The following is a 56,695-nucleotide window of genomic DNA, read 5'->3' on the forward strand; positions in this document are numbered from 1 at the left end:
CAGCGGTGGACGGCAAAGGCGAGTTTGCATTTCATACCCAGCTGCGGGCGCATGAGAAGGAAGACGCGATCACGGACGAAGATGCGCGTGACCTGTTCAGGGCGGCTGTCGGCATCGACCTCGATGCGGAAGTGCTCTCCAAGGGTGGCTGGACGGCAGGCCATTCGCTGGTCGCCGATCACTTTCAGCGAGGGCGCGTGTTGCTCGGTGGTGATGCGGTTCATCTCTTCACGCCGACTGGCGGCCTCGGATACAACACGGCGGTGGAAGACGCTGTGAATCTGGGCTGGAAGCTGGCCGCAGTGCTGAAGGGGCGCGCTGGCGCCAGTCTGCTCGATACCTACGAGCTTGAGCGTCGTCCGCTGGCAGTCAGAAATACGGGCTACGCGCGTGGATTCGCGGACTCCCTCGGATTATTCACCCCTGTCGACGAAATCGAAGAGGACGGTCCGCGCGGCGAGGCCGCCCGAATCGAAGCGGGAATGTATCTGGGACACCACGGCCGTTTCGAATTCAACATCCCCGGCATCACGTTCGGCGGCCGCTATGATGGCTCCCCGGCCATCGTCTCCGATGGATCGCATCCGCCGGAGGACGCGGCGAATGTCTATACGCCCACGGCTTGTCCGGGTGGTCGGCCGCCCCATGCATGGCTCGATGACGGTTCGTCGATCTTCGACAGGTTTGGATTCGACTGGACGCTTCTGGTGCTGGGGGCAACGACTCAGAATACCACCGCCTTCAGCGAAGTCATGAACCGGTTCAATGTGGAGCTGCGCGTCGTGCGAATTTCCGATCCCGAGATACTTGCACTGTACGAAGCGCCTCTTGTCCTGATTCGTCCGGACCAGATCGTCGCATGGCGCGGAAGCTCGAGCGTAGGGGCCATTGATATCGCGAGCCGACTGCTGGGGCATCAGGGCGGCGGACAGAAAGGCGGTCTTGCTGTTTTGCCGACGTAACGGCCTCAACCGAGGATGCAATGATCTCCGGCTTTTCCTATGACATCAACCCCGGCCGGATTCTGTTCGGTGCGGGAACGTTCGACGCCGTGGCTGGCGAGATCGAGCGGGTAGGCGCACAACGTGCGCTGATTCTGTCGACGCCGTTCCAGCGAGCGGACGTCGAGCAACTGGCCGGGCGCCTGGGTCCTCTGGCGGCAGGCATATTCAGCGAGGCCGCCATGCACACCCCGGTGGCGGTGACGCTCAAGGCGCTGGCGGCGTTCGAGGCGACCAGGGCGGATTGCGTGGTGTCGCTCGGCGGTGGCTCGACCATCGGTTTAGGCAAGGCCATCGCGTGGCGCAACGACGCGCCGCAGATTGTTATCGCCACGACGTATGCCGGCTCGGAAGTCACGCCCATTCTCGGGCAGACGGAAAACGGCATCAAGACGACGGTCCGTGATCCAAAGATCCTTCCCGAAGTGGTGATCTATGACCCGACCTTGACCACCGGGCTTCCGGTGCTGATGAGCGTGACGAGTGGTCTCAACGCAATGGCGCATGCAGTAGAGGCCGTCTATGCGCGCGACCGTAACCCAGTGTCCTCGTTGATGGCGCTCGAAGGCGTGCGTGCGTTGCGCGATGCGCTGCGTGTCATCGTCGAGCAACCGCACAATCTGCCGGCTCGAACCAGCGCGCTATACGGCTCCTGGCTCTGCGGCTCGGTGCTCGGGACGGTCGGCATGGCGCTGCATCACAAGCTGTGCCACACGCTGGGCGGAAGTTTTGATCTGCCCCATGCGGAAACCCATGCGATCGTGTTGCCGCACTCGGCCGCTTACAACGCCCAGGCGGCAGCTCGAGAGTTGCAACCGCTGGCCGACCTGTTTGGGAGCTCGATCGGCGGTGGCCTGTATGATTTCGCCAGATCGCTCGGTGCGCCACTGGCCCTGAAGGATCTGGGTCTCAAGGAATCCGAGCTCGACGAGGCGGCAGACCTGGCGGTGAAAAATCCGTACTGGAATCCGCGCCCGATCGAATGGGAAGCTGTGCGCGCGCTGCTCCAGCGCGCTTGGGCGGGTGCCCGGCCGGAATGACGAAAGGAACAGAGAAGATGTCCAGATTCTTTACCGAGGCCGATTCGGTCAACGTGGTCAATGCCAGGATGGGGTCGGATATCAATCCGCGCCTGAAGGAAATCATGACCTCGTTGGTCAGGCATCTGCACGCATTCGTCAAGGATGTGCATCTCACCCAGCAGGAATGGGAAGTGGCCATTGATTTCCTCACGCGGACCGGCCAGATCTGCAGCAATGAACGACAGGAATTCATTCTGTTGAGCGACACGCTGGGCGTTTCAATGCTAGTGGATGCCATCAACAACCGGCGTTCGATCGGCGCGACCGAAAACACGGTACTCGGTCCGTTCCACGTTGCAGGCGCCCCGCAGCGGGGCATGGGCGAGCACATTTCGTTCGACGGCAAGGGCGAGCGCTGTCTCTTCGAGGGACGCGTGACGGATCTGCATGGCAATCCGGTTGCCGATGCACGTATCGATGTCTGGTCGGACAACGCCGACGGCTACTACGATGTGCAGCAGCCTGGCATTCAGCCGAAATGGAACAACCGCGGGATCTTTACGACTGGCGTGGAGGGAAAGTACAGCTTCGTGGGCATCAAGCCCGTGTCCTATCCGATTCCACACGATGGTCCCGTCGGCGGGATGCTTGATGCGCTGGGCCGGCATCCCTATCGGCCAGCACATATGCACTTCATTGTGACGGCTGACGGTTTCCAGAAGGTGGTGACTCATACCTTCGTTGGCGACGATCATTACATGACCTCCGATGCCGTGTTCGGTGTGAAAGAGACGCTGGTGGCGCCGTTCGAGCGTGTCGACGACGGTGTGACAGTCTGGCGATCGTCGTTCGATTTCATCCTCACGCCGGCCGGCGAGTGAATTCAAATTTTGACTGACAGAAACCACGAGACGCAGTTCGTGAATACTCAGACCTCGAGAGCCGATCAACATCCTGCCGCTTCCAGCGAGCTCGTTACCGTACGCGAGGCCACCATTTATCTCATGAGACGCCTCGGCCTCACGAAGATTTTTGGAAATCCGGGCTCTACCGAGTTGCCGATGCTTCGGGATTTTCCTTCGGACTTCAGTTATGTCGTGGGATTACAGGAGGCAGTGGTTGTGGGCATGGCGGATGGTTACGCGCAGGCCACCGGCAGCGCGACGCTCGTCAACCTGCATTCCGCCGCAGGGTCGGGAACGCATAGATCCAGGCCTTCTCGAAGATGTGCTCCATCTCGAGTGAGAACAGCTCGGGCTCCATGAACATTTCGCGGGCGATCCGGTAGACGCCTTCCGCCGGGCGGAAGTCCAGGCAGCCGCTAACGAATTCGCGCCATTCGGAGGCGCTGCGCTTGTCGCTCATGATGGGTCTCTCTCCTTGTGTCCAATCGTTTGATCGTGACAGGCTCGATTGAATACCCAAGTGGCGATGCGAAGTATCCAGCCAATATGCATTCGCTATCCGAATAATTGGGGGGGGCGCCGCACACCTTGACGATCAGGCGCAGACGCCCGACCGACAGCCGTTTCCTTGGCATGGGCTGGCGCACCGTTTTCGGGAAAGGGGCGAAAACTGGCCTGTTTCGCGGATTGCCGCGGCACGGGGTCTGCTAACCTACCGTTTCGTAGGTTGCGTTTTCGAGGGTTATTACCGAGGCGCGACCGCTTTTTCACGCGCGACCTTCAGCGCACGTCAGAACGAAAAACGCATGGTGACGCGCCGACCGAATACCGTGATTGCGATCAGCGTCGTGCTGGCCGGTGCGATCCTCGCGATCGCCGTGGCGCTGCTCGCGCAGATGCGCGCGGACGCGTTGCGGCGCGCGCAGGATTCCGCCGCCAACATCTCCCTGCTGGTCGAGCGCGACGTGTCGCGCAATCTCGAGATATACGACCTGTCGCTGCGCGCGGTGATCGACGGATTGAAGCAGCCGGGCGTGCTCGATCTGCCGCCGCAGATCCGCCAGAGGGTGCTGTTCGACGGCTCGATCAGCGCAAAGGACATGGGCTCGGTGTTCGTGCTCGACGAAAACGGCAACGTGCGTTTCGATTCACGCGCGTGGCCGCCGCACACGGGTAACCATGCCGACCGCGACTACTTCAAGGTGCAGCGCGCCTCGCCCGGCGCCGGCCTCTATATCAGCGGCCCGTTTAGCCCGGGCGGCACCGACGAGGATCTGAGCATCGCGCTGAGCCGGCGCATCTCGAGGCCGGACGGCAGCTTCGGCGGCGTGGTGGTCGGTACGCTGCGCCTCACGTATTTCCATCGGCTGTTTGACGGCATGAAGCTCGGGCCGAGCGGCTCGATGGCGCTGATGCGCAGCGACGGCACGATGTTGATGCGTCGTCCTTACGATCCGAAAACGATCGGCATCAACCTGACCGGCACCGCCAACTACTCTCGCTTCATCACGCAGCCGAGCGGCGACTTTTTCGGCACTGCGGCGATCGACGGCGTCGAGCGCTGGTACGCGTTCCGCCATATCGACGGCTATCCGCTGATCCTCGACGTCGCGCTGTCGACGCACGACATCTACGTCGAATGGCGGCGGCGCGCATGGATCATCGGCACGCTGATCGGCGCGCTCGATGCGACGATCATCGCGCTGGCGTTCCTGTTTTCGTATCAGTTGCGCCGGCGCCGCGCGGCCGAGGAAGAATTGCGCGAACTGGCGCGCACCGACGGGCTGACCGGCCTGAACAACCGTCGCGCGTTCGAGGAGCTGGTGAACGACGAATGGCGACGCGCGCAGCGCAACGGCCGGCCGCTGTCGCTGCTTCTGATCGACGTCGACAACTTCAAGGGCTTCAACGACCTGTACGGCCATTCGGCCGGCGACGAAGCGCTGATCGGCGTCGCGCGCTGCATCGCGCAGAACGTGCGGCGTCCGGGGGACACGGCCGCGCGCTTCGGCGGCGAGGAGTTCGCGGTGCTGCTGCCGGACACCGATGCGACGGGCGCGCAGCGCATCGCCGAGCAGATCCGCGCGGCGGTACAGGCGCTGCAATGCCGCCATGTGGCGAGCGCCCATCACGTGCTGACGGTGAGCGCCGGCGTGGCGACCGCGCAGGGCGCGGCGATCGCGACGAGCCGCGCGCTGGTCGATGCCGCCGACCAGGCGCTGTATCGCGCGAAGGATGCCGGCCGAAATCGGGTGATCGCTGATGGCGCGACGACGGACACCGCCTCGCGCGACGGCGGCACGGTGACGCCCGACACGGATGCTCGCGGCGCGAATTGACGCGCGTTCAGGTCGCGCTTTTCGGCCTGCTTCACCGACTGCTTCTCGGCCCGCTTGCCAGCCCGCTTGCCAGCCCGCTTCTCGGCCCGCTTCTCGGCCTGCTTCTTAGCCCGCTTGCCAGCCCTTATTGCTCTCCGTAAACTCGCGCGTGACTTTGCCGGACCCACGCCGCAGCGCGTGATCGGCACCCAACCTCGCCGCATACACCACGCCGACCCTGAGGAGAATTCCCGCGATGGCCGCATCCTATTTCCCACGCTGGCGCCGCCAGCCTGCCGCCGCCCAGGGCGGCATCGTCGGCATCGACGAACGGCTCGCGTGGCCGCAGATGTTCGCGATGGGCATCCAGCACGTCGTCGCGATGTTCGGCTCGACCGTGCTCGCGCCGCTGCTGATGGGCTTCGATCCGAACCTGTGCATCTTCATGTCGGGGATCGGCACATTGCTGTTCTTCGTGCTGGTCGGCGGCCGCGTGCCGAGCTATCTTGGCTCGAGCTTCGCGTTCATCGGCCTCGTCATTGCGGTGACCGGCTACGGCGGACACGGCGCGAATCCCAACATTCCGGTTGCGTTGGGCGGCATCATCGCGTGCGGCATCGCGTATGGGGTGATCGGCCTGATCGTGTCGGCGGTTGGCACCGGGTGGATCGAAACGCTGATGCCGCCGGTCGTGACCGGCGCGATCGTCTGCGTGATCGGCCTGAACCTCGCGCCGATCGCCGTGCATGGCGTGAGCGGCAGCAATTTCGAATCCTGGATGGCGCTCGTGACGGTGCTGTGCGTCGGCGCGGTCGCGGTGTTCACGCGTGGCATGCTGCAGCGGCTGCTGATCCTGGTCGGCTTGCTGCTCGCCTACGTCATCTACGCAATCGTCACGAACGGCCTCGGCATGGGCAAGCCGATCGATTTCTCGATCGTCGCGAATGCCGCATGGTTCGGCATGCCGCACTTCATGTCGCCGGTGTTCGACCCGCACGCGATGACGCTGCTCGCGCCGGTCGCGGTGATTCTGGTGGCCGAAAATCTCGGCCACATCAAGGCCGTGAGCGCGATGACGGGCCAGAACCTCGACCGTTACATCGGCCGTGCGTTCATCGGCGACGCGCTCGCGACGATCGTGTCGGGCTTCGCGGGCGGCACCGGCGTGACCACGTACGCGGAGAACATCGGCGTAATGGCGGTCACGAAAATCTATTCGACGCTGGTGTTCGTGATCGCCGCGGTGATCGCGCTCGTGCTCGGCTTCTCGCCGAAGTTCGGCGCGGTGATCCAGACGATTCCGGGACCCGTGCTGGGCGGCGTGTCGATCGTCGTGTTCGGGCTGATCGCGGTGACGGGCGCGCGCATCTGGGTCGTCAACAAGGTCGACTTCTCAGACAACCGCAATCTGATCGTCGCGGCCGTCACGCTCGTGCTCGGCGCCGGCGATTTCTCGCTGAAGCTCGGCGACTTCGGGCTGGGCGGCATCGGTACTGCGACGTTCGGCGCGATCATCCTATACGCGCTGTTGAGAAGAAAGCCGACGCAAGGGCCGGTGGCCTGAGTGTCGATCGGCACCGGCGTTTCATGCGCCGGTGCCGATGTTGATGCCGTTATTGACGCAGCAGCCAGCCTCCTACCTTTTGCGCGCGGTCAGCGCCGTCTCCGACAGATCCACCTCCCGCATCAGCTTGTTCAACGTCTCGTCGTTGATCCGCTGGGTGTCGCGCAAATCGAGCAGCGTCTTGCGCTCGGCACGCATCGCCGCGAGCTTCATGCGGAATTCGAGCGCATCGGCGCGGCGCGCGAGTTCGCGCGGCGCGCGCTCGTCGTCGAGCGTCGCGAGGCGGCGGCGGTACAGATCCATCACGCGCGCGGTCACGTCGGTCGCATACGCCTGAGCGGATTCATCGAGATCCGCGCACTCGGTGTCGTGCAGACGGTCGACCGCGCGAATCGCCGACTGCGCGGCGAGCGTGCGCGCGAGCGCTTCCTCGGCCGCGTGGGGGTCCTTGCCGCGGCGCCAGCCGCGCAGCAGCAGCGGCAACGCGGCCACCGCCACCAGCAGCGACAGCAGGATCACGCCCGACGCGATGAAGATCGCGAGATCGCGTCCTGGCAGCGGCGTGCCGTTCGGCAGCAGTTCCGGTAGCGACAGCACGCCCGCGAGCGTCACCGCGCCGCGCACACCCGCCACCGTCGTCACCGACACCATGCGCAGCCCCGGCACCGCGTTCGCGACGCCGTGCTTTGCCGCGCCCCGGCTCGCGAACCAGCGCAGCAGCCAGACCCACACGAAGCGTATCGCATACAGCGCGATCGCCACCGCGACGATATAGCCGATCAGCCGCGCGGCCTGCGCGTCGTTGGTTTCGTGCGCGTCGAGCAGTGCCCGCCCGAGGATGTGCGGAAACTGCAGCCCGAGCATGATGAACACCATGCCGTTGAACACGAACTCGATCATCGTCCACGTGCTCGTGGTCCGCACGCGCGAGGCGACCTGCCACTTCTCCGTGATGCTCGCGAAGTTCATCGTCATGCCGGCAGAGACCGCGGCGAGAATGCCCGATAGCTCGAAGCGCTCGGCGCTCAGATAGGCGGCGAACGGAATCAGCAGCGTCATTACGACGCCGGGCGCGGGATCGCCTTCCTCGGTGAGATTGAGGAAATGCGCGGACACGAAGCTGAACACCGCGCTCACCGCCGCGCCGACCGCGAGGCCGCCAAGCGCGATGATCACGAAGCTCACCGACGCTTCACGCAGGGAAAACGCGCCGGTCAGCGCCGCGGCGACCGCGAACTTCAGCGCGACGAGACCCGACGCGTCGTTCATCAGCGCCTCGCCTTCGAGAATATGCATTAGCTGCCCCGGAATCTTGCCCTTGCCGGCGATGCCGGACAGCGCGACCGCGTCGGTCGGCGACAGCACCGCGGCAAGCGCGAACGCAACGGGCAGCGACATCTGCGGCACCAGCGCATGCACGAAGTGGCCGACCACCAGCACAGTCATGAACACGAGGCCGAGCGCGAGCATCAGAATCGCGCGGCGCGCCATGAAGAACTCGCGCTTTGGAATGCGCCAGCCATCCGCGAACAGTAGCGGCGGAATGAACAGCAACATGAAGATTTCCGGATTGAACACGACGTGCAATTCGAGGCGCGGCCACGCGAGCATCGCGCCGATCGCGATCTGCACGAGCGGCAGCGGCAGCCTGAACGGCAGCGCACGGGTCAGCATGCCGGAAGCGGCGACGGCGAGCAGCAGGATCAGGACGGTGAAGACGATTTCCATCGGGTGTTCCGGGCGGATGAAGGGTTGTCCTGGAAGGGCGCGATGCGCAGCGTCGAGTGTAGCCCGGCGGCGCGCGCACTTGCCGCGAGCTTGACAGCGAGACTCACTGCGAAGCGGTGCACTGCACAGGTGCACGCGACGCCCCTAGGCGGCGCACGAGCGCTGTCGCCGGTGCAATCGTTCGGGCGAGTTACAGCCTAATGTGCGCCAGCGTGCGCATGGACCTTGCTTAACCGGTAACGATGACGCACATTTTTAGAATCGGCGGGGGTCTCCGCGCTTTTCGCGTTCGGACCCGCCGGCTCTCGCGTAAGAGGATTGCATGACGATTGCGCAACAGGACAGGGCGGCGAGCGTGCCGCACGGTTTCGAGGTCGAGGTGACTTCGGGCCTTCAACGCTATTCGGTGCAACACGGCGAATTGACACTAACGAGCGTGTTCCAGCCGATTTTCAGTTTGTCGCACCTGCGCGCGGTCGGCTACGAGGGACTGCTGCGCGCGCACGACCCGCTCGATCGCGCGGTCTCACCGCTCGACGTGTTCGGCGAAGCCGCGCGCGTCGGCGACGCGCTGCAGATCGACCGGCTTGCGCAGACGTTGCATCTGGAGAACTTCAAGGTGCTCGGCGCCGAGCGCGAATGGCTGTTCCTCAACGTGCACCCCGGCGTGCTGACCGACCCGTATCTCGCGGCGTCTTTGCTGGCCAATCTGCGGCGGCTCGAGTTGTCGCCGCGACGCGTCGTGCTCGAAGTGCTCGAACAGAGCGCCGAAGATCTCGAGCGACTCGCCGACGCGGTGCGCGAGTTCCGCGAGCGCGGCTTCCTGATCGCGCTCGACGATTTCGGCGCCGGTCATTCGAATATCGAGCGGATCTGGCAACTGAATCCCGACATCGTGAAGCTCGACCGCCTGATGCTGTCGCACGCCGCGCATCGCGCCGACATGGCGACGATCCTGCCGGGACTCGTGGCGCTGCTGCATGAGGCGGGCAAGCTCGTGCTGATCGAAGGCGTCGAAACCGAGCACGAAGCGCAGATGGCGCTCGCCTGCAATGCCGACTTCGTGCAGGGCTTTTTCTTCGGCCGGCCGAATCCGGGTGTCGCCGATGCGGTCCACGCGGCCGCTTGCATCGGCGAAGTCATCGAACGTCATCGCGAGCAGGCCGAGGCGCGCGAGCGGCGCAGCGCGATCCGGCTCGCACCGTATTTGCGTGCGTTCGAGCGCGCCGCGGAGCGCCTCGCCGCCGGTGAGCCGCTCGACGAGGTGTGCTGGAATTTCCTCGCGCTCGATCACGCGGCGCGCTGTTTTCTGCTCGATGCGCAAGGCCGCCAGGCAGGCCGCAACGTCGTGCTACGCGCCGATCGCGCGGCGCACGAAACGCGCTTTCTGCCGCTTGCCGACGCGCAGGGCGCGAACTGGTTGCGTCGGCCGTACTTCAGCGTCGCGATCCATGCGCCGGAGCGCGTGCATGTGACGCGGCCGTATCTGTCGATCAACGAGGCGTTGCCGTGCGTGACGCTGTCGGTGGCGACGCGCGTCGGCAGCGAGACCTGCGTGCTGTGCGGCGATATCGATTGGGTCGAGGACGAGCGCGACGCGCGCATCTGACATGATGTCGTTTTCAACGACACCAGGTTGCGCTCATGTCCGTTCTGCTCGAGGTGATTGCTACGACCGTCGCCGATGCGCGCGCCGCCGCCCACGCCGGTGCCGACCGTCTCGAACTCGTGACCGCGATGGGCGAGGGCGGTCTGACGCCGAGTGTGGGACTGATCGAGGCGGTGGTGTCTGCGGCCGGCGTACCCGTCAACGTGATCGTGCGGCCGCATAGCCGCTCGTTCGTCTACGACGCCGACGACTATGCGGTGATGCTGCGCGACATCCGTGCGGTGAAGGCGGCCGGTGCGAACGGCATCGTGGTCGGCATGCTCGATGCCGAGCGCGCGATCGACCGCGAAGGTCTCGCGCGCGTATGCGAGGCCGCCGATGGACTCGCAATCACGTTCCACCGTGCGTTCGACGAAGCGCGCGATCTGCGCGAAGCGCTCGATGTATTGCTCGGTGTCGAGGCGGTGACGAACGTGCTGACGTCGGGCGGAAAGCCGTCGGTGCTGCAGGCGCGAGCCGTGGTCCGCGAACTGGTGCGGCAAGCGTCGGGATCGCATTGCACGGTGCTCGCGGGCGCCGGTTTGACGGTCGATGCGGTCGCGGACTTCGTCAACCGAACGCACGTCGAGGCCGTGCATTTCGGCTCGGGCGTGCGCGTGAACGGCAACGGCCTCGCGCCGGTCGATCCGGCGAAGGTCGCGCAGGTAAGGGCGCTGCTCGATGCGGCGTAACCCCGAGCAGCGCAACGAACGACTTACTTCGCGACCACCACCGGAATGCCGCGCAACTGCCCGGCGCCCTTCATCTCGTCGAGCGACTTCTTCACCGCCGCACCGGTCGCCGCATCGATGCCGAGGCGCGCAGCGAGGTCGCGCTCGGCACGCTTGACCCCCGCCAGATTCGCCAGCTTCACGTGCCCATATCCGCGCACGCGTGCATGCAGTTCGGCGAGTTTCGCGACGTCGTCGAGATGGCTCGCGTCGAGTTTCGCGAGCGCACGTTGCAGCGTAGTTTCGTAATCGCTCGCGAGCTCGCGCTCCATCTTGCGCTCGAGCGTGCGGCTGAACGGATCGAGCGCCGAGCCGCGCAGACCACGCCATTTCGCGAGCACGCCGAGCACGGACCACATCCACTGACCATAAGTTTTCTTCGTGGGCACGGCGCCGGGTCGTGCGCGCGTGAGCGTCGGCGGCGCGAGGTTGAAGCTGACCGTGAAGTCCTTGCCGGCGACGCCCTCGAACTGCGCTTCGAGCGCTTCACGGAATGCGACATCCGTATGCAGACGCGCGACTTCGTATTCGTCCTTCACCGCGAGCAGCCGATAGAACGTCGTCGCGACCGCGCGCGTTACGCGCTCGCTCGTCGCGTCGACGGTGGTTTCCGCGCGCCGCGCCGCATCGACGAGCGCACGATAGCGCTTCACATACGCCGCGCCGCCATACGCGAGCAAGCGTCCATCGCGATGCGCGATCAACTCGTCCAGCGTGTCGACGCGTACGCTCGGCTTCGCCGCGTGACGCGCCTGCCACAGCGATTCGAGCGCGGCGGGATCGGCCGCGGCCAGGCGGCCGATCGAGAACGCGAGCTGGTTCATCTGCACCGCGACGTTGTTCAGTTCGATCGCGCGCATCATCGCGGCGAACGACACCGGCACGAGACCGAGCTGCCACGCGAAACCGAGCATCAGAATGTTCGCGCCGATCGTATCGCCGAGAAAACGCGTCGCGAGCGCTTGCGCGTCGCACGTCGACATGCGCTCCGCGCCCGCCGCGTGACGCATCTTGTCGATCAGCGCGTCCGCATGCAGCGTCGCGTCCGGGTTCTGTACGAAGCTCGCGTTCGGAATCGCATGGGTGTTGACGACGATGCGGGTGCGGCCGTGCCGGACCGTTTGCAGCGCATCGGCGCTGGCGCCGACCACCATGTCGCAGGCGAGCAGCACATCGGCCTGCTGCGTGTCGATGCGGACCTGGTTCAGCCATTCGTCACGAGCGGCAAAGCGCACGAACGACAGCACCGCGCCGCCCTTCTGCGCGAAGCCCATGAAGTCGAGCACCGACGCGCTCTTGCCTTCGAGATGCGCGGCCATGCTGATCAATGCGCCGACCGTCACGACGCCGGTGCCGCCCACGCCGGTGACGAGGATGTCGTACGGCGCGGCATCGAGTTGCGTCGCGGGAATCGGTAACGCGTCGACGTGCGTGGCCAGCGCCTGCGGATCGAACGCGGCGCCCGCGGCCTTTTTCAGCGTACCGCCTTCGATGGTGACGAAGCTCGGGCAAAAGCCGTTCACGCACGAGTAGTCCTTGTTGCACGATGACTGATCGATGCGGCGCTTGCGACCGAGTGCGGTTTCCACCGGTTCCACCGACAGGCAATTGGACTGCACGCCGCAATCGCCGCAGCCTTCGCAGACTTCCTCGTTGATGAAAAGCCGCTTGTTCGGATCGGGGAATTCGCCTTTCTTGCGGCGCCGGCGTTTCTCGGCCGCGCAGGTCTGGTCGTAGATCAGCACGGTCACGCCGTCGGTGTCGCGCAACTCGCGCTGCACGGCGTCCATCTCGCTGCGATGGTGGAACGTCGTGCCCGGCGGAAACTGGCTGTGATGGCCGTCGTATTTCTCGGGCTCGTCGCTGACCACGACGAAGCGCGACACGCCTTCGGCTTCGACCTGACGCGCGATCTGCGGCACCGAGATGCTGCCGTCGACGGGCTGGCCGCCCGTCATCGCGACCGCGTCGTTATAGAGGATCTTGTAGGTGATCGTCGCTTTCGCGGCGACCGCCTGGCGGATCGCGAGAATGCCCGAGTGAAAGTAGGTGCCGTCGCCGAGATTCTGAAATACATGGCGGGTTTTCGTGAACATCGAATGCGCCGCCCAGTCGACGCCTTCGCCGCCCATCTGGATCAGGCCGGTCGTATCGCGTTCCATCCACGACGCCATGAAATGACAGCCGATGCCCGCCTGCGCGATCGAGCCGTCCGGCACTTTCGTCGACGTGTTGTGCGGACAGCCGGAGCAGAAGTACGGCGTGCGCTTCACGCTGTCCGCCGCGTTCGACAGGATCTGCGGCGCGACCAGATCGACGACGCGTTCGCGGCGATCGAGCGCCGGCTTGTGCTTCGCGAGCCAGTTCGCGAACACGGGCAGGATGCGCGACGGCCGCAATTCGCCGAGCGACGACAGCAGCAACGTGCCATCTTCGGCGTGCTTGCCGATCACGACCGGCCGTGTGCCCTCCGTGCGGTTGTACAGAGAGTCCTTGATCTGTTGCTCGATGACGGGGCCCTTCTCTTCGATCACGAGCACTTCGGATAGACCCGACACGAACGCATCGATGCGGGTCATTTCCAACGGAAACGACAGCCCGACCTTGTAGATCCGCACGCCTGCCGCGTCGAGATCGGCGAGCGTCAGATCGAGCCGGCGCAGCGCTTCCATCAGATCGAGATGCGCCTTGCCGCAGGTGACGATGCCGACGTTCGCGTGCGGGCTCGGCGCAATCCATTTATCGATGCTGTTCACGCGCGCGAAGTGACGCACCGCGTCGAGCTTCGCATGCAGACGGGCTTCGATCGTCAGGCTCGGCAAATCGGGCCAGCGGTTATGCAGACCGCCGGCTGGCGCCTCGAACGCTTGGGGCGCTGTCCATTCGGTTTGCAGCGCGTCGAGATCGACCGTCGAGCCCGATTCGACGGTTTCCGAAATGGCCTTGTAGCCGACCCACGCGCCCGAGAAGCGCGATAACGCCCAGCCGTACAAGCCGAATTCGAGCATGTCCGCGATGTTCGACGGATTCACGATCGGCATGTGCCACGCGATCATCGCGAAGTCGCTCTGATGCGGCATCGACGACGACACGCAGCCGTGATCGTCGCCGGCGACCACCAGCACGCCGCCGTGCGGCGATGCGCCATAGGCGTTGCCGTGCTTCAGCGCATCGCCCGCGCGGTCGACGCCCGGGCCTTTGCCGTACCACATGGCGAACACGCCATCGACGGTGCGCTCGGGATCGGCTTCGACGCGCTGCGTGCCGAGCACGGCCGTGCCGCCGAGTTCTTCGTTGATCGCGGGCAGAAAGCGGATGTCACTCGCGGCGAGCAGTTTGTTGGCCTTCCACAACTGCTGATCGACCATGCCGAGCGGCGAGCCGCGGTAGCCGCTGACGAAGCCGGCCGTGTTCAGGCCGCGGGTTTTGTCGAGCGAGCGCTGCATCAGCGCGAGGCGCACGAGCGCCTGGGTGCCGGTCAGAAAGATCCGGCCGCGCGTCGCGGTGAGATTGTCGGACAGCTTGTAGTCGGCGAGAGCGGGCGTGCCGTCGATGGGCTGGCGGGCGGTCATGGGCGGGTCTCCAATGTTCTGGCTCCGCGCGCGGCAGATCGGGCACCGAGACCGCGCAGCGAAAGAGACTCTATTTTTTAGCGCTCGCGCGAGTGAATTATTTCTTCTTTAATCGGGCGTGCGCGAATGGGCGCCAAGAGTCGCGCGTTTGGGCCCGCTTTTGAGCCGGATTTGCCACGCGGCGGCGCGCTGCGGGTATGCCCTGGGGTGCCGCCGGGAAGGATGGGACGGCGAATGGGACGAGGGCTATCGCTATAGCGCCGTGTTTGCCGCGATGTCCGGTTCGAGCGGTGCGGCATCTAGCGGCACGATCTCGTGGAAGTGCGCATAGTCGATGTGGCTCACGCCGTCGCGCTCGCTCATGATGTCGACGAACCGGTGCTGCCAGACGATCTGGTCGCACGTCCACATGTGGCGCGCCTGCATGGTTTGCGACGTCGATTCGTCGATGCCTTCGAGCGTCAGCAGCAGCGACACGTCGCGGCCCTTCAACGATTCGGCGTCGTCGCCGAACAGCGGACTTGCTTCGTCGATGACGTGCATCAGCGTCCAGCCGAGCTTGAACACCGGGTGCTGGTCGCGCACCAGCGCGAGGTCGTAGAGCTTGCGCAGTGTATAGCCTTCGATCGACGTCTCCTGACGCATGATGCGCAGCCGCGCGCGCGCCTCGGCGATCACGTTCTGACGCGCGTTGGCCGAGCGCACCATCAGCGTCATCCGGCCGTCGATCGGCCGGATCACCGCGTAGCGCGCGAACATGATCTTCGCGTGCGGGCGCGAAAAGCGCGCGAAAATCAGCCCGGTCGCCAACGCGATGCTCGACATGCCGACGAAGATTTCGAGCGTCGCGATCCAGTGCGCGTAGACGGTTTGCGGATGCATGTCGCCGTAGCCGACGGTCGCAAGGGTTTCGACGCTGAAGAAGAACGCGCCGGCGAAGCCCTTCGGAAACTGATTCGCGATCGGCGCGTCGCCGAGCATGTAGAGCGTGGCGAAGACGGTGTTGAGGAGCAGGAACAGCAGCGCGAGCGACACGAAAAATACCGGCCAGCGCACGCCGAGCGCACGGTGGTACAGGTCCTGCCACAACGGCGTCGGCATGCCGTGTGCGATCACCACGCGATCGTCGAGACGCAATTCGCGGCTGCCACGAGCGCGGCGCTGCCGCGCTCGCGCGCGGGTGTCGGCATCGTCGAGCGTGGAAAAACGGTTTGACGGTTCGCTTGCCATCACGCGCTCGTGGGGATGAAAACGAGCACAGCGTAGCATGGCGCGTTGCGCGCGCCGTGGGACTTTCCGCGCGGTGCGAAGAGCGGGCGGCGCGGGGTATCGGGTCTGTTCGAACGGCGCGCTTCACTCACGAACGATGGTCACGGAAACACGTGCGGCTTTGGAATCCCCGCGCCATGCTCGATATCGTCGACCGCCTGCCGGTGCGCGCTATCTACCGCTTCCGCCTGATCGGCATAGCCGCTGTCGCCGCCGACCGTGGTCCACGGCTTGACCGCTTTCTCGCGATGACGGATTTCGTACTCCGCGTCCCAGCGCGCGCCGCTGAGTTCGAGCGGACGAACGTGAATCGAATACACGCCGTATTGGAATAGCTGTTCAGCCATGATCGCCTCCAGCCGGTCGAGCCGGCAGCGGCGCGCCGATTGGGAGCACGCGCGCGCCGCCCTTGGTTCGGCCTACAGTTCGATTTCCCCGAGGATACGATGAGCGAGCGCCTTGGCTTCTTCGAGCGCTTCTAGCGGCGTCGACGAGGTCGAGTCGACTTCGTAGACCGTGGTTTCCTGTTCGTCGCGGGCTTCGCCTTCGTCGCGCGCGAGAGTGACGACCCCTTGCCAGGCGTCCTGTCCGACTTCTCTGATCGACGCAGTAGCCGTGTAGAGCCCTTTGGTGTAGGTGACGTCCTCCATGGCCTCGCTCCTTTTCGCAAAGGTTTCGATGATTTTCATCCTAGCACGGCGCGGCGAGATCGGTTCCCGGCCGGGACGGTTTCGCGCGACGCGATGTGCCAGACATCCGTCACGCTACGCACGCCTCAAGGCAGCAGAATTACAGCGACGCGTTTTACAGCAGCGCGACCACTTCGTCGAGCGTCGGCGCGTGCGCGCCGGCGTGGCCGCACGCCGCCGCGCCGGCCGCCAGCGCGAACGCGAGATGCTCCGGCCACGCGCGCCGCGGCGCACTCATCAGGCTGAACAGCAGGCCGCCGATCGATGCATCGCCCGCGCCGACGGTATCGACCACTTCGACGCGCGGCGGCTTCGCCTCGATCAGCGCGGCGCCGTCGAGCAGCATCGCCGCTTCGGGGCCGCGCGTGACGAGTACGGTGGCGGCCGGATTCAGCGCGCGCAATTGCGCGAGTGCGGCGGCTTCGTCGCGGGTCTTGAAGATCATGCGCAGGTCTTCGTCCGAGACCTTGATCAGGTCCGCGAGCGCAGCCATCTTGCGCAGCGTCGGCTCGTAGCCGTGCTCCATCAGGTTGCGATAGTTCGGATCGAAGCTGATCTTCACGCCGTGCGAGCGCAACTCGGCGGCGAGCGCCGCGAGCGTATCGCCGAGCGGCTGACGCACGAGGCTGATGCAGCCGAAGTGCGCCCACTTCACCGCGTTCATCCAGCCGGCGGGCAGCTTCGCCGGGTCGAACGCGAGATCGGCGCCGTTCTCGCCCATGAAGAAGTATGCGGGCGGATGCGTCTGATGCACGATCGCGAGCAGCGGCGGCCGCTCGACACGCTGCAGGAAGCGCATGTCGAGACCGGCCGCAACGCTCGCGTCCCACAGCTCGTCGGAGAAGTTATCGACGCCGAGCGAGCCCGCGCTCGCGGTCGGCAGGCCGAGCCGCGCGACGCAGCGCGCGACGTTCCAGCCCGCGCCGCCCGGACGCGACAGCCAGTGCGATGCGCCGGTGCGCACGAGGTCGGTGAGGATGTCGCCGGCGGACACGAAAACGGGGAGGTCGGTGGTCGCGCTCATTGTGCTTTCTCCGCGGAAGCCGCTGCGGCGGGCGCGGCCGATTCAGCCGCGTTCTCGCCGAGCGCATGGGCGAGCACTTCGTAGCACGCGCCCATCGTGTGATAGTCGGTCTTGCCGGCCGGGCTCTTTTCGTCGCTGTACTTGCGGTTGTCACAGGTGAGGATGCGATACCAGGCGCCGAACCGATGGTCGACGAAATGCGTCCAGCTATAGCGCCAGATCTCGTCGTACCAGTCCCAGAAGCGCTCGTTGCCGGTGCGCTTGCCGAGCAGCGCCGCCGCGGCGAACGTCTCGGCCTGCACCCAGAAGTACTTGTCGTGATCGCACACGGTGCCGTCGGGGCCGAAGCCATAGTAGAGGCCGCCGTGGTCCTCGTCCCACGCGTGCGTCATCGCGGCGTCGAACAGTTCGATCGCGCGCGGCAGCAGCCACGGCAGCGGCCGGAAGCGTTCGAGAATCAGCAGCAGCTTCGCCCATTCGGTCTGATGGCCGGGCTGGAAGCCCCACGGACGGAAGATATTCGAACTGTCCTCTTCGTTGTAGTGCCAGTCGACCGACCAGTCCGCGTGAAAGTGCTCCCACACGAGCCCTTGCGACAGCTTCGCCTGGCGCAGCGTGATGTTCGATGCGACGCGCTCGGCGCGGTCGAGGTACACCAGATGACCGGTCGCCTCGTGCGCGGCGAGCAGCGCCTCGGTGGTATGCATATTCGCGTTCTGCCCGCGATAGGTGCTGACGTGCCATTCGGGCGATGCGTCGTCGGCATAGAGGCCGGCGGCGGCGTCCCAGAAGCGGCGCTCCAGCAGCTCGAAGGTCGCGCCGATCATCGGCTTGGCTTCCTCGATGCCGGCCATCGCCGCATGCGAGTAGGCGAGCAGCACGAACGCGAGACCGTAGCAGTGGCGCGTTGCGTCGACCGTGCGCTTCCTGCCGTCGCGCCATTCGATTTCCCAGTCGTAGCCCTCGTGCTGCGAGTCCCAGTGCGCGTCGCGCACAAAGCGCAGGCCGTGACGCGCGTATTCGAGGTGCTGCGGGTTGCCGAACTGCCGGTACGCCATCGCGTAGTTGAACACGTAGCGGCAACTGCTGACCAGGTGGCGCGTGGCGCGGTTGTAGATCGAACCGTCGTCGCGGAAGAAATGGTAGAAGCCGCCGCTCGGGTCGAGCACATTCGGCGCGTAAAAGCGCAGGGTGTCCTCGATATGCGCGAGCAGGAACTCGCGGTTGCGGAAACTGGCGACAGGCGGCGCCTTCGCGGCGTCGACGGAAGAGTTGAGCGGATCGGTTAGCGTCATGGCGTTTTCACCAAAGTACTGGCACGGGCAACGAGTTGAACGGGCAAGCGGACTTCGAGCTCAGCGGGAGAGTCTTCCAGCAGCAGTTCGACGCCGCGTCGGCCGAGCGCTTCCTTGTCGACCGCGATGGTCGAGAGCGGCGGCGTGGCGTGGGCGGCGGCGGGGATGTCGTCGAAACCGATGATCGCGATGTCGTCGGGCACGCTGAGGCCGCGCGCGAGGCACACGCGCAGCGCGGCGAGCGCGGCGGCGTCGTTGAACGCGAACACGGCGTCGGGGCGCGGGCCCGGCGCGTCGAGCAGGCGCTGCATCGCGCGGGCGGCGCCGGTGTCGGGATCGAGCCCGGCGCCGATATTCATCTCGAGCGACGGATCGAACAGCAGCCCCGCTTCGAAGAACGCGCGCCGGTAGCCGAGCGCGCGCTCGGCGATGCTGAAATGCGCAAGCGAGCCGCCGATGAACGCGATGCGCTTGCGCTGCTGCTCGAACAGATGGCGCATCGCGAGCGCGGCGCCGGCGGCGTTGTCGAGATTGACCGAGCGCAGGCCCGGCGACCAGAGGTCGATCAGCACCAGCGGGCGCTGCATCGCGACCAGCGTGGCGAGCGTTTCGGGCTCGACGAAGCCGGCAATCGCGACCGCGTCGGGCGCATGCAGGCGCATCTGGTGAATCACGTCCTCGGTCGGCCCGGCGGTCAGCACCGACGGCACGATACCGCGCTCGCGGCACGCGTCTTCGACGCCGTGCAGCACGTGCGAGAAGAACGGACTAGCGGCGAAGTTGTTGTGCTGACGATGCAGCAGGAAAGTCAGGCGGCGGATGCGCGGACGCAACTGCGCCGAATCGTAGCCGAGTCGGCGCGCCGCTTCGACCACGCGTTCGCGCGTGGCCTCGGAAAGGCCTGGCTGATTCTTGAGCGCGCGCGACACGGTGCCGATCGAAACGCTGGCCGCGCGGGCGACGTCGCGGATGGTGGTGGCCATCTGATAAAGCTGCCGCGCAAGGCGGGGCAGCAGGGTTCAGGTCGGGCGATTGTATAGTAAAACGCTGAGAAAACAGCTAGGAAAACGCCCGGGTGGCACCGGTAAATACCCGCATCCTATAGGATTGTTGCCAATCAATGTGTTTAGTAAAAACGACTAAACAATCGACGGCTCGCCGTTTCGAGACCTATCGGGAACCGTCCTATGCCATCCGGCCGAGGCGACAGCGCGAGCGTTTGCGCGTGAAATAACGCTGAGGTCAATGAAGAAAGAGCCAGGAAAAAACAAAGCCGCCGTAAGGCGGCTCGCTTCGGATGATCAAAACGACGCTCAGGGAGGGCGCTTATGAATGTCCTGTTCGCATTGCGGGTGTTTTCAACGGCGTGCGACCGCGGTTGCGGGTTGCCGCGCCGCAGCCGCGCTCTCGCCGCTGAGGTCGCGCGCGCCCCAGCGTTGCGCGAGCGCGGCGCAGACCATCAGCTGGATCTGGTGGAACAGCATGAGCGGCAGCACCACGGCGCCGACCGCGTGCGACGCGAAGATCACCTTGGCCATCGGCACGCCGGCGGCAAGGCTCTTCTTCGAGCCGCAGAAGATGATCGTGATCTGGTCCGCGCGACTGAAGCCGAGCCGCTTGCTCGCGAAGATCGTCACGCCCAGCGCGAGCGCGAGCAGCACCGCGCTCACCACGACGAGGCCGCCGAGCGCCGACAGCGGAATCGTGTGCCACAGGCCTTCGGTGACGGCCTCGCTGAAGGCGCCGTACACGACGAGCAGGATCGAGCCCTGGTCGACGAACTTCAGCACGCCGCGGTTGCGCTCGATCCACTTGCCGATCAGCGGGCGCAGCAACTGGCCGGCGACGAACGGCACCAGCAGCTGCAACACGATGTTGCCGACCGTATGCCACGGCGACGCGCCGCCGCTCGCGGCCTGATTCGTGACGATGACGCTGACGAGTGCTGGGGTGACGAAGATGCCGAGCAGGCTCGAGGCGGACGCGCTGCATACCGCGGCCGGCACGTTGCCCTTGGCGATGGACGTGAACGCAATCGACGACTGAACCGTCGATGGCAGCGTGCAGAGGAACAGGACGCCGGCGTAGAGCGACGGCGTGACCAGCGGCGAAAGGACCGGTTTCAGCGCGAGGCCGAGCAGCGGAAACAGCGCGAACGTGCTAAGCAACACCACGAGGTGAAGGCGCCAGTGCGTCGCGCCCGCAATGATCGCCTCGCGTGACAGTTTGGCGCCGTGCAGGAAGAACAGCAGGCCGACCGCGATGTTCGTCACCCAGTCGAACCCCGCGGCGGCTTGTCCATGAACGGGCAGGAAGCTGGCGAGGATGACCGTGCCCACGAGGGACAGGGTGAAGTTATCGGGCAGGAATTTCGGGCGAGCCATGACGGAATCTCGATTCAGTGACGCGATGTAAGCACGGGACGCGCCTGTTCGGGCGCGGTCGACGGCAATGGAAAACGGCTATTGTTGTCGAAAGTCGATTGAAAAGGCAAATTCATTTGCCGAATCGATTAATGCGCGGCGCGCATTGAGTGGCCCGACGGCGGGGCCACGCGGCCCACACACTAGGTTTCAGTATTGGCGACGCGCTTCCTCGCGACAAACCGTTTAATCATTGAGGTGACAAGGGGCGTTATTTGCAGCAACCAGCGCTTGCCCGGCGTAGCAAAAACGGCCGCGAGCGAGCCGCCGCGACCCGCCCACGCAACGGCTCCATTGCCGAAAAACGTCGCAGTAACAAGGTGTTACATCCGCCGACGAGGCCTAACACTTTTTGGCTCGACACCCTCTGCCGCCGACCATAAATTAGCCGTTCAAGGCCGCAGGGATGCCTTGCGCCGCGAGACGAACGCGGCGCTTTTCTTCCTCCCGCTACAGGTCCATCGCAGCTCGAACGGTGGATTTCAGGCAAGTCTTCGGGCGTGAGAGTCACAAGGTGGACGGGTTGTCGAGAAGGAGGCGCTTGGCGTGGGGCGCGGTCATCGCCGTGCTGTGCTCGTTCGCCTATGCAAAGGGGGCGGGCGTGCCGCATGGCGGCGGTGCAGCCGCGGGTGGCTTTGATTCGCACGCCGGTGCGGGGCGCGCGCAGCGCGGCAACCCGAATATCGCGGACGCCAATTTCGGCTATGGCTTCGGCGGCTACCGGTCCGGCATGCACCGTGTCGGCAATCCATCCGTCTATGCCGCCGTGATTACGCCGGTCAGCGCGGAGTCGCGTCCGGTGCCGCATCCCCCGCCCAATATGCCGGTGCGCAACGGCTCCATCCGCGCCGACGTCGCCCGCTACAACGAAGAGCGCGGCGCCGCGCGTCCGATACAACGCCCAGCGGACGATCCGCGGCAGCCGGGAGGCTCGCCGTACCGGAATTAGCTGGGCGCGATTGACCTCATCGTCTTGCGTCGTCTGGGGCCGTTCGCCGCTACGTGAACGGTGAGCGTGCCGGCTTTACACTTCCACTTCCCCGCGAACCACCACACCGCACCGCCACGATCGCGGTCGCGAAATCCGTTCTCCAGCGCCCCTTCCCGATCCCGCGCGCGGCTTCGTGTGCGTTCCTCCGCGCTCAAGTCCCGAATCTGACGTTTCGACGCCACACTTTTTTGAAAACACTCGGCATCGAAATATCGGTCAGCGTCAAATCTTGGCAAGCTGCCGCGTCGTGTCATTGGCCCGTCATTTGAGGCGTTCACGCACGCTGTGGCGCGCCGCTCGCCGTATGCCGCATTGCGTTCGAGTGGCCGGCGGCAGGCTGGCCAATAGCGCCGTACCAAGCCGATAACCCACCAAACTAATCAGACCGATATACCGGCAATAAGCAGCGATGTTTTTGTCGATAAAAATGGTCCGCAAAGATGGACCAGCCCCGATCGACTCGACGGTCGAACGGATAACAACGACGTCTCGCGCGAGCGCCCCTTCGCGCAGCCATACCCCTTTTGACAAGACTGGAGAACCCATGAACAAAAGCCTCAGCAGCGCGCTGAAGACTACTCTGAAGGCCACCGGATGTGTCGCCGCGCTCGCGAGCGCATCGTCGGCGTTCGCGCAATCGAGTGTGCAGCTCTACGGCCAGGTCGACGAATGGGTCGGCTCGCAGAAGTTTCCCGGCGGCAAGACCGCGGTGGTGGTGTCGGGCGGCGGCATGTCGACGTCGTACTGGGGCTTCAAGGGCACCGAGGATCTGGGCAACGGCTACAAGGCGATCTTCACGATTGAAGGCTTCTTCCGCGCGCAGAACGGCCAGTATGGCCGCTTCACCGGCGACACGACGTTTTCGCGCAACGCGTACGTCGGCATCGAATCGCCGTACGGCACGGTGACCGCCGGCCGTCTGACCACGCCGCTGTTCGTGTCGACGATTCTGTTCAACCCGTTCGTCGATTCGTACTGGTTCTCGCCGATGGTCTATCACGTGTACCTCGGCCTCGGCACGTTCCCGACCTACACGACCGACCAGGGCGTGACCGGGGACTCAGGCTGGAACAACGCGGTGTCGTATGCGACGCCGAACTTCAACGGTCTGTCGGCGACGGCGATGTACGCGCTCGGCAACACGACCCAGAACGGCGCGAAGAAGTGGAGCGGCCAGGTGCTGTACTTCCACGGCCCGTTCGCGGCGACCGCGGTGTACCAGTACGTGAACTTCAACAACGTGCCGGGCGACCTCGGCAGCTTCGAAACGTCGGGCGTGCCGGGCCTGCGCAGCCAGAGCGTCGCGCAGGCGGGCGTGACGTACGACCTGAAGTTCGTCAAGCTGTACGGCCAGTACATGTACACGTACAACAACCAGCAGGTCACGAGCTGGCACGTGAATACGGGCCAAGGCGGCGTCACGGTGCCGTTCGGGCCAGGCTCGGTGATGGCGTCGTACGCGTATTCCCGTAACGGCGGCGGTTCGAACCAGACGCGCCAGACAGCGGCGGTCGGCTACGACTATCCGCTGTCCAAGCGCACCGATGTCTATGCCGCCTACCTGTATGACCACATCACCGGGCAGTCGAGCGGCAATACGTACGGTGCGGGGTTGCGCGCGAAGTTCTGATCCCGGCTCACGGTCTCACCGCAAAGCCCGCGTTCCACTCGGAACGCGGGCTTTGTCGTTTTCGGGTGCCATCGAAAGCGGCGCGTTTGCTGCCGTTCCTTTGATAAACCCGGCAAAATACTGTCGATTGATTCCTCAAGCGAGCGACTGAGATGGACACCCTCGTCAGCATGAAAGTGTTTCGCCACGTGGTCGAAGCCGGCAGTTTCGTCGGTGCGGCGGAAAAGATGGAAATGTCGGCGGCGATGGCAAGCAAGCACGTGATGCATCTGGAGCAGCAGCTCGGCGCGCGGCTCTTGAACCGCACCACGCGCCGCGTGGCGCCGACCGAGGCGGGCCGCGAATACTACGAGCGGCTGAGCCAGGCGCTGACCGAGCTCGACGAAGCCGGCCAGGCGGTCGGTGCGGCGAGCGTCGTGCCGCACGGGCGGCTACGGGTGTCGTCGCTATCGGCGTTCGGTCTGAATCACGTGATGGCTGCGGTCGCGGACTACGCCGCGCAGTATCCGCAAGTGACAGTCGACATGACGCTATCCGACCGCGTCGTCGAGTTGATCGACGAGGGCTTCGACGTTGCGATTCGCGCGTCGCCGGGCGGCCTCAAGTCGTCGTCGCTGATCGCGCGGCAGATCGCGACCGCGCATCTGGTGCTGTGCGCGTCGCCCGGCTATCTGCGCAAGCATGGCACGCCCAAGCGCGTCGCCGATCTCGCGCGCCACAACTATCTGCAGTACGCGGGCGTGTCGGCGCTCGAGGTCGCGACCGGCGACGCGGGCTCGCGCGTGCGTCTGTCGGGCAACCTGATCGTCAACCAGCTCGAGGCGCAGCGCGTGGTCGTGCTGCACGGCGCGGGCATCGCGATGCTGGGCACCGAGGTGATCGGCAGCGATCTCGCCGAGGGTCGGCTGGTGCCGCTGCTGGTCGACGAAGTGCCGCCGCGCGAGCTGCCGATCCACGTGGTCTACACGAGCCGGCGGCATCTATCGGCCAAGGTGCGCTCGTTCGTCGATTTTCTGGCGGCGCGGTTCGCGAACGAGTCGCTGTGGCCGTCGCTCGATGAGATCAAGGCGTTGGCGGGGCGCTAACGTTTCGCGAAGCACCGAACAAAGGCCGCCAATCGCCCGCCCCGCGCGCCGCCGCCGTCCTACCCCGTTTCTATATACTGACTGTCAATACCCGTCAGTCGAATGATCTGGGGGAGACATGACCGATCTGTCCACGCCGCAGCGTGCCGGCAGCCACGAGCTGCCCGCGGGCCGGCGCCTGCGCTTCGTCACCGCCGCCGCGCTGTTCGACGGCCACGACGCGTCGATCAACATCATGCGGCGCATCCTGCAGGCAAGCGGCGTCGAGGTGATTCACCTCGGCCACAACCGCTCCGTCGCTGAAGTCGCGACCGCCGCGCTGGACGAGGACGCCGACGGCGTCGCCGTGTCGAGCTACCAGGGCGGCCACAACGAATACTTCCGCTACCTCGTCGAGTTGCTGCGCGCGCGCGGCGGCGAGCGCATCAAGGTGTTCGGCGGCGGCGGCGGCGTGATCGTCCCCGAAGAAATTGCCGCGCTCGAACGCGACGGCGTCGAAAAAATCTACTCGCCTCACGACGGCCAGCGGCTCGGTCTGCAAGGCATGATCGACGACATGATCGCGCGCTGCGTCGAAGCCGCGCGCGCGACCGACGCGGCGCGGCCGGCGCCGGTGCGCGAATGGCTCGCCGAACTGACCGCGCGGCCGTTGCCGCGTGGCGATGAGGCCAACGCACCGCGCGCCGGCACGGCGCCCGGTGCGCACCCCGCCGATCTTGTCGCGCCGATCTTCCGCCGCCTCGCGCAATTGATCAGCGCGTTCGAAACGAATACCGTCGACGCCGCCGCGCGCGACCAGCTATCGACGCTCGCGCAAGCGCCGCGCGTGCCCGTGCTCGGCATTACCGGCACCGGCGGCGCGGGCAAGTCGTCGCTGACCGACGAGCTGATCCGCCGCTTCCGGCTCGACTACGGCGACACGCTGACGATCGCCGTGCTCGCGATCGATCCGTCGCGCCGCAAATCCGGCGGCGCACTGCTCGGCGACCGGATCCGCATGAACGCGATCGGCGATTGGCGAGGCGGCGCCCGCATCTATATGCGCTCGATGGCGACGCGCGAGGCATCGAGCGAAATTTCCGACTCGCTGCCCGCCGCGCTAATGCTGTGCAAGGTCGCGGGCTTCGATCTGATCGTCGTCGAAACCTCGGGGATCGGCCAGGGCGATGCGGCGATCGTGCCGTTCGTCGACGAATCGCTGTACGTGATGACACCCGAGTTCGGCGCCGCGAGTCAGCTCGAGAAGATCGACATGCTCGACTTTGCGAGCTTCGTTGCGATCAACAAGTTCGATCGCAACGGGGCGCAGGATGCGCTGCGCGACGTCGCGAAGCAGGTGCAGCGCAACCGCGGCGACTTCGCGACACCGCCCGACGCGATGCCGGTGTTCGGCACGATCGCGTCGCGCTTCAACGACGACGGCGTGACCGCACTTTACCGGCACATCGCTAATGCACTGCGCACGCACGGCCTGCGCGAAGGCGGCGCGCGGCTCGGTGGGTCCGAAGGTCTGCGCTTCTCGAGCAATCTGCACGCGATCGTGCCGCCCGCGCGCGTGCGCTATCTGGCCGACATTGCGCAGACGGTACGCGGCTATCGCGAGCGGGCCGACGCACAGGCGCAAATCGCGCGCGAGCGCTGGCAACTCGTCGAGACGCGCCGCATGCTCGGCGAGGCAGGCGGCGACGTTGCGTCGCTCGATGCGCTGATCGACCAACGCGGCGCCGGGCTCGGCGAGCGCGAACGCAAGCTGCTCGACGCGTGGCCGCAAACGGTGGCCGCGTATTCCGGCGACGAACATGTGGTGCGCATCCGCGAACGTGAGATCCACACCGCGCTAACGGTCACGACGCTGTCCGGCTCCGCAGTCCGCAAAGTGTCGCTGCCGAAATTCGTCGATCACGGCGAGATTCTGCGCTGGCTGATGCTCGACAATCTGCCCGGCTATTTCCCGTTCACCGCCGGCGTGTTTCCGTTTCGCCGCGAGAATGAAGACCCGACGCGCATGTTCGCGGGCGAGGGCGATCCGCAGCGGACGAATCGCCGCTTCAAGCTGCTGTCGGAAGGCATGCCGGCCAAGCGGCTATCCACCGCGTTCGACTCGGTGACGCTGTACGGCGAAGAGCCGCACGAGCGCCCGGATATCTATGGCAAGGTCGGCAATTCGGGCGTGTCGGTCGCGACGCTCGACGACATGAAGACGCTGTACGACGGCTTCGACCTGTGCTCGCCGGATACGTCGGTCTCGATGACGATCAACGGCCCTGCGCCGACGATCCTCGCGATGTTCTTCAACGTCGCGATCGACCAGCAGATCGCGCGCAAAGAAGCGGAACAAGGCCGGGCGCTGACCGAGGCGGAACTCGCCGCAACGCGCCGCGCCGCGCTCGAAAACGTGCGCGGCACCGTACAGGCCGACATCCTGAAGGAAGACCAGGGGCAGAACACCTGCATCTTCTCGACCGAATTCAGCCTGAAGGTGATGGGCGACATTCAGGCGTATTTCGTCGAGCACGGCGTGCGCAACTTCTATTCGGTGTCGATTTCCGGCTATCACATCGCCGAGGCTGGCGCGAACCCGATCTCGCAGCTCGCGTACACGCTCGCGAACGGCTTCACGTACGTGGAGGCGTATCTCGCGCGCGGCATGTCGATCGACGACTTCGCACCGAATCTGTCGTTCTTCTTCTCGAACGGCATGGACCCGGAGTACACGGTGCTCGGCCGCGTCGCAAGGCGCATCTGGGCGATCGCGATGCGCGAGCGCTATGGCGCGAACGAGCGCAGCCAGAAGCTCAAGTATCACGTGCAGACGTCGGGCCGCAGCCTGCACGCGCAGGAGATCGATTTCAACGATATCCGCACGACGCTGCAGGCACTGATCGCGATCTACGACAACTGCAACTCGCTGCACACCAATGCGTTCGACGAAGCGATCACGACGCCGACCGAGGAATCGGTGCGTCGTGCGGTCGCGATCCAGCTGATCATCAATCGCGAATGGGGGCTCGCGAAGAATCAGAATCCGCATCAGGGCAGCTTCGTGATCGACGAGCTGACCGATCTGGTCGAGGAAGCGGTGCTCGCCGAGTTCGAGCGGCTCACCGAGCGCGGCGGCGTGCTCGGCGCAATGGAAACCGGCTATCAACGCGGACGGATTCAGGACGAGTCGATGCTGTACGAGCATCGCAAGCATGACGGCTCGTATCCGATCGTCGGCGTGAATACGTTCGTGAGCGCGCATCCGCATGAAGCGCCGCGGCCGCTGGTGCTCGCGCGTTCCACCGACGCGGAAAAGCAGAGTCAGCTGCAGCGGTTGCGCGACTTCCAGGCGCGCCACCGCGACGCCGCGCCGCCGGCGCTCGAACGCCTCAAGCGCGCGGTGATCGACGACGGCAACGTGTTCGCCGCGCTGATGGACGTGGTGCGCGTGTGTTCGCTCGGACAGATCACCCACGCGCTATTTGAGGTGGGCGGGCAGTATCGGCGGAACATGTAGGTCAGCGAGCTGGCTGGCCGGCTCCGTTCGACACTTCAGCGCGCGATGCCGAGCCGCGCCTTCGCGTCGTTGTATTCCTTCTTCAGACGCTGCACGAGTTCGGCGACGTTCGGCACGTCGTCCATCAGGCCGACGCCCTGACCCGCGCCCCAAATGTCCTTCCACGCCTTCGCCTTGTCGCCGCCGAAGTTCATCTTGCTCTTGTCCGATTCGGGCAGCGCGTCGGGATCGAGCCCCGCGTTCCTGATGCTCTCGCGGATGTAGTTGCCGTGCACGCCCGTGAACAGATTCGTGTAGATGATGTCCGACGCCTTCGCATTGACGATCGCCTGCTTATAGCTGTCGACCGCGTGCGCTTCTTGGGTCGCGATGAAGCGGGTGCCCATGTACGCGAGGTCCGCGCCCATCGCCTGTGCGGCGAGAATCGAACCGCCGTTCGCGATCGAGCCCGACAGCACGATCGGCCCGTCGAAAATGCGTCGCACTTCACCCACCAGTGCGAACGGCGAGGTGGTGCCCGCGTGGCCGCCCGCGCCCGACGCGACGAGAATCAGCCCGTCGACACCGGCTTCCAGCGCCTTCTGCGCATGACGCAGATTGATCACGTCGTGCAGCACGACGCCGCCATAGCTATGCACCGCATCGACGATCTCGCGTGCCGGCGCACGCAGGCTCGTGATGAAAATCGGCACCTTGTGCTCGACACAGACGCGCACGTCGTGTTCGAGCCGCGCATTCGACTGATGGACGATCTGATTGACCGCGATCGGCCCGATGACCGCATCCGGGTTCGCGGCCTTGTGTTCTGCGAGTTGCGCCTGGATCTGCGTCAGCCAGTCGTCGAGCAGCTCTGCCGGGCGCGCGTTCAGAGCCGGGAACGAGCCGACGATACCGGCCTTGCACTGCGCCAGCACGAGTTCGGGATAGCTGACGATGAACATCGGCGATGCGACGACGGGCAGCGTGAGGTTTTGCAGAACAGCGGGCAATGCCATGGTGCGAGTCTCCAGATTGGGACAACCGGTGCGACGCGCGCGCCCGGCCTGAGATGAGTTTAGCGGCACGCGGCTTGCGGCGGATGCATGTTGCATTCGCATGAAACGCATGCCGAAGCCGCCAAGAACATTTTATGAACGATCGTTCGATTATAGGCGAGACGTGCAGCGGGACGTGGGGAACGGTTCGAAGGAGTATTCAGGTTCGACGTCAGCGTGGGCTATCCCACCCGCGAGGAGCTCTCGGCCTTCTACAATGCACGGACCCTGAAACGACCAACGAGACGTCATGGCCTTCGAGAATTTCACGCCTTTTCGCGTCGCCGTGGGCGATGCCGATATCTTTGGAGTGAAGGGCGGCGTGGGGCCGCCGCTGCTGCTGCTGCATGGCCATCCTCAATCGCATCTGATCTGGGAGCGCTGTGCCACGCCGCTCGCGCAGCACTTCACCGTGATCGCGACCGATCTGCGCGGCTACGGCGCGTCGGGTAAACCGCCGAGCGATGCGGCGCACACGCCGTATTCGAAACGCGCGATGGCCGCCGACCAGGTCGCGGTGATGCGCCACTTCGGCTTCGAGCGCTTCCTCGTTTGCGCGCACGACCGCGGCGCGCGCGTCGCGCACCGCATGGCGCTCGATCACGCCGACGCGGTCGAGCGTCTGATGCTGCTCGATATCGCGCCGACGCTCGCGATGTACGAAGCCACCGACCGCACCTTCGCGACGCATTACTTCCATTGGTTCTTCCTGATTCAACCGGAGCCGCTGCCCGAAACGTTGATTGGGGCAAATCCAACGGCTTATGTCGACGCGGTGATGGGCGGCCGTCATGCGGGCCTCGCACCGTTCGCTCCCGCCGCGCTCGACGCCTACCGTGCGGCACTCGCACAACCCGGCGCGGTGCACGCAATGTGCGAGGACTATCGTGCGTCGGCGAGCATCGATCTCGAGCATGATCGCGCCGATATCGAGCGCGGCAACAAGATCGGCTGTCCGCTGCGGGTGCTGTGGGGCGACAAGGGCGTGATCGAAAAATGCTTCGTTCCGCTCGACGAATGGCGCCATGTGGCGCGTGACGTGAGTGGCCGCGCGCTATCGTGCGGGCACTATCTGCCCGAGGAAGCGCCGGACGAACTGGTCGCCGAGATGCTGTCGTTTTTCGAACCGGTCGAACGATGAGCGACGGGCCGCTTCGCGCGGCCTTCGTTGGACCTTCGATGGACCTTCGCTAGCCGAGCGGCGGCAGCCGCCGCGCAACCGGCGTCGACTTGACGATCGCGGTGCTGGTCTCCGCGCGCTCGGTCACTTTCGACAGGATCTCGTCGAGCTGCTCGATCGAATGCAGGTACAGGCGGCAGATGAAACAGTCGTCACCGGTCACCTTGTCGCATTCGACGAACTCAGGAATGCGCCGGATCACCTCCTCCACCAGATGCAGCTGGCCGGGTAGCGGCTTCACACGCACGATCGCCTGCAGCGCGAAGCCGAGCGCGCGCGCATCGATTTGCACGGTGAAGCGCTCGATCACGCCTTGCGCTTCGAGCCGTCGCACGCGTTCGGCCGTGCTGGGCGCCGATAGACCGACGATGCGCGCGAGTTCGCTGACCGGTTGGCGCGCGTCCTGCGCGAGCGCGGCGAGCAGCGCGCGGTCGGTGTCGTCGAGGGCGATCGGTGCAGTCAATGCAAGGCGTTTGCTCATGATGGCCTTCGTTTATCAGGTGAAAACGCGGAAACGCTTAAGTTTAGCCATGTATTCGCGCGGGCGGATTAATTACACTGCCAGTCATGCAGGCATCAATCCCGGATCGAATCATGGCTTCGAACAAGGCTTCCGCGCCTACCGCAAGCGGTACGTCCAGCGACATCCGCCGCGGCGCGGCGGAGATGAGCATCGCGATGCTGATGTCGGGCACGATCGGCTGGCTCGTCGTGTCGTCACAGCAAAGCCCTTTCAACGTGGTGTTTTTCCGCTGCATCTTCGGTGGCGCGACGCTTGCGCTCGTGTGCGCGGCGCTCGGACTGTTTCGCCGCGAGCTGTTCTCGTGGAAGATGCTCGGTCTCGCGTTACTCGGCGGCGCGGCGATCGTCATGAACTGGGTGTTGCTATTCGCCGCGTATTCACGCGCGTCGATTTCGATGGCGACGGCCGTCTACAACACGCAGCCGTTCATGCTGGTCGGGCTCGGCGCGCTGGTGTTTCGCGAGCGCATCAGCGCCTCGACGATCGTGTGGCTCGTGGTCGCGTTCGTCGGGCTCGTGTTCGTCGTGAAGGTCGAGCCGGCCGTGCTCGCGGTGCCGGGGCAGTATCTGGCCGGCGTCGCCTACGCGGTCGGTGCGGCGGCGATGTACGCCGTGTCGTCGATCATCACGAAGCGGCTGAAGGGCACGCCGCCGCATCTGCTCGCGCTGATCCAGGTCTCACTCGGCGTGCTGTTGCTCGCGCCGTTCGTGCGCTTCGATGCGTTGCCGGCAAGCGGCGCGCAGTGGCTCGAACTGGTCGTGCTCGGCGTCGTCCACACCGGGCTCATGTACGTGCTGCTGTATGGCGCGATTCAGAAGCTGCCGACGTCGATGACGGGCGCGTTGTCGTTCATCTATCCGGTGGTCGCGATCATTGTCGACCGGCTTGCGTTCGGACAGACGCTCGCATGGATTCAGGTGTTCGGCGCCGCGCTGATTCTGCTGGCGGCGGCGGGCGTCAATCTCGGGTGGCGGATCGTGCCGCAGAAAAAGCGCTTACCGTCCACGTGATGCCGAATCGGAAATTGCTACGGATTCCGGAATAACGCACAAACATTCAAGCGCCTAACGCCGTTTGATGACAGATCATGTATGCATTGGTAAACGTGGCGTCAAATTGCCGTAGGGAAATCACCGATGCGATGCAAAAACCCGCGCGCGTATCATTGATAGCGACGCTGATCACGTCCAACAGATGTTCCGCCGCTCGCTTCGTCGAGCGGTTTTCTTTTTGGGGGCTCGGTTTTGCGTTCCGGTGCGCTTCTTCGCCGCGCCGGCCGAACCGGTCGCATCGTAGTTCAACGCCGCGCAAGAATACGCGTGCCGTCCACTTCGAGCGGGCCACCGTTCGCCGCGAGCTCCCCGATCATTCCCTTCAGCAACACCGGCCATTCGCCGCGCGGCTTCAGCATCGACGCGGCCGCGCGCATCGCGGCCGCGTCGTCGAGCATGCGCAGCAGCGCATCCACACTCATCTCGCGGACGTCGAGCAGCTTGAATGCGATCAGCACCTTCAGGGCGTTCTTTGCGTTGCGCGCGGGATCGGCGCGCAGCCAGGCGAGGCGCGACATCGCGCGTTCGAGCGCCGCGTCGACATGCGTGAACGGCGCGCCGTGGCCTGGGATGACGACGCGCACGTCGAGCGTCGCGATCAGGTCGAGCACGGCCTGCTGCTCGGCGAAGCCGCTTTCGCCTTGGAGCTCGGGAAATATCACGCCAAAGCCATGTTCCCATAGCGCGTCTGCGCTAATCAGCAAGCGTTCGTCCGCGCAATAGAGCATCAATGAATGCGGGTCGTGGCCGGGCGCGCCGAGCACTTGCCAGTCGAGCGCGCCTAGCCGCAAGTGCGCACCGGGTGCGAGCGTGCCGGTGAAACCGAAGCGCTCGCAGGTTTGACCGGTCGCGCGAAAGCTAAGGCGCGCTGGGTCCCAGTCGCGCACGGCATCGGCTTCGGGTGAAGGGATCAGCGTGCGGCATGGCCACGTGGCCTGCAACAGCGCGTTGCCGCCGCAATGATCCGAATGCAGGTGCGTGTTGACGATCAGATCGAGCGGCCGCGTGCGCAACGCGTTGCGTACCAGCGCGACCGTTTGCGATGCGTGCGTCGCATAGCCGGTGTCGACGAGCGTCGCGCATGTGTCGTCGACCAGCAGCACGTTGTTCGACGACAGCCAGCCGCGCTCGAAAACCCGGATCGATGCGGGCAGCGCGATCATGGCGTGGCCGTGCTCGCGTGCGCGTCCGCGGCTGCGTCGGGCTTCGGCATCACGAGGATCGTCGAGGTGCCCGTCAACATCAGTTCGCCGCGCTGATTGACCACCGAACCTTCGAGGAAGGTCAGGTCGCCGTTCAAGCTCGGCTTCCAGTGCGCGTCGCGCACGCGCCATGTGATTGTCAGCGTGTCGTGCGCGTGCACCGCCTTCTTCAGCTTGATATCGAATTCGAGGCCCAGCGGCTGCGCGTAGGTCGAGAAATGCGTGGCGAGCAGCGCCATGAAATACGCGGTGGGTTGCGTGCCCGACGCGATCAAGCCGCCAAAGCGGCTTTGCGCGGCATACGCTTCATCGTGATGCAGCGGGTTCAGATCCACGACGAGCGTCGCGAACGATTTGATCGAATCCACCGACAACTCGAGCGTCGAACTGAATGTCTCACCGGGCGTCACGACGCGCGGCGCGGCGTTCATGGCTTGTCCCTCGCCGTCGATGGTGTGCGCGTCGCCATGAACTCCGCGTGACGCGCTTCGATCGCGTCCCACACCGCGCGCTTCGCGTCGTCGTCGAGCGTCGACCAGCCGGCGATTTCGTCGATCGTGCGCAGGCATCCTTCACACCAGCCCGTCGATGCATCCATCCTGCACACGCTGATGCACGGCGACGGCACGCCACCGCCGTCGTCGTTGTGATCGTATTCGTTGCCGCTCGCCATCGTATTCAGGCCGGCTCGCGCAACGCGACCTCGACGACCGGCGCGCCCGTCAGCGCGATCAGCTCCTGCGCGGTCAAATTGAACACCGCGTGGGGATGACCGGCGGCGGCCCACAGACTCTCCAACTCGAGCAGATCGGCATCGATCAGCGTGACCGGCTCGGTCGCATGACCGACCGGGCACACGCCACCGATCGCATAGCCGGTTTTTTCGCGCACGAACTTCGCGTCCGCGCGGCCGATCTCGCCGACCTGCGCGGCCACTTTCTTTTCGTCGACGCGATTCGCACCGCTCGCGATCACGAGCACCGGCGCGTCGTCTTCGCGGCGCCGGAACAGGATCGACTTCGCGATCTGCGCGACCGAGCAGCCGAGTCCGGCGGCCGCTTCGGCGGAAGTCTTGCCGGTTTCCGGCAGCATCACGATTCGCCCGGCGTGACCGCGTTCGCGCAGCAGCAGCGCGACGCGGCGTGCCGAGTCGGGCAGCGCGGCGAGATCGTCGGAGTCGAAGGACGTGAGGTCGTTCATCGTTTGGGACCCTGAATGAAAATGGATGCTGTGGTTATACGCAGGTGTTCGCTTCGCTGCGCGCCTTCGCGAGCAGCGCTTTGCCGGCGCGTGACACGTTGGGCCGGCCGATCGCATTCGACATGAAGTCGCCGATTTCGACCACTTGCGCGAGGTCGATGCCAGTCTCGATGCCGAGGCCGTTCATCAGGTACAGCACGTCTTCGGTCGCGACGTTGCCGGTCGCGCCCTTCGCATACGGACAGCCGCCGAGCCCCGCGACCGATGCATGAAAGATCTCGACGCCTTCGAGCAGCGCCGCATAGATGTTGGCAAGCGCCTGGCCATAGGTATCGTGAAAGTGCCCCGACAGGTGCTCGCGCGGAAACACCTGGGCCACCGCCTCGAATACTTCGCGGGTGCGCCTGGGTGTGCCGACGCCGATCGTGTCGGCGATATCGATCTCGTCGCAGCCGAGCGCCGCGAAGCGCTTGACGACGTCGACGACCGACGCGACCGGCACCTCGCCCTGATACGGACAGCCGAGCGCGCACGACACGCTGCCGCGAATACGCAGCTGATGTTCTTTCGCCGCTGCGGCAACCGGCGCGAAGCGCTCGATGCTCTGCGCGATGCTGCAGTTGATGTTCTTCTGCGAGAACGCCTCGCTCGCCGCGCCGAAGATCACGATCTCGTCGGCGTGGGCGGCGAGCGCGCCTTCGAAGCCGCGCAGGTTCGGCGTCAGTACCGAGTAGATCGTACCCGCGCGACGCTCAATGCCGGCCATCACGTCGGCGCCGTCGGCCATCTGCGGGACCCATTTGGGCGAGACGAACGATGCCGCTTCGACGTTGCGCAAGCCCGCCGCCGATAGTCGGTTGATCAGCTCGATCTTGGTCGCGGTCGGCACGAATTCCTTCTCGTTCTGCAGCCCGTCGCGCGGACCCACTTCGACGATTTTCACTTGCTTCGGTAAGGCCATGATGTGTCTCCGATCCGATGCGGTTTATCGCTGTCCCATCGAGAATGGGGGCTGCCGCGTTGCGGCAATTCAATTCAGCCCGCGCGCCTGCGACGCGCGCGAGCGGTTTTCCCTCAGTAGCCGCGCGCCAGCTGCACTGCGCCGCTCACCTGCTCACCGCGCATCATCGCGCCGATCTTGTCCGCAACCTGCGCGACGCTGTCCTCGCGCAACGTCAGCGCCGACGTGTGCGGCGTGATCGTGATGCGCGGCTCGCGCCAGAACGGATGATCGGCGGGCAGCGGTTCCTCGCGGAACACGTCGAGCGTCGCGGCGGCGAGCTGGCCGCTCGCGAGCGCAGCGAGCAGGTCCGCTTCGACCAGATGCGCGCCGCGCGCGACGTTGATCAGATAGGCGCCGCGCGCGAGCTTCGCGAAGGTTTGCGCGTTGAGCACGCTTTCCGTGTCGGGCGTATGCGGCAGCAGATTGACGAGCACCTTCAGGCCGTCGAGGAAACGATCGAACTGCGCGTTGCCGGCGAACGTCGCGATGCCGTCGATCTGCTTGGCCCCGCGGCTATAGCCGCGCACCGGCAGGCCGAACGAAGCGAGCGTTTGCGCGACCTGCGTGCCGAGCACGCCGAGGCCGAGCACGCCCACCGTGAAACTTGCGCGCGGATGCGGCTCGAGCACTTTCCAGCGGCGCTCACCTTGCAGCATCTGGTATTCGTCGAAGCGGCGCAGATAGCGCAGCACCGCATGCGTCACGTACTCGGCCATCTGCGCGCCCATGCCGGTGTCTTCGAGGCGGATCAGCGGCACCTCGGGCGGCAACGTGCCCGGGTGCGCGCGTTCGAGCGCGAGAATCGCATCGACGCCCGCGCCGAGATTGAAGATCGCGCGCAGCGTATTGCGGCCGGCCAGCATCTCGCGCGGCGGACGCCAGACCACCGCGAAATCGGCCGGCGCGGTGTCGCCGGGCTGCCATTCGCGCAGTTCGGCCGCGGGCAACGCGCGCGCGAAGTCGTGGAGCCACCCGGCGGCTTCGGTGTGCGGTGCGTAGAAGAGTATTTTCATGCGGTCCGGAATGCTTTGGCGTCGATATGAGCATGCGCGGGGCGGACCCGGAGCGCGTCACGGCAATGGGGCGACGCGTTTGACATCGGGTCTCCTCCCGTTACGAATAGGCTTCATTCTACTTTTTCGACGCCGATCGCGCGCATTCGTGCACGGACGTGCGCTTTGAGATGCATGCCGTCGTGGGCGTCGGGCTCGCGCGTACCGGCCGCGCTGTTTGTTGGCCCGATAACGAAAGCATAAAAACTTGGTTCATCGACGCGCCGTTGAGCGGGACAATGAATGCCCGGATTCCCTGCGCAGCGAGGCACGCCCATGCTTTCATGCACCCGATCGAGCTGGCCGCCGCGGCTCGTCACCGTTCCCGGCCTGCACGGCAGCGAAGGCGCGCATTGGCAAACATGGCTGGAGCGGCAGTTCGCACGCTCGTTGCGCGTCGACCAGGCCAATTGGGACGCGCCCGATCTCGCGCTATGGGCGAAGTCGTTGCGCGATCTGCTCGCGCGTGAACGCGGTCCGTTCGTGCTGGCCGCGCATAGCTTCGGCTGCCTCGCGACCGCGCATGCGTTGCAGCAAGGCGCGCTCGCCAGCGACGTGGTGGGCGTGCTGTTCGTTGCGCCCGCGAGTCCGCGCAAGTTCGAATTCGCGGGACCGTTCGACGCGCGACGGCTGGGCGTGCCGTCGATCCTGATCGGCAGCGAAACCGATCCGTGGATGACGCTCGCCGACGCGCGCGATCTCGCGCAGCGCTTCGGCAGCGCGTTCATCAATCTCGGCGACGCGGGGCATATCAATACGGCGGCGGGATTCGGGCCGTGGCCGCGCGCGAAGTACTTCGTCGATACGCTCGTGCATTGCGCGGCGCCGCTGCGCTTTGGGGAAGAGGCCATCGAAACCCCGAAGCATGCGCTCGTGTGAGCACTTTCGGGGCGCCTGGCGCATGCGGGCTGGCGGCTCAGCGCTTCCGCGACTCAATTCGCCACGCCATGATCCTCATGCCCATGAGCACACCCATGCTCGCACCCACTCTGATCGACCGGCATCTGCTGCGCCGCTTCAGCGCGAATCCCCAGACGCGCGAGCAGCTTGCGATCCGCTTCCGCCTGCGGGTTGCTCGTGGTCAACAACTGATCGCCGTAGAAAATCGAATTCGCGCCTGCGAGGAAGCACATCGCCTGCAATGCCTCGTCCATTTGCTCGCGGCCGGCGGATAGACGCACCATGGCGCGCGGCATCGTGATGCGCGCGATCGCGATCGTGCGCACGAATTCGAACGGATCGATCGCTTCGGTGCCTGTCAGCGGCGTGCCTTGCACCTGCACCAGATTGTTGATCGGCACCGATTCCGGATACGGCTCCATGTTCGCGAGCTGCGCGATCAGCCCCGCGCGTTCGCGGCGCGATTCGCCCATGCCCACGATGCCGCCGCAGCACACGTTGATACCCGCGTCGCGCACGCGCTCGAGCGTGTCGAGCCGATCCTGGTAGGTGCGCGTCGAAATAATCTGGCCGTAGAACTCCGGCGACGTATCGAGATTGTGGTTGTAGTAGTCGAGGCCCGCATCGCGCAGCGCGTGCGCCTGGTGCGTTTCGAGCATGCCGAGCGTCACGCAGGTTTCGAGGCCCATCGCCTTCACGCCGCGGATCATGTCCTTGATCGGCTCCAGGTGGCGGTCTTTCGGATTGCGCCACGCGGCGCCCATGCAGAAGCGCGTCGCGCCGTTCTGTTTGGCGACCTGCGCGGCGGCGAGCACGTCGTCGACGGCCATCAGCTTGTCGGCCGCGAGGCCGGTGTCGTGATGCACCGATTGCGGACAATACGCGCAATCTTCTTCGCAGCCACCCGTCTTGATCGACAGCAGCGTCGACAGTTGCACCGCATTCGCGTCGAAATGCTCGCGATGCGTTTGCTGCGCGCGAAACAGCAAGTCGTTGAACGGCAGTTCGTACAGCGCGACGATATCGGCGACGCGCCAGCGCGCGAGCGGCTTCGCTTCAGTGGCGGCTGCGGTCGGATTGCTGTTGGCGGCGCTCGCTTCGGCGGTGCCCGCTGCGATATTCAGTTGTGTCATGTGATCGATCCTCGTAAACGGATGAAATAGTTCGGCGCTGCGCAGCAGCGCTATGCCGCGCGCAAGTGGCGCAGCGTTTGCAAAAGCCGTCGAATGTCGAGCTGTTGCGCCGCAAGCTCCGGCGACAGCGGGCTGGTGTACGGCACGACGCCGAGCAACGGCGCGTCGTAAGCGTGAGCGAGATGCGCACGAATCGAGGCGATGTTTTCGTCGGGGAAAGTCATCTCCGGGTCGATGCGATTCGCGACCCAGCCCGCGAGCGTGAGACCGCGCGCGGCGATCGCTTCGGCAGTCAGCAGCGCATGGCTGATGCAGCCGAGCCGCATGCCGACCACCAGCACGACCGGTAGCTCGAGCGCGACGGCGAGGTCGGCGGTGTCCTGCGTCGCGGTCAAGGGCACGCGAAAACCGCCGACACCTTCGACCACGACAACCTCGGCAAGCTTCAGCGCCTGGCGGTGGCACGCAACGATGCGCTCGAGATCGAACGAGACGTTTTCCAGCGCGGCCGCGATGTGCGGCGCGGCCGGTTCCTTTAGCAGATACGGCGTGCGCATAGCAGGCGGCAGCAGCACGCTCGATGCGGCGTCGAGTTGATCCGCGTCCTCGTTGTGCAGCACGCCGTTCACTTCGAACGCGCCCGCCGCGATCGGCTTCATCGCGGCCGCCTGCAGACCTTCGCGCACGAAGCCGCGTAATAGCGCCGACGACACGAACGTCTTGCCGATTTCCGTATCGGTGCCGGTGACGAACAGCGACAGCGTGCCGTCATCGTTATTCAGGTTGCTCATGCCGCGCGCGCTCCAACCTGTTGCAGGCCGGCTTCGAGCCGGTCGAGATCCGCGTGCGAGTGCGCGGCCGACAGCGAAATGCGCAGGCGCGACGTGCCGGTCGGCACGGTCGGCGGACGGATGGCGGGCACCCACAACCCTGCGCGGTCGAGCGACGCGGCGATCTCGAGCGTCGCATCGTTCGCGCCGATGATCAGCGGCTGAACGGCCGTATGCGAATCGACGGGCAGCCACGGCGTCGCTTGCAGCATCGCGCGCGTGCGTTCGATCAGCTGCTGGAGATGCGCGCGGCGCGCATCCCCTTCCTCGCCACCGATGATGCGCAGACTCGCCGACACCGCATGCGCGGCCGCCGGCACCGACGCCGTCGTGAAGATATACGGACGCGCGCGCTGCACGAGCCATTCGATCACGGTCGCATGCGCGGCGACGAACGCGCCGGAGACACCCGCCGCCTTGCCGAGCGTGCCGATCGAGATCAGATGCGGCGAGCGCAGCGCGGCTTGCGCGATCGCGCCGCGGCCTTGCGGGCCGAGCACGCCGAAGCCGTGCGCATCGTCGACGATCAGCCATGCGCCGTGCCGCTGCGCGAGCTCGAGCAGACGCGGCAGCGGCGCGATGTCGCCGTCCATGCTGAACACCGTGTCGGACACGATCACCTTGACGTCCGCCTCCGACGCTTCGAGCATCGCGCTCAATGCATCCATGTCGCAGTGCGGATAGATCTGCACGTCCGCGCGCGACAGCCGCGCGCCGTCGATCAGCGAAGCGTGATTGAGCGCATCGGAGAACAGCGTCGTGCCGCGGCCCGCGAGTGCGGTCAGCGTCGCGAGATTCGCCATATAGCCGGTGCTGAAATACAGCGCGCGGGCGTTGTCGACGAAGCCGCCGGCAAATTCGGCGAGATCGTCTTCGAGTTGCGCATGCGCGCGCGAATGACCGCCGAGCAGATGCGAGCCGCCGCTGCCCGCGCCGTACAGGCGCGCGCCTTCAGCGATCGCGTCGATCAATTGTGGATGCGCGGCGAGGCCCAGATAGTCGTTGCTGGCGAAGCCGATGATGTCGCGGCCGTCGACGCGCATGTGCGCGGCGCACGGCGTATCCGCGGTGCGGCGGCGGCGGCGCAGACCGCGGGCGTCGAGTTCCTTGAGCGCTTCGGCGAGCGTGTCGAGCAGATGCATCAGCGGGCCTCCGCGAGGGTGGCGTCGAAGGTGTCGCGCGTGCGCGCGGCGAGCAGCGCGAGTTCTTCGTCATCGAGGATGTACGGCGGCATCAGGTACACGGTGGTGCCGATCGGGCGGAGCAACAGCTCGCGCTGCAGCGCGTTTTCGAAGAAGCGGCGCGAGAATGTTTTGGCTTGCTCGGGGTCATCGATCACCGCGTCGAATGCGAAGATCGTGCCGCGCTGACGCAGATTGCGCACGTGCGGGTGCTCGGCGAGCGGCGCAAGCGCGGCCGCGAGCGTCGCCGATTTGCGCGCGTTGGCGGCAAGCACGTCGTCCCTCGTGAACAGATCGAGCGTGGCGAGCGCGGCGCGGCACGCGAGCGGATTGCCGGTGTACGAGTGCGAGTGCAGGAAGCCGCGCGCGGTGTCGTCGTGATAGAAGGCCGCGAAGATCTCGTCGCGCGACAGCACGATCGACAGCGGCAGATAGCCGCCGCTGATGCCTTTCGACAAACACAGGAAGTCGGGCCACACGCCCGCCTGTTCGCACGCGAAGAACGTGCCGGTGCGGCCGCAGCCGACTGCGATTTCGTCGGCGATCAGATGCACGCCGTACTGGTCGCACAACGCGCGCAATCCGGCGAGGTACGACGCGTCGTGCATCGCCATGCCGGCCGCGCATTGCACGAGCGGCTCGACGATCAGCGCAGCGATGCGGTTCGCGCGCGCCTCGAACAGCGCGCGCACAGGGTCGAGCGCGCGGCGTGCGACGTCGGCGGCGGTTTCGCCCGCTTGCGCGAGCCGCGCATCGGGCGAGGCGACGACGTGCGCGTGGCGGATCAGCGAGTCGTATGCGTCCTTGAACAGTGCGACGTCGGTCACGCCGAGCGCGCCGATCGTCTCGCCGTGGTAGCTGTTGGCGATACAGACGAATTCCTGCTTGTCGGCGTAGCCCCGGTTGCGCCAGCTGTGAAAGCTCATCTTCAGCGCGATCTCGACGGCGGACGCGCCATCCGATGCGAAAAACGCGTGGCCGAGCGTGTTGCCGGTCAACGCGTGCAGACGTTCGGCGAGTTCGATGGCGGGCTCGTGCGTGCAGCCGGCGAGCATCGCGTGTTCGAGCGTATCGAGCTGGTCTTTCAGCGCTGCGTTGATGCGCGGATTGGCGTGACCGAACAGATTGACCCACCACGAGCTGATCGCATCGAGATAGCGATGACCCGCGCGATCGAACAGCCATGCGCCTTGGCCGCGCGCGACGGGGATCAGCGGCAGACGTTCGTGGTGCTTCATCTGCGTGCACGGATGCCACACCGCGCGCAGGCTGCGGGCGACCCAATCTTGGGGGGCGACGGGGGGAACTGCTGACTTTTCCAAAGGGGTACTCCAGGATGCTTTTTTTCCACGCACGCAAGCCTCGGCGAGTGCGCGGGGTCGAGATTAGCGGTTTATTGGGTCGCGCGCATCAACCACGAAATGCCCGTTTTTTCACGGTGGCATCGAGGTTTGGCGCCGTTCGATGCAGCTCGTTCGACTTCGTGATGGAAGCTCGCCAATCGACGGAGTTAGCGACGTCAAAGTAATGGGCTATTACTGGCCAGAATCAGGGTTGCCCGGGTGTTTTTCGGGCGAATCGAGCGCCCAAGAAAAAGCCCGCCGAATACGGCGGGCTTGGGGCACGTCAGAATCAGGCGCGATTCACGGCTCTATGGGTGCTTCACTCGCGGCTCGCCATCGCTGGCCGGCCGTTGGCATCGGCATCACGCGCATCGGCCGTCTGCGAGTTCTGGTTGCCCCACACGACCGCGTTGTCCACCGCATACAGCCGGCACGGATCGGAGCTCTGCTTCTGGCAATTCGCCACCGCCACCGACATCGGATTGTCGCCGCCCTCGGCCCACGACCACGCGCCCGAATCCGACACCGCGAACGCGCGACTCGGATACTGATGCAGGAAGTTTCGATAGCCATTGCGGCCCTCGTTGTCGAGGTACGGCACCGCGTCGATCGCGTCGAGCGCGGCGAAGCCGGTTGCCTTCGGCGCGGCCGGATCGGCGACGTGATACTGCACCGCCGTCGGCATACCGGCGCGCGCGAGGAATGCTTCGACGATCGGCCACCACACGTGCACGCCGTCGCGGTCGCCGACCAGCCGATGCGCGTCGTTCTTGTACTTGCCGAAATCGACCATCTTGACGCTCGTGCCGTGCGCGCGATACGCGGCGTACATGCTCGCGACGAGCGGCGCGTTCCACACCGAATCGTTATCGCCATAGAGCCACAGCGACGGCACCGTGGTCTTCTCGCCGTACGCGCCGAATGCGCGTGTCAGATTGCCTTGCCAGTCTTCGCAGGCGTCCTGGCGCAGGCCGCCCGAGAAATTGATCAGCGCGCGCACGCCGGACGCCGCTTCGGTGCCGTACGCGATCGTCGCCAGACCGCCATGCGAGGTGCCGGCCACCGCGATGTGCGTCGCGTCGACATAAGGCTGCTTCGACATGTAATCGATCGTCGCGGCAACGTCGCCGGCCTGGCCGAGGCCATTGCGCTCGACGTCGCAGCCGTCCTGCTCGTACACGCCGTCCGAGTGACCGAAGCCCTGGCGGTTCGGCGCGACCACCACATAGCCGCGGCGCACGAATTCCCGCGCAAACGGCAGCGGGTCGCTGCGTTCCTGGGTGCGCGGGTCGCCTTGAATCTTGCCGTGGTTGAACACGATCATCGGGAACGGGCCGGGGCCGTCCGGCTTATAGATCGTGGTTTCGAGCGTGACTGTGCCGGCGGCGTCGACCGGCACGCGGATGACCTTTTCGTTCAGGTGCGCAGTGGGCAGGTAGACGTCGTCGTCGAGCGCGAGGCGCGGCACGCGGGCGCGCGACAGCGGCCCTTGCGTGTCGCTCTGCGGTGTCGCGTTCTGTGTCGAAGCGGATGTGTAGGTGAGCGGATCGGCGTGCGCGATCGCGACAGCGCACGTGGCCGCGGCGCAGATCGCCGCACACTTCGTCAGAACCTTGCTCAACACCATCGACGCACCTGCCTGAAAGACCTGTCCTGAACTCCGTGCTGTCCGGTGGCGAAAACGCTGCTGACGGTCAGCTTTCATTCGCGTTTTCGACACAAAAAGACTCACTCGCGTACGTTGTGCGGCAAGCGCACGCACGCAATCGGGATTGCACGGGATGAACCCAACGGCCGGCGCGACCCCACGCGCCGAGGATGAGCGCCACCTGATGTGGAGCAGGTGTGACCCGCTCTCGCAATGTGACGTCATGAAACTACGGGCTCATCCTGGCACGACAATTTTGTTTTGTGCAATCAAGGAGAACCCGCGGCGAAAAAATTGCGAGATCCGCGAGCGAGGCTTCAAAGCCTTGCGGGGCAAGGGCTGCCGACGGGTGGCGGGAAGCGGCGAGCCAAGGTCGCATAAGTGCTGTGGCGCGAGGCCAACAAATGAAGCTTATTCGTCGACGTCTCCATCGACATAACACCAGCGGCCATCATCGCCGCGCAGGAAGCGGCTCGATTCGTGCAACCGATGCGCACGTCCCCCCACTTTGTAGCGGGCGATGAATTCGACAGTCGCGTGATCGGCATCGCTTTCGGCGAACGCTTTGATCTGCAGTCCGAGCCAACGGGGCGCGTCGGGCGCGGCCGGGTCGGCGTCGAGATCGGCGGGGCAGGTGCGGGCGTCCCACGTTGCGCGCAGGTAGTCGGTCGCGCCGAGCACGTACGCGCTGTAACGCGAGCGCATCAGTTCGAGCGCGCGGGGCGCCGCTTCGCCGCCGTCGATATAGCGGCCGCAGCATTGCGCGAAACGCGGCGCTTGAGTCGCGGGGCCCCCGCGTGCGTCGGGCGTGGCGCCGCCGCACGGACAGTCGACAGGTCTTTGCAGTGGCAACAATGGCTTGTTCATTGAAATTTCAGTTGAGCGCGCGAGCGATCAGAATCTTCTGGATGTCGCTCGTGCCTTCGTAGATCTGGCACACGCGCACGTCGCGGTAAATCCGCTCGACCGGGAAGTCGCTCAGATAGCCGTAGCCGCCGTGAATCTGCAAGGCGGCCGAGCAGATGCGCTCGGCCGCTTCGGAGGCGAACAGTTTTGCCATCGCGGCTTCGGTCAGACACGGCAGGCCTGCGTCCTTCAGTGACGCCGCATGCCAGATCAATTGACGCGCGGCTTCGAGCTGCGTCGCCATCTCGGCGAGACGGAACTGCACCGCCTGGTGTGAAAACAGCGGCGCCCCGAAGCTTTCGCGTTCTTTCGCGTAACTCAATGCGGCCTCGAACGCGGCGCGCGCCATGCCGACGCTTTGCGCGGCGATGCCGATGCGCCCGCCTTCGAGACCCGACAAAGCGATCCGGTAGCCTTCGCCTGGCGCGCCGATCAGGTTCGAGGCCGGCACGCGGCACGCGTCGAACACGATCTGCGCGGTATCCGACGAATGCTGTCCGAGCTTGTCCTCGACACGCGCGACCACGTAGCCCGGCGTGCCGGTGGGCACGATGAACGCGCTGATGCCGCGCTTGCCGGCTGCCTTGTCGGTGACGGCCATCACGATCGCGACGTCGCCGTTCTTGCCGCTGGTGATGAACTGCTTGACGCCGTTCAGCACGTACACGTCGCCGTCGCGCGTCGCGGTGGTGCGCAGCGCCGACGCATCCGAGCCCGCCTGCGGCTCGGTCAGGCAGAACGCGCCGAGCATCTCGCCGCGCGCGAGCGGCGTGAGCCAGTCGCGCTTCTGCGCGTCGTTGCCGTAAGTCAGCAGGATGCTGCACACCGGGCAGTTGTTCACCGAGATCGCGGTCGACGTGCCGCCGTCGCCTGCCGCGATTTCTTCGAGGATCAAGGCGAGCGCGAGCGCGTCCATGCCGGCGCCGCCATACGCTTCGGGCACCAGCACGCCATAGGCGCCCAGTTCGGCGAGCTGCCGGTGCACGTCGCGCGGAAAAATGCGCTCGCGGTCCCATTGCGCCGCGTACGGCGTGATCGCTTCGCGCACGAAGGTGCGCAGTGCGTCGCGCACCATCAAGTGATCCTGATCAAGCACCATGAACGTCTCTCCTACCAGTCGAGCTGCGTGCCGTCGTGCTGAAAGAAGCGGCCGTGGAACGCGTCGCGCGATGCGGCCGCCTGCGCCAGCACCTCGCGCATGCCGGCGACGCTGCGCGCCGGATCGAGCGCGGCTTGCGCGCCGCCCATGTCGGTGCGCACCCAGCCGGGATGCAGCGACACGCAGGTCGCTCGCTGCGCGTCGAGCGACGCGAGCTTCAGCACGTCGTTCAGCGCCGCCTTGCTCGCGCGATATAGCCAGCCGGTCGTGCCGCTCGCATCGGCGATGCTGCCCATGCGACTCGATATCACCGCGAGCACGCCGTCCGTTTCCTCGACGAGCGGCAGCAGGATCGGCAGCAACTGCATCGGGCCGCGTACGTTCGTGTGCATCACGTGATCGAAGTCCTCGGCGCTGACCGTTTCGATGCCGTCGGTGCGCGGGCCGTACACGCCCGATACCAGGATCGCCGCATCGAGCCGTTCGCCGTCGAGCTTCCAGCCGAACGCCGAGACCTGCTCGGGCACGGTGACGTCGAGCGCGAAGGTCTCGGCGCCGAGTGCGTTGAGCCCGTCGAGCGCGGCGCCGTCGCGCGCGGTCGCGAGCACGCGCCAGCCGCTCCTCAGGTATTGCCGTACGAATTCCTGGCCGATGCCGCGCGACGCACCGACGATCAACACTGTTTTCATCGTATTCCTCGCAGTTTTGCCGACGCTTCAGATCAGTTCGATACCCATCGCGGTCGCTTCGCCGCCGCCGATACACAGCGCCGCGACGCCGCGCTTCAGACCGCGCTTTCTGAGCGCGCCGATCAGCGTCACGAGAATGCGTGCGCCCGAGGCGCCGATCGGATGGCCGAGCGCGCACGCGCCGCCGTTCACGTTGACCTTGCCGTGCGGTAACTCGTGCTCTCTCATCGCGGCCATGGTGACGACCGCGAACGCTTCGTTGATTTCGTACAGATCGACGTCGCCGGCGCGCCAGCCATTCTTGCCGAACAGCTTGCGGATCGCGCCGACCGGCGCGGTGGTGAACTTCGCGGGCTCCTGCGCGAACGTCGAATGACCGACGACGCGCGCGAGCGGCGTGACGCCCAGCCGTTTCGCGGTGGACTCGCGCATCATCACGAGCGCGGCGGCGCCGTCCGAGATCGACGACGAGTTCGCCGCCGTCACGGTGCCTGTCTTGCTGAATGCGGGCTTCAGCGTAGGGATCTTGTCGAGGTTGGCCTTGAACGGCTGCTCGTCGCGCGCGATCGTGAGGTCGCCTTTGCGGCCCGGTACCGTGACCGGCGCGATTTCCCAGTCGAACGAGCCGTCCTCGTTCGCGCGCTTCGCGCGGTTCAGCGACTCGACCGCGAACGCGTCCTGCGCCTCGCGCGTGAAGTCGAACGACGCCGCGCATTCCTCGGCGAACGTCCCCATCAGACGGCCTTTGTCGTAGGCATCTTCGAGGCCGTCGTGGAACATGTGGTCGAGCACCTGGCCGTGGCCCATGCGCATGCCGCCGCGCGCCTTGGGCAGCAGATACGGCGCGTTCGTCATGCTCTCCATGCCGCCCGCGACGATCACGTCGAGTGAGCCCGCGGCCAGCATGTCGTGCGCGAACATCGCCGCGCGCATGCCGGAGCCGCACATCTTGTTGACCGTCGTGCAGCCGGTGGCGAGCGGCAGACCGGCGCCGAGCGCGGCCTGGCGTGCGGGCGCCTGACCGAGGCCGGCGGGCAGCACGCAGCCGATCACCGCTTCGTCGATCTGCTCGGGCTTCAGACCCGCCCGCTCCACGGCCGCCTTGATCGCGACCGCGCCGAGTTGCGGCGCGCTCAGCGACGCGAAGTCGCCCTGAAAGCCGGCCATCGGCGTGCGCGCCGCGCTGACGATCACGATCGGATCGGCATGGATACCACTGTGGTTTGCGTCACTCATGTTCGAGCTCCTTGGTGATAGCTTGGATGGCTACTGCCGCGCGTGGCCTGATGCGAACCCTCGTGGGATTCATCAAGCCACGCGCACATCTGGTTCGTCCGCCCGCGCATCGGGCGCTTCGGCGAACCGCTCCGGATAACGCACGCAAAAGCGCACGCTCCGGTCGTATGGGAAAAAATCGGGCAGCTCGCCCTTCAACAGAGAATCCTTGTGCCGTTGCCACAGCTCGGGCTCGAAGAAATCCGCGTGATGCCGCATGAACGAGCGGCGCACGCGCGGATCGCCGAGCAGGAACGCGCCGTACGTCTCGGGAAAAATATCGTGCGGACCGACCGCGTACCATGGCTCGTCCGACATTTCGTCTTCCTCGTTGCGCGGCGGCGGCACCGCGCGCACGTTGCAGTCGGTCAGGTATTCGATCTCGTCGTAGTCGTAGAACACGACGCGGCCATGCCGCGTGACACCGAAGTTCTTGTACAGCAAGTCACCTGGGAAGATGTTCGCCTGCATCAGTTCCTTCACCGCGTTGCCATATTCCTTGATGCCCTGCTCGATGTCGTCGTCGTTGCCGTTCTGCAGGAACAGATTGAGCGGCACCATGCGTCGCTCGATGTACAGATGGCGAATCACGAGGTTCTCGCCGTCGTACTCGATCAGCGACGGGGCTTCCTTTTCGAGTTCGCGCAACAGCGTTTCGTCGAGGCGCGCGAGCGGCAGCGCGACGCTCGAATATTCGAGCGTGTCGGCCATGCGGCCGAGCCGGTCGTGGCGTTTGACGAGCAGGTACTTCTGCTGGATCTGCGCGCGCGTGGTGTCCTTCGGTGGCGGAAAGTTGTCCTTGATCAGCTTGAACACGTACGGAAACGACGGCAACGTGAACACCAGCATCACGAGGCCCTTGATGCCGGGCGCGACGATGAAGCGGTCGCTCGAATGCGATAGGTGATGCAACAGGTCGCGATAGAACAGATTCTTGCCCTGCTTCTGCAAACCCACCGACGTATAGATTTCCGCCTTCGGCTTGCCCGGCATCACCGTGCGCAGAAACTCGACATACGCGGACGGCACTTCCATGTCGACCAGAAAATACGAGTGCGAGAAGCTGAAGATGATCAGCAACTGCTCGCGCTTGAGCAGCACCGCGTCGAGCGCGAGCAGGCCCGGCTTCACGTGGCGCAGCGGCACCGCGAACGGCAGCAGCGCGTCGCCGTTGATGATGCGCCCGACGATATACGCGGCCTTGTTGCGATAAAACAGCGACGACAACACGTGAATCTGGAAGTTCGGTGCTTCGTCGAATACGCCGAACGCTTCGCGAATCGACTGCATCATGCAGGCGACGTCGCGCGTCAGATCCTCGAACGGCGGATCGAGCTGGAAATTCGTGACGATTCGCTGCAGCGTCGCGGCAAGTCCATCAGTACCGGGGTAATACGCGCGAAAGGTCGGCTTCGCGGCCGGTTCGTCGTTCTCGAGGTATTCGGTCGAGATCGCCGGGCGCACGAAAATGAAATCGTTATTGAAATACGAGCGGTGCAGAATCTTGCAACACACCGAATTGAAAAACGTTTCCGCGCATTCGGGCTGGCGGTGCGTGGTCAGGAGACCGATGTAGTGCAGCTTGATCTGCTGCCACACTTCGCTGTCGATCTTCTCTGCGTCGTACTCGTCTTCGAGCAGCTGCACGCATTCCTGTACGCGATCGTCGTACGACGTGATGCGCTCGCGCGCGAGCTTTTGCAGGCCATGCCAATCGCCCGCTTCGAACAGCGTCTTCGCGTGGATCGCGGCGTCGCGAAAGATCCGATAGTGACGGTTGAACCCTTCGAGCATCGTCTGCGCGACGTCGAAACCGATTTGCGACGATAACAGCTTGGGGAAGTGATTCATCACGCGCGCTCCGCAAACGCCGGTCAGAGTCAGGCAAATCAGGCAGGCTTCGCGTCCTGCCTGGCACCATCGAGCAGCGCGCGCGCCTGCGCTTCGTACTGCGCGAGGTCTTCCAGCGTCGCATCGAGATCTTCGCGCTGGCGCTCGAGCACTTCGCGATGACGCGCGACCGTCGCGAGAAACGCATGCAACTGCGAGACGGTGTCGGTCGGCGACTCATAGACGTCGAGCAGGTCGCGGATCTCCGACAGCGTGAAGCCGAGCCGCTTGCCGCGTAGCGTGAGCTTCAGACGCGTGCGGTCGCGGCCCGAATAGACGCGCCGCAAGCCGCTCGAACCCTCGCGGCTCGGCGAGAGTAAACCCTGATCCTCGTAGAAACGAATCGCGCGTGGCGTGACGTCGAATTCGCGTGCGAGTTCGGTGATCGTGTATTGCGTATTCATCAGGACATCTCGTGGCCGTGTGGCCGGACACAAAACCGAATTGGACGATAGAATCAACGTTTACGTTATCGTCAACCTGAGCGGAAAGCAACCACAACCAGGCCGACCGGCATCGCACACCTTGCCATGCCGGAGGGTCGTCGGAGGAAGACAGCCCCATGAATGCACTCGAACATCAACTCCAATACCCGTTCAACGACACGATGCCCGACGCGGGCCGCACGATGGAAGTCGCGCCCGGCGTGCTATGGCTGCGCATGCCGCTGCCATTCGCGCTCGACCATATCAACCTGTGGCTGCTGCGCGATGAAATGGACGGACAGCGGGGGTGGACCGTGGTCGACTGCGGCATCACGTCGGACATCATCAAAGCGAATTGGGAAAGTGTGTTCGACTCGGTGCTCGACGGCCTGCCGGTGCTGCGCGTGATCGTCACGCATTGCCATCCCGATCACATCGGTCTGGCGCACTGGGTGTGCGGCGGCGGCGATAAGAAGCGCTGGAACGCGCGGCTGTGGATGACTGTCGGCGAATACATGCAGGCGCGCGTGATGGCGTCCGGCGACGGTTCGAACGCGGGCGGCGAGGCCGCGGCGCGGCACTTCGCGCGGCATGGTCTGAACGACGCCGAATCGCTCGACAAGCTGCGCAATCGCAACAGCTATTACTCGAGCCTCGTGCCGGCAATTCCGGCGCAGTACCGCCGTTTGCGCGAAGCCGAGGAGGTCAGGATCGGCGGCAGGACGTGGCGTGTGGTGACGGGCTTCGGCCACTCGCCGGAGCACTGCGCGCTGCACTGCGCGGAAACCGGCACGCTGATTTCCGGCGACATGGTGCTGCCGCGCATTTCGACCAACGTGTCGGTGTTCGACGTCGAGCCTGAGGGCTCACCGCTGGAACTGTATCTGGAGTCGCTCGGCCGCTACCAGACGATGCCCCAAGACACGCTGGTGCTGCCGTCGCATGGCAAGCCGTTTCGCGGCGTGGGCACACGGATCCGGCAATTGCGCGAGCATCACGACGCGCGGCTCGCCGAAGTGCGAGAAGCTTGTGCGGAAAAGCCGCGCAGCGCCGCCGATATCGTGCCGCTGATGTTCAAGCGCCAGCTCGATATCCATCAGATGACGTTCGCGATGGGTGAGGCGCTCGCGCATTTGCATCTGCTGTGGCGGGCGGGGGATTTGAAGCGGACGCAGGATGGGGATGGGGTGATTCGGTTTGGGGTGGTGTGATCCTGGCCGTCTGCTGCGGGCGTAGAAGCGCGGACGAATGATCCGCGCTACGCGACGGCACTGGGCGGCGCAACGGTGCTTGGTGTCTTCTCGTGCGAACTACTTCAACGGCAAATCAGAGGCAGCGTCGCGTAGTTGCTGGGCGCGCCGGTTGTTCAGTTCCGAAACGCAAGCCAAACGACCCATTTCGCGCGCACTGCCGGCCCCACCACCACTTAGCGAAGCTGCGAATTCGCATTGAGTCCCGCGGTACTCAGCGAATTTCGTGTTTGATGCGACGAGTTTTGCCTTGGCCTGGTTGACGTACTTGTTGTCTTCATCCCATTTGGAGAGGGTGCCAGCCATCTTCTGCTCGGCTCGTCTGAGGGCCTTCTGACTGGCCTCTGCTTTTTCCGCCAGACAGTCCCGCATTCCCGCTTGCGAGAACGCGCTGCATTCCTCGCGCAGAGCCTTCTCGCTTGCAACGGGAGCAGTTGCGGCCGCAGGGACCATTGTTGGCAGGCAGGCGGCCAGGCCGAAACAGATCAGTTTTATTGTGTGCATAGGGCTGCCTTTCCTTTACGCACCAATGACAACGCGTAATCAAGCTTTCTGGCGTAGTTTGGCTCACGACCTCCGTTATATCGCTGTGCTATCAATGTCGTGGAGACGGGGTGCCAGCCTGCAATCACGCTTTGAACTGAAGCTTTCCGGTACTTCAACACTTGTCCAGGGCGAAGAACAGTGGCCGTCGGGTTCAGTTTTCTCAACGTCTCGGTCGTGGTGCCTTGAGCCCTCGCCATCCTGTCCATGCTATCGCCTGGCTTGACACCGATTTCATAGACTTCAGGGTCGGCGCCAAATACGCTTCGGTACTCGAAACGTGCCATGCGCATGAGCAGGTAGCCAATCCCGGCGCGGACGTTATACGTCCGTATCGTTCTGACTGAGGCTACTGTCAGTTGTCCCTGTATTGCCATATCCATTCCTTCTGTCAAAGTGTGGGCGGCTACTTCGCAAGCAATTATCTACGTCGGAAAAAGGTTACGCAGTGTTAGATGCAACGAGCCAAACTCATGCGTTGAACGAAAAAAAGCCCGGACGAAACCGGGCTTTCTTGCAGAGCGGGCTGCGTCAGTCGCAGCACGAAATCACTGCACTACCACCGCCCCAAAGTTCTGCCGCCCAAACGGACTCACGTGATACCCGCTCACGTTCGTGCGCGTGATCGCGGCGGCGGTCGGATAGCCGAGCGGAATCCACAGCGCTTCGTCGTGGATGATCTGCTGCGCGGCTTCGTACGCTTTGGTGCGTTTGGCGATATCGGCCGTGGCTTTGCCGTCGGCGATCAGCTTGTCGAGATCCTGATCGCAGAAACGCGCGAAGTTGATGCCCGACTTCACCGCATTGCAACTGAACAGCGGCGACAGATAGTTGTCCGGATCGCCGTTGTCGCCAGCCCAGCCCATGAACAGCGTGTCATGCTGTCCTTGCTTCGCCTGCTTGATCAACTCGCCCCATTCGATAATCTTGACTTCCGCCTTCACGCCGATCTTCGCAAAGTCGGCCTGCAGCATTTCGGCACCGGCCTTCGGATCCGGATTCAGCACGCTGCCATTCGGACGCACCCAGATCGTCGTTTCGAACCCGTTCGGATAGCCTGCGTCGGCGAGCAACTGCTTCGCCTTCGCCGGATCGTACGGCCAGCCCTTGATCGACCGGTTGTAGCTCCACGTATTCGGCGGATACGGGTTCACGGCCGGCGTCGCGGTATTGTCGAACACGGTCTTTAGATACGAGGTGCGGTCGAATGCCATGTTCAGCGCCGCGCGCACCTTCTGGTTGTCGAGCGGCTTCTTCTGCGTGTTCAGCGCGACGAAGGCCGTCATGAACGCGGGCGTCTGCACGATCGCGAGCGACTTGTCGCGCTTCGCGTCGGCGAGATCCTGCGGCTTCGGCGACAGCGCGATCTGGCATTCGCCAGCCTTCACCTTTTGCGCACGCACCGTCGCGTCCGGCGTGATCGCGTAGATCAGGCGCTCGATCTTCGGCTTCGGCCCCCAGTAGCTCGGGTTCACGTCGTAGCGGATCACCGCGTCTTTCGTATAGCTCTTCAGCGTGAACGGCCCGGTGCCGATCGGCTTCGCGTTCAGGTCGACCTGCTTGCCGGCCTTCAGCAACTGATCCGCATACTCGGACGAATAGATCGACGCGAAGCCCATCGTCAGGATCGACACGAAGGTTGCGTTCGGCTCGTTAAGTTCGAACTTGACCGTGTTGTCGTCGAGCTTGGTGATCGACTTGATCAGCTTCGGCAGCCCCATCGACTGCGCGTGCGGGAAGCCGCTCGCGCCCGCCACCTTGTGCCACGGATTGCTGTCGTTGAGCATGCGGTCGAACGTGAAGATCACGTCGTCGGCATTTACCGCGCGGGTCGGCTTGAAGTAATCGGTAGTTTGGAACTGCACGTTCGGGCGCAGGTGGAACGTGTAGGTCAGGCCGTCGGCGCTTACTTCCCATTTGTCGGCGAGCGCGGGCACGACCTTCTTCGCGGCTTCGTCGAAAGACACCAGCGAGTTGAAAATGACGTCGGCCGATGCATTGGTCGTGACGAGCGAATTGAACTGCACCACGTCGAAGCCGTCGGGGCTCGATTCGGTACAGACGGTCAACGGCTTGGCGAGCACGAGCGTGGGCACCGTGAGCAGGAAGGCGGCCGCGAGCAGTTTGAAGCGCATAGGATCTCCGGTAACGAGCGCAGTCAGGCAGTGCGTCTGGTTGTGTTTGTGGCGGCGCCGCCCGTACAGGTCGGCAATCCCGGCCTGAGGCCTGCGGGGCTGAGCTTCGAGGCCTGGCGGGCGGCGCGCCTTCGCGAAAGCTTATCGAAGGGCCACTATAGCGACAACAATTTAATCGACATATCCATATGGGGCGGCGCGGCCGTGTTGCCGCCTCAGGCCGCCGCGGTCCGGCGCAGCAGATAGGCGATGCCGTGGATCGCGCGCACGCCGTACCACGACGTCATTTCGCCATCGATCAGCTCGATGCGCTTGCCGCGTAGACGCGGATCGCCCGCGAGCGCATCGCGATGCGCGGCTGTGAAGCGGTACGGCTCGCTCGACAGCAATACGCGGTCGACTCGCGCGAGCCACGGCGCGTCGTCGAAGTCGACCGTGGGGTAACGCGCGGCGCCCACGCTGCCGCCGTGCACGTCGGGCAGCGTGTGCCAGTTCACGAGACGCAGCATCGCGGCGATGTAAGTGTCGCGCGCGACGCTCATCCACGGTTCGCGCCAGATCAGGTACAGCACGTTCTGCGCGGCGAAGGTGTGAGCGGCGGCTTCGCGCAGACACGCATCGAGCGCGGTGCTCAAGCGCTGCGCTTCATCCTCGCGTCCGAAGATCGCGCCGAGCAACGCGTACAGCGCGAGATTGTCGCGCGGGGTCTGCGGATGGGTGACGACGATGTGCGGCACGAACGCGCGCAGTTGCTCGACGGTGTCGCGTTCGTTTTCGTCGATGTTGACGATCAGATGGGTGGGGCGCAGCGCGCGGAGCGCGTCGAGTTTGACGGCCTTCGTGCCGCCGACCTTCGGCACCGCGCGAACCTTGTTGCGCGGATGCACGCAAAAGCCGGTGCGCCCGACGATCTGCCGCTCGAGGCCGAGCGCGAACAGGGTTTCGGTGAGGCTCGGCACCAGCGACACGATGCGCGCATCGGCGCCTGCGTAATCGTGCGCGACGCCGGCTGCATCGACCGCACGGGGCTGCATGATTTACTCGGTGACGGCGCGCGGCTTGCGCGGCGCGCGTTCGAACACGCGGTCGTAGAGCCAGCGCGGCAGCACATGCAGCAGCATCGCGGCCACGCGCATCTGCCACGGAAACACCGCGAACGACGTCTGCCGTTCGACCGCCCGCGCGAGCTTCGCCGCGAAACGGTCGGCGTCCATCAGGAACGGCATGTTGTACGGATTGTGCTCGGTCATCGGCGTGCGGATATAGCCGGGCGCGATCGTGACGACGCCGACGCCGAACGGCCGCATCTCGACGCGCAACGCCTCGAGATACTTGAGCGCCGCCGACTTCGACGCGCTGTACGCGCCCGAACCCGGCAAGCCGCGCACGCCCGCGACGCTCGCAATCCCGACCAGCGTGCCGCGCTTCGACTCGGCCATCGCAGCGGCAAATGGCTCGAACGTCGCGACCATGCCGAAGTAGTTGATGTCCATTACCTCGCGGAAGGTGCGCAGATCGCCGTGACCTGTCAGCGCACCGCGGCTGATGCCGGCGTTGGCGATCACGATGTCGGGCAGGCCGTGCGCGGCGATGAAGCGCGCGGCCGCATCGGCGAGCGCTTCCGCGTCGCGCACGTCGACGGCATGGATCGAGACGGTGTTCTGGGGATGGGACTGCTGGAACGCGGCGAGCGCGTCGCCGCGGCGGGCAACGAGGCCGAGAATCGCGCCGCGCCGTGCGTATTCGCCGGCGAGCGCGAGGCCGATGCCGCTCGAAGCGCCGGTAATGAAAACCTTCAGCGGTGAAGTCATACCGGCGCCTCGTGCTTACATCTTCTTGGCGCGGACTTGCGAGACGAGGTAGTCGAGCACCTGGACCGTGCCCGGCAGGGTGCCGGTCGCGGCCGGGCCGGTTTCATACTTGCCCTGCACGGCGAGCGTCGGCACGCCGTCGATCTTGTAGTCGTCGAGCAGCTTCTTGTCCTTCTGCAGCGCGCTTTGCGTCGAGAACGAGTTATACGCTTCCATGTACTTCTTCGGATCGACGCCGAGCTTCGCGAGGAATTTGGTCTGGTCTTCCGGCGTCAGCAGGTAGTTCTTGTTGACGTGGATTTCGTTGAAGACCTTCGGCGTCAGTTCGTTCGCGACGCCGAGCGCGTCGAGCGCGTGGTACATCTTCGAGTGCGGGATGAAGTCGTCGCGGAAGGCGACCGGCACGCGGCGGAACACGACGTCCGGGCCCTGCTTCTTGATCCAAGCTTCGAGGAACGGCTCGAATTCATTGCAATGCGGGCAGCCGTACCAGAAGAATTCGGTGACTTCGATCTTGCCGGCCGGCACGTCGGTCGGCTGCGGCGAGGCCAGCACGGTGTAGTCCTTGCCGGCGACCGGCGCGGCCGGCGACGCATGCGCGCTGGCCGCGATCAGGCCCAGCGACAGAAACAGGATGCTCAGCAGTTTTTTCATGTTGTGTAGACCCAGATAAGGCGGGAGCGCGGTGACGCGATACGAAAGGCCCGTCACCGCGGGTCGGATTCGGCGGCCGCCCCATACGATACGGGTCGAAGCGGCCATCCTGCTTGTGACCCGCGCGCCGCGCCGATAGTTCGACGCGCCGCGCGAGCCGGCATTACCGTTTATTTATTGTTTGGTGAAGCGGATCACCGCGGTATCGACACCGGCGTCCGACAGACGCTGACGGCTCGAATTCATGTCCTCGAACTTCGAAAACGGGCCGATCCGCACGCGGTAGTACGTGACGCCGCCGGCATCGCGTTGCGTGACCTTCGATTCGAAGCCTTGGAACGCG

General features: G+C 65.0%; 50 protein-coding genes and 2 pseudogenes (2 of these 52 running past the window's edge). 16 read left to right on the forward strand and 36 right to left on the reverse strand.

The window, feature by feature from the left end; all coding sequences use genetic code 11:
* From BJG93_RS00835 to BJG93_RS00850, 4 genes and pseudogenes are all read left to right on the forward strand, one after another.
* Positions 1-962 carry the 3' portion of an FAD-dependent oxidoreductase gene (locus BJG93_RS00835; RefSeq protein ID WP_082194684.1) on the forward strand. The gene continues 733 nt to the left of window position 1, outside the view, so only the last 962 of its 1,695 coding nucleotides appear in the window; its start codon lies beyond the left edge, outside the window; it ends in the stop codon at positions 960-962.
* Positions 963-982: 20 nt separating this feature from the next.
* Entirely contained in the window at positions 983-2,041 is a 1,059-nt protein-coding gene (locus tag BJG93_RS00840) for a maleylacetate reductase (RefSeq protein ID WP_027199481.1), read from the forward strand.
* The gene (locus tag BJG93_RS00845; RefSeq protein WP_231337418.1) at positions 2,038-2,904 is read left to right on the forward strand and encodes a dioxygenase family protein; all 867 of its coding nucleotides are present in this window, start codon (positions 2,038-2,040) and stop codon (positions 2,902-2,904) included. The genes BJG93_RS00840 and BJG93_RS00845 overlap by 4 nt, the downstream gene beginning before the upstream one ends.
* A 123-nt stretch (positions 2,905-3,027) precedes the next feature.
* Positions 3,028-3,222 (forward strand): annotated as a pseudogene (locus tag BJG93_RS00850) (thiamine pyrophosphate-binding protein); the annotation flags it as partial.
* A gap of 1 nt (position 3,223) precedes the next feature.
* Here BJG93_RS00850 and BJG93_RS00855 read toward each other — a convergent pair.
* A pseudogene (locus tag BJG93_RS00855) lies at positions 3,224-3,388 on the reverse strand (anthranilate 1,2-dioxygenase large subunit); the annotation flags it as partial.
* Positions 3,389-3,734: 346 nt separating this feature from the next.
* Between BJG93_RS00855 and BJG93_RS00860 the strand changes: the two are divergent.
* Together BJG93_RS00860 and BJG93_RS00865 are read left to right on the forward strand one after the other, a co-directional pair.
* Positions 3,735-5,267, forward strand: coding sequence for a sensor domain-containing diguanylate cyclase (locus BJG93_RS00860; protein WP_027199484.1), 1,533 nt, complete (start codon positions 3,735-3,737; stop codon positions 5,265-5,267).
* Between the two features lie 235 nt (positions 5,268-5,502).
* A complete protein-coding gene (locus BJG93_RS00865; protein ID WP_027199485.1) occupies positions 5,503-6,810 on the forward strand; it encodes a solute carrier family 23 protein in 1,308 nt (435 codons plus the stop codon).
* A 72-nt stretch (positions 6,811-6,882) separates the two neighbouring features.
* On the opposite strand, the gene BJG93_RS00870 is transcribed toward BJG93_RS00865, so the two are convergent.
* The gene (locus tag BJG93_RS00870; protein WP_027199486.1) at positions 6,883-8,538 is read right to left on the reverse strand and encodes a Na+/H+ antiporter; all 1,656 of its coding nucleotides are present in this window, start codon (positions 8,536-8,538) and stop codon (positions 6,883-6,885) included.
* A 322-nt stretch (positions 8,539-8,860) separates the two neighbouring features.
* Here BJG93_RS00870 and BJG93_RS00875 point away from each other — a divergent pair, with 322 nt between their 5' ends.
* Both BJG93_RS00875 and BJG93_RS00880 read left to right on the forward strand, forming a co-directional pair.
* Positions 8,861-10,147, forward strand: a complete 1,287-nt coding sequence (locus BJG93_RS00875) for an EAL domain-containing protein (protein ID WP_027199487.1) — start codon at positions 8,861-8,863, stop codon at positions 10,145-10,147.
* Between the two features lie 35 nt (positions 10,148-10,182).
* Positions 10,183-10,878 (forward strand): copper homeostasis protein CutC, encoded by a 696-nt coding sequence (locus tag BJG93_RS00880; RefSeq protein ID WP_027199488.1) that lies wholly within the window; start codon positions 10,183-10,185, stop codon positions 10,876-10,878.
* Positions 10,879-10,901: 23 nt separating this feature from the next.
* Here BJG93_RS00880 and BJG93_RS00885 read toward each other — a convergent pair whose 3' ends face one another.
* The 8 genes from BJG93_RS00885 to BJG93_RS00920 all read right to left on the reverse strand — a co-directional run bounded on the left by BJG93_RS00885 (position 10,902) and on the right by BJG93_RS00920 (position 21,150).
* On the reverse strand, positions 10,902-14,489 hold the full coding sequence (locus BJG93_RS00885) for an indolepyruvate ferredoxin oxidoreductase family protein (protein ID WP_027199489.1): 3,588 nt from the start codon (positions 14,487-14,489) through the stop codon (positions 10,902-10,904).
* 252 nt (positions 14,490-14,741) lie between these two features.
* Positions 14,742-15,719, reverse strand: a complete 978-nt coding sequence (locus tag BJG93_RS00890; RefSeq protein WP_027199490.1) for an ion channel — start codon at positions 15,717-15,719, stop codon at positions 14,742-14,744.
* Between the two features lie 140 nt (positions 15,720-15,859).
* Positions 15,860-16,105, reverse strand: coding sequence for a hypothetical protein (locus tag BJG93_RS00895; protein ID WP_027199491.1), 246 nt, complete (start codon positions 16,103-16,105; stop codon positions 15,860-15,862).
* 72 nt (positions 16,106-16,177) lie between these two features.
* Entirely contained in the window at positions 16,178-16,408 is a 231-nt protein-coding gene (locus tag BJG93_RS00900) for a hypothetical protein (RefSeq protein ID WP_027199492.1), read from the reverse strand.
* 154 nt (positions 16,409-16,562) lie between these two features.
* Entirely contained in the window at positions 16,563-17,471 is a 909-nt protein-coding gene (locus BJG93_RS00905) for a carbohydrate kinase family protein (protein ID WP_027199493.1), read from the reverse strand.
* Positions 17,468-18,766, reverse strand: a complete 1,299-nt coding sequence (locus BJG93_RS00910) for an AGE family epimerase/isomerase (protein WP_027199494.1) — start codon at positions 18,764-18,766, stop codon at positions 17,468-17,470. Before BJG93_RS00910 ends, BJG93_RS00905 begins: the two co-directional genes overlap by 4 nt.
* On the reverse strand, positions 18,763-19,749 hold the full coding sequence (locus BJG93_RS00915) for a LacI family DNA-binding transcriptional regulator (protein ID WP_027199495.1): 987 nt from the start codon (positions 19,747-19,749) through the stop codon (positions 18,763-18,765). Before BJG93_RS00915 ends, BJG93_RS00910 begins: the two co-directional genes overlap by 4 nt.
* A gap of 375 nt (positions 19,750-20,124) precedes the next feature.
* Complete coding sequence (locus tag BJG93_RS00920; RefSeq protein WP_027199496.1) at positions 20,125-21,150, reverse strand: bile acid:sodium symporter family protein; 1,026 nt, start codon at positions 21,148-21,150, stop codon at positions 20,125-20,127.
* 580 nt (positions 21,151-21,730) lie between these two features.
* Here BJG93_RS00920 and BJG93_RS00925 point away from each other — a divergent pair.
* Positions 21,731-22,138: a hypothetical protein gene (locus BJG93_RS00925; RefSeq protein ID WP_231337419.1), complete on the forward strand. Its 408-nt coding sequence runs from the start codon at positions 21,731-21,733 to the stop codon at positions 22,136-22,138.
* A 303-nt stretch (positions 22,139-22,441) separates the two neighbouring features.
* Here BJG93_RS00925 and BJG93_RS00930 read toward each other — a convergent pair whose 3' ends face one another.
* Positions 22,442-22,726 (reverse strand): hypothetical protein, encoded by a 285-nt coding sequence (locus BJG93_RS00930; protein ID WP_154671877.1) that lies wholly within the window; start codon positions 22,724-22,726, stop codon positions 22,442-22,444.
* On the opposite strand from BJG93_RS00930, the gene BJG93_RS00935 reads away from it, so the two are divergent.
* The 3 genes from BJG93_RS00935 (at position 22,725) to icmF (ending at position 28,394) form a co-directional block, all read left to right on the forward strand.
* Positions 22,725-23,810 carry a porin gene (locus BJG93_RS00935; protein ID WP_027199498.1) on the forward strand — a complete coding sequence of 362 codons (1,086 nt, stop codon included), beginning with the start codon at positions 22,725-22,727 and terminating at the stop codon, positions 23,808-23,810. The two genes, BJG93_RS00930 and BJG93_RS00935, sit on opposite strands and share 2 nt — an antisense overlap.
* A gap of 152 nt (positions 23,811-23,962) precedes the next feature.
* The gene (locus BJG93_RS00940) at positions 23,963-24,895 is read left to right on the forward strand and encodes a LysR family transcriptional regulator (protein ID WP_027199499.1); all 933 of its coding nucleotides are present in this window, start codon (positions 23,963-23,965) and stop codon (positions 24,893-24,895) included.
* 118 nt (positions 24,896-25,013) lie between these two features.
* Positions 25,014-28,394 carry a fused isobutyryl-CoA mutase/GTPase IcmF gene (icmF, locus tag BJG93_RS00945; RefSeq protein WP_027199500.1) on the forward strand — a complete coding sequence of 1,127 codons (3,381 nt, stop codon included), beginning with the start codon at positions 25,014-25,016 and terminating at the stop codon, positions 28,392-28,394.
* Between the two features lie 35 nt (positions 28,395-28,429).
* On the opposite strand, the gene BJG93_RS00950 is transcribed toward icmF, so the two are convergent.
* Entirely contained in the window at positions 28,430-29,389 is a 960-nt protein-coding gene (locus BJG93_RS00950; RefSeq protein WP_027199501.1) for an NAD(P)H-dependent flavin oxidoreductase, read from the reverse strand.
* Between the two features lie 289 nt (positions 29,390-29,678).
* Between BJG93_RS00950 and BJG93_RS00955 the strand changes: the two genes are divergently transcribed.
* Entirely contained in the window at positions 29,679-30,569 is an 891-nt protein-coding gene (locus BJG93_RS00955; RefSeq protein ID WP_027199502.1) for an alpha/beta fold hydrolase, read from the forward strand.
* Positions 30,570-30,618: 49 nt separating this feature from the next.
* Here the strand turns inward: BJG93_RS00955 and BJG93_RS00960 are convergent, their stop codons facing one another.
* Positions 30,619-31,089: an Lrp/AsnC family transcriptional regulator gene (locus tag BJG93_RS00960; RefSeq protein ID WP_027199503.1), complete on the reverse strand. Its 471-nt coding sequence runs from the start codon at positions 31,087-31,089 to the stop codon at positions 30,619-30,621.
* Positions 31,090-31,202: 113 nt separating this feature from the next.
* Here BJG93_RS00960 and BJG93_RS00965 point away from each other — a divergent pair, with 113 nt between their 5' ends.
* Positions 31,203-32,141, forward strand: a complete 939-nt coding sequence (locus tag BJG93_RS00965; RefSeq protein WP_034479796.1) for a DMT family transporter — start codon at positions 31,203-31,205, stop codon at positions 32,139-32,141.
* Positions 32,142-32,428: 287 nt separating this feature from the next.
* Here BJG93_RS00965 and BJG93_RS00970 read toward each other — a convergent pair whose 3' ends face one another.
* The 6 genes from BJG93_RS00970 to BJG93_RS00995 form a co-directional block, all read right to left on the reverse strand.
* Positions 32,429-33,346 carry an MBL fold metallo-hydrolase gene (locus BJG93_RS00970; protein WP_027199506.1) on the reverse strand — a complete coding sequence of 306 codons (918 nt, stop codon included), beginning with the start codon at positions 33,344-33,346 and terminating at the stop codon, positions 32,429-32,431.
* Positions 33,343-33,816, reverse strand: coding sequence for a MaoC family dehydratase (locus tag BJG93_RS00975; protein ID WP_027199507.1), 474 nt, complete (start codon positions 33,814-33,816; stop codon positions 33,343-33,345). The genes BJG93_RS00970 and BJG93_RS00975 overlap by 4 nt, the downstream gene beginning before the upstream one ends.
* The gene (locus BJG93_RS00980) at positions 33,813-34,058 is read right to left on the reverse strand and encodes a DUF1289 domain-containing protein (RefSeq protein WP_027199508.1); all 246 of its coding nucleotides are present in this window, start codon (positions 34,056-34,058) and stop codon (positions 33,813-33,815) included. The genes BJG93_RS00975 and BJG93_RS00980 overlap by 4 nt, the downstream gene beginning before the upstream one ends.
* Positions 34,059-34,063: 5 nt before the next feature.
* A complete protein-coding gene (locus BJG93_RS00985) occupies positions 34,064-34,585 on the reverse strand; it encodes a YbaK/EbsC family protein (protein WP_027199509.1) in 522 nt (173 codons plus the stop codon).
* Positions 34,586-34,619: 34 nt separating this feature from the next.
* The gene (locus tag BJG93_RS00990) at positions 34,620-35,546 is read right to left on the reverse strand and encodes a hydroxymethylglutaryl-CoA lyase (RefSeq protein ID WP_027199510.1); all 927 of its coding nucleotides are present in this window, start codon (positions 35,544-35,546) and stop codon (positions 34,620-34,622) included.
* Positions 35,547-35,659: 113 nt separating this feature from the next.
* On the reverse strand, positions 35,660-36,601 hold the full coding sequence (locus BJG93_RS00995) for a 2-hydroxyacid dehydrogenase (protein ID WP_027199511.1): 942 nt from the start codon (positions 36,599-36,601) through the stop codon (positions 35,660-35,662).
* Between the two features lie 315 nt (positions 36,602-36,916).
* Here BJG93_RS00995 and BJG93_RS01000 point away from each other — a divergent pair, with 315 nt between their 5' ends.
* Positions 36,917-37,519 carry an RBBP9/YdeN family alpha/beta hydrolase gene (locus BJG93_RS01000; protein WP_027199512.1) on the forward strand — a complete coding sequence of 201 codons (603 nt, stop codon included), beginning with the start codon at positions 36,917-36,919 and terminating at the stop codon, positions 37,517-37,519.
* A 53-nt stretch (positions 37,520-37,572) separates the two neighbouring features.
* Here the strand turns inward: BJG93_RS01000 and bioB are convergent, their stop codons facing one another.
* The 11 genes from bioB to BJG93_RS01055 all read right to left on the reverse strand — a co-directional run bounded on the left by bioB (position 37,573) and on the right by BJG93_RS01055 (position 49,938).
* Positions 37,573-38,673: a biotin synthase BioB gene (gene bioB, locus BJG93_RS01005; RefSeq protein WP_027199513.1), complete on the reverse strand. Its 1,101-nt coding sequence runs from the start codon at positions 38,671-38,673 to the stop codon at positions 37,573-37,575.
* 50 nt (positions 38,674-38,723) lie between these two features.
* Complete coding sequence (gene bioD / locus BJG93_RS01010) at positions 38,724-39,464, reverse strand: dethiobiotin synthase (protein ID WP_027199514.1); 741 nt, start codon at positions 39,462-39,464, stop codon at positions 38,724-38,726.
* A complete protein-coding gene (gene bioF, locus BJG93_RS01015; RefSeq protein ID WP_027199515.1) occupies positions 39,461-40,645 on the reverse strand; it encodes an 8-amino-7-oxononanoate synthase in 1,185 nt (394 codons plus the stop codon). Before bioF ends, bioD begins: the two co-directional genes overlap by 4 nt.
* Entirely contained in the window at positions 40,645-42,006 is a 1,362-nt protein-coding gene (gene bioA / locus BJG93_RS01020) for an adenosylmethionine--8-amino-7-oxononanoate transaminase (RefSeq protein WP_027199516.1), read from the reverse strand. The genes bioF and bioA overlap by 1 nt, the downstream gene beginning before the upstream one ends.
* A gap of 340 nt (positions 42,007-42,346) precedes the next feature.
* On the reverse strand, positions 42,347-43,654 hold the full coding sequence (locus BJG93_RS01025; RefSeq protein ID WP_027199517.1) for a dienelactone hydrolase family protein: 1,308 nt from the start codon (positions 43,652-43,654) through the stop codon (positions 42,347-42,349).
* A gap of 432 nt (positions 43,655-44,086) precedes the next feature.
* Positions 44,087-44,542 carry a YchJ family protein gene (locus BJG93_RS01030; protein WP_027199518.1) on the reverse strand — a complete coding sequence of 152 codons (456 nt, stop codon included), beginning with the start codon at positions 44,540-44,542 and terminating at the stop codon, positions 44,087-44,089.
* A gap of 7 nt (positions 44,543-44,549) precedes the next feature.
* Entirely contained in the window at positions 44,550-45,680 is a 1,131-nt protein-coding gene (locus BJG93_RS01035) for an acyl-CoA dehydrogenase family protein (protein WP_027199519.1), read from the reverse strand.
* Positions 45,681-45,691: 11 nt separating this feature from the next.
* Positions 45,692-46,369 carry an SDR family oxidoreductase gene (locus BJG93_RS01040; RefSeq protein WP_027199520.1) on the reverse strand — a complete coding sequence of 226 codons (678 nt, stop codon included), beginning with the start codon at positions 46,367-46,369 and terminating at the stop codon, positions 45,692-45,694.
* A 27-nt stretch (positions 46,370-46,396) separates the two neighbouring features.
* On the reverse strand, positions 46,397-47,605 hold the full coding sequence (locus BJG93_RS01045; RefSeq protein WP_027199521.1) for an acetyl-CoA C-acetyltransferase: 1,209 nt from the start codon (positions 47,603-47,605) through the stop codon (positions 46,397-46,399).
* 72 nt (positions 47,606-47,677) lie between these two features.
* The gene (gene aceK / locus BJG93_RS01050; RefSeq protein ID WP_027199522.1) at positions 47,678-49,495 is read right to left on the reverse strand and encodes a bifunctional isocitrate dehydrogenase kinase/phosphatase; all 1,818 of its coding nucleotides are present in this window, start codon (positions 49,493-49,495) and stop codon (positions 47,678-47,680) included.
* 38 nt (positions 49,496-49,533) lie between these two features.
* Positions 49,534-49,938 (reverse strand): MerR family transcriptional regulator, encoded by a 405-nt coding sequence (locus BJG93_RS01055; protein WP_027199523.1) that lies wholly within the window; start codon positions 49,936-49,938, stop codon positions 49,534-49,536.
* Positions 49,939-50,096: 158 nt separating this feature from the next.
* On the opposite strand from BJG93_RS01055, the gene BJG93_RS01060 reads away from it, so the two are divergent.
* Complete coding sequence (locus BJG93_RS01060; protein WP_027199524.1) at positions 50,097-51,170, forward strand: MBL fold metallo-hydrolase; 1,074 nt, start codon at positions 50,097-50,099, stop codon at positions 51,168-51,170.
* A gap of 99 nt (positions 51,171-51,269) precedes the next feature.
* Here the strand turns inward: BJG93_RS01060 and BJG93_RS01065 are convergent, their stop codons facing one another.
* From BJG93_RS01065 to BJG93_RS01095, 6 genes are all read right to left on the reverse strand, one after another.
* Positions 51,270-51,713 (reverse strand): lysozyme inhibitor LprI family protein, encoded by a 444-nt coding sequence (locus BJG93_RS01065; protein WP_027199525.1) that lies wholly within the window; start codon positions 51,711-51,713, stop codon positions 51,270-51,272.
* A 587-nt stretch (positions 51,714-52,300) separates the two neighbouring features.
* On the reverse strand, positions 52,301-53,887 hold the full coding sequence (locus BJG93_RS01075; RefSeq protein WP_027199526.1) for an ABC transporter substrate-binding protein: 1,587 nt from the start codon (positions 53,885-53,887) through the stop codon (positions 52,301-52,303).
* A 215-nt stretch (positions 53,888-54,102) separates the two neighbouring features.
* A complete protein-coding gene (locus BJG93_RS01080) occupies positions 54,103-54,921 on the reverse strand; it encodes a helical backbone metal receptor (RefSeq protein ID WP_027199527.1) in 819 nt (272 codons plus the stop codon).
* 3 nt (positions 54,922-54,924) lie between these two features.
* Positions 54,925-55,698: an SDR family oxidoreductase gene (locus tag BJG93_RS01085; protein WP_027199528.1), complete on the reverse strand. Its 774-nt coding sequence runs from the start codon at positions 55,696-55,698 to the stop codon at positions 54,925-54,927.
* A gap of 15 nt (positions 55,699-55,713) precedes the next feature.
* A complete protein-coding gene (locus BJG93_RS01090; RefSeq protein ID WP_027199529.1) occupies positions 55,714-56,352 on the reverse strand; it encodes a thiol:disulfide interchange protein DsbA/DsbL in 639 nt (212 codons plus the stop codon).
* Between the two features lie 174 nt (positions 56,353-56,526).
* Positions 56,527-56,695, reverse strand: the end of a protein-coding gene (locus BJG93_RS01095) for an SPOR domain-containing protein (protein WP_071336569.1). The gene runs 635 nt beyond the window's last position; only the last 169 of its 804 coding nucleotides appear in the window; the start codon falls outside the window, past its right edge; the stop codon is at positions 56,527-56,529.

The sequence above is a fragment of the Paraburkholderia sprentiae WSM5005 genome (assembly GCF_001865575.2).
GTDB classification, from domain to species: domain Bacteria; phylum Pseudomonadota; class Gammaproteobacteria; order Burkholderiales; family Burkholderiaceae; genus Paraburkholderia; species Paraburkholderia sprentiae.

What these genes read in the sequence shown, in the direction of transcription:
- BJG93_RS01040 (WP_027199520.1), bottom strand. Translation starts at nt 46,369, where the DNA reads ATGAAAACAGTGTTGATCGTCGGTGCGTCGCGCGGCATCGGCCAGGAA.
- BJG93_RS00845 (WP_231337418.1), top strand. Translation starts at nt 2,038, where the DNA reads ATGACGAAAGGAACAGAGAAGATGTCCAGATTCTTTACCGAGGCCGAT.
- BJG93_RS01075 (WP_027199526.1), bottom strand. Translation starts at nt 53,887, where the DNA reads ATGCGCTTCAAACTGCTCGCGGCCGCCTTCCTGCTCACGGTGCCCACG.
- BJG93_RS00960 (WP_027199503.1), bottom strand. Translation starts at nt 31,089, where the DNA reads ATGAGCAAACGCCTTGCATTGACTGCACCGATCGCCCTCGACGACACC.
- BJG93_RS00920 (WP_027199496.1), bottom strand. Translation starts at nt 21,150, where the DNA reads ATGGCTCGCCCGAAATTCCTGCCCGATAACTTCACCCTGTCCCTCGTG.
- BJG93_RS00950 (WP_027199501.1), bottom strand. Translation starts at nt 29,389, where the DNA reads ATGGCATTGCCCGCTGTTCTGCAAAACCTCACGCTGCCCGTCGTCGCA.
- BJG93_RS00870 (WP_027199486.1), bottom strand. Translation starts at nt 8,538, where the DNA reads ATGGAAATCGTCTTCACCGTCCTGATCCTGCTGCTCGCCGTCGCCGCT.
- BJG93_RS00900 (WP_027199492.1), bottom strand. Translation starts at nt 16,408, where the DNA reads ATGGAGGACGTCACCTACACCAAAGGGCTCTACACGGCTACTGCGTCG.
- BJG93_RS00860 (WP_027199484.1), top strand. Translation starts at nt 3,735, where the DNA reads ATGGTGACGCGCCGACCGAATACCGTGATTGCGATCAGCGTCGTGCTG.
- BJG93_RS00915 (WP_027199495.1), bottom strand. Translation starts at nt 19,749, where the DNA reads ATGGCCACCACCATCCGCGACGTCGCCCGCGCGGCCAGCGTTTCGATC.
- BJG93_RS00885 (WP_027199489.1), bottom strand. Translation starts at nt 14,489, where the DNA reads ATGACCGCCCGCCAGCCCATCGACGGCACGCCCGCTCTCGCCGACTAC.
- BJG93_RS00890 (WP_027199490.1), bottom strand. Translation starts at nt 15,719, where the DNA reads ATGGCAAGCGAACCGTCAAACCGTTTTTCCACGCTCGACGATGCCGAC.
- BJG93_RS01045 (WP_027199521.1), bottom strand. Translation starts at nt 47,605, where the DNA reads ATGAGTGACGCAAACCACAGTGGTATCCATGCCGATCCGATCGTGATC.
- aceK (WP_027199522.1), bottom strand. Translation starts at nt 49,495, where the DNA reads ATGAATCACTTCCCCAAGCTGTTATCGTCGCAAATCGGTTTCGACGTC.
- BJG93_RS00965 (WP_034479796.1), top strand. Translation starts at nt 31,203, where the DNA reads ATGGCTTCGAACAAGGCTTCCGCGCCTACCGCAAGCGGTACGTCCAGC.
- icmF (WP_027199500.1), top strand. Translation starts at nt 25,014, where the DNA reads ATGACCGATCTGTCCACGCCGCAGCGTGCCGGCAGCCACGAGCTGCCC.
- bioD (WP_027199514.1), bottom strand. Translation starts at nt 39,464, where the DNA reads ATGAGCAACCTGAATAACGATGACGGCACGCTGTCGCTGTTCGTCACC.
- BJG93_RS00940 (WP_027199499.1), top strand. Translation starts at nt 23,963, where the DNA reads ATGGACACCCTCGTCAGCATGAAAGTGTTTCGCCACGTGGTCGAAGCC.
- BJG93_RS00905 (WP_027199493.1), bottom strand. Translation starts at nt 17,471, where the DNA reads ATGAGCGCGACCACCGACCTCCCCGTTTTCGTGTCCGCCGGCGACATC.
- BJG93_RS01025 (WP_027199517.1), bottom strand. Translation starts at nt 43,654, where the DNA reads ATGGTGTTGAGCAAGGTTCTGACGAAGTGTGCGGCGATCTGCGCCGCG.
- BJG93_RS00955 (WP_027199502.1), top strand. Translation starts at nt 29,679, where the DNA reads ATGGCCTTCGAGAATTTCACGCCTTTTCGCGTCGCCGTGGGCGATGCC.
- BJG93_RS00895 (WP_027199491.1), bottom strand. Translation starts at nt 16,105, where the DNA reads ATGGCTGAACAGCTATTCCAATACGGCGTGTATTCGATTCACGTTCGT.
- BJG93_RS00980 (WP_027199508.1), bottom strand. Translation starts at nt 34,058, where the DNA reads ATGGCGAGCGGCAACGAATACGATCACAACGACGACGGCGGTGGCGTG.
- BJG93_RS01055 (WP_027199523.1), bottom strand. Translation starts at nt 49,938, where the DNA reads ATGAATACGCAATACACGATCACCGAACTCGCACGCGAATTCGACGTC.
- BJG93_RS00970 (WP_027199506.1), bottom strand. Translation starts at nt 33,346, where the DNA reads ATGATCGCGCTGCCCGCATCGATCCGGGTTTTCGAGCGCGGCTGGCTG.
- BJG93_RS01060 (WP_027199524.1), top strand. Translation starts at nt 50,097, where the DNA reads ATGAATGCACTCGAACATCAACTCCAATACCCGTTCAACGACACGATG.
- BJG93_RS01030 (WP_027199518.1), bottom strand. Translation starts at nt 44,542, where the DNA reads ATGAACAAGCCATTGTTGCCACTGCAAAGACCTGTCGACTGTCCGTGC.
- bioF (WP_027199515.1), bottom strand. Translation starts at nt 40,645, where the DNA reads ATGCATCTGCTCGACACGCTCGCCGAAGCGCTCAAGGAACTCGACGCC.
- BJG93_RS00985 (WP_027199509.1), bottom strand. Translation starts at nt 34,585, where the DNA reads ATGAACGACCTCACGTCCTTCGACTCCGACGATCTCGCCGCGCTGCCC.
- BJG93_RS00910 (WP_027199494.1), bottom strand. Translation starts at nt 18,766, where the DNA reads ATGACGCTAACCGATCCGCTCAACTCTTCCGTCGACGCCGCGAAGGCG.
- bioB (WP_027199513.1), bottom strand. Translation starts at nt 38,673, where the DNA reads ATGACACAACTGAATATCGCAGCGGGCACCGCCGAAGCGAGCGCCGCC.
- BJG93_RS00875 (WP_027199487.1), top strand. Translation starts at nt 8,861, where the DNA reads ATGACGATTGCGCAACAGGACAGGGCGGCGAGCGTGCCGCACGGTTTC.
- BJG93_RS00840 (WP_027199481.1), top strand. Translation starts at nt 983, where the DNA reads ATGATCTCCGGCTTTTCCTATGACATCAACCCCGGCCGGATTCTGTTC.
- BJG93_RS01090 (WP_027199529.1), bottom strand. Translation starts at nt 56,352, where the DNA reads ATGAAAAAACTGCTGAGCATCCTGTTTCTGTCGCTGGGCCTGATCGCG.
- BJG93_RS00995 (WP_027199511.1), bottom strand. Translation starts at nt 36,601, where the DNA reads ATGAAAATACTCTTCTACGCACCGCACACCGAAGCCGCCGGGTGGCTC.
- BJG93_RS01065 (WP_027199525.1), bottom strand. Translation starts at nt 51,713, where the DNA reads ATGCACACAATAAAACTGATCTGTTTCGGCCTGGCCGCCTGCCTGCCA.
- BJG93_RS00935 (WP_027199498.1), top strand. Translation starts at nt 22,725, where the DNA reads ATGAACAAAAGCCTCAGCAGCGCGCTGAAGACTACTCTGAAGGCCACC.
- BJG93_RS00975 (WP_027199507.1), bottom strand. Translation starts at nt 33,816, where the DNA reads ATGAACGCCGCGCCGCGCGTCGTGACGCCCGGTGAGACATTCAGTTCG.
- BJG93_RS00990 (WP_027199510.1), bottom strand. Translation starts at nt 35,546, where the DNA reads ATGGCCTTACCGAAGCAAGTGAAAATCGTCGAAGTGGGTCCGCGCGAC.
- BJG93_RS01035 (WP_027199519.1), bottom strand. Translation starts at nt 45,680, where the DNA reads ATGGTGCTTGATCAGGATCACTTGATGGTGCGCGACGCACTGCGCACC.
- BJG93_RS01000 (WP_027199512.1), top strand. Translation starts at nt 36,917, where the DNA reads ATGCTTTCATGCACCCGATCGAGCTGGCCGCCGCGGCTCGTCACCGTT.
- BJG93_RS00930 (WP_154671877.1), bottom strand. Translation starts at nt 22,726, where the DNA reads ATGGGTTCTCCAGTCTTGTCAAAAGGGGTATGGCTGCGCGAAGGGGCG.
- BJG93_RS01085 (WP_027199528.1), bottom strand. Translation starts at nt 55,698, where the DNA reads ATGACTTCACCGCTGAAGGTTTTCATTACCGGCGCTTCGAGCGGCATC.
- BJG93_RS00880 (WP_027199488.1), top strand. Translation starts at nt 10,183, where the DNA reads ATGTCCGTTCTGCTCGAGGTGATTGCTACGACCGTCGCCGATGCGCGC.
- BJG93_RS00865 (WP_027199485.1), top strand. Translation starts at nt 5,503, where the DNA reads ATGGCCGCATCCTATTTCCCACGCTGGCGCCGCCAGCCTGCCGCCGCC.
- BJG93_RS01080 (WP_027199527.1), bottom strand. Translation starts at nt 54,921, where the DNA reads ATGCAGCCCCGTGCGGTCGATGCAGCCGGCGTCGCGCACGATTACGCA.